51 protein-coding genes, 1 pseudogene and 1 riboswitch (1 of these 53 cut by a window edge) are annotated in these 56,647 nt (G+C 67.8%); of the genes and pseudogenes, 24 read left to right on the top strand and 28 right to left on the bottom strand.

Translation table 11 applies throughout. From position 1 onward, the window contains the following. Positions 1-637 carry the 5' portion of a site-specific integrase gene (locus ABZX92_RS18995; RefSeq protein WP_355560676.1) on the bottom strand. Its footprint begins 203 nt before the window's first position, so 637 of the gene's 840 nt are visible here — the first part of the coding sequence; the start codon lies at positions 635-637; its stop codon lies beyond the left edge, outside the window. A 400-nt stretch (positions 638-1,037) separates the two neighbouring features. Between ABZX92_RS18995 and ABZX92_RS18990 the strand changes: the two are divergent. The 3 genes and pseudogenes from ABZX92_RS18990 to ABZX92_RS18980 all read left to right on the top strand — a co-directional run. After that, positions 1,038-1,313, top strand: a pseudogene (locus ABZX92_RS18990) (hypothetical protein); the annotation flags it as partial. A 148-nt stretch (positions 1,314-1,461) separates the two neighbouring features. Next, positions 1,462-2,589, top strand: coding sequence for a DUF5677 domain-containing protein (locus ABZX92_RS18985; RefSeq protein ID WP_355560674.1), 1,128 nt, complete (start codon positions 1,462-1,464; stop codon positions 2,587-2,589). Between the two features lie 39 nt (positions 2,590-2,628). After that, positions 2,629-3,795, top strand: coding sequence for a DUF4238 domain-containing protein (locus tag ABZX92_RS18980; protein WP_355560671.1), 1,167 nt, complete (start codon positions 2,629-2,631; stop codon positions 3,793-3,795). Positions 3,796-3,817: 22 nt separating this feature from the next. Here ABZX92_RS18980 and ABZX92_RS18975 read toward each other — a convergent pair whose 3' ends face one another. The 3 genes from ABZX92_RS18975 to ABZX92_RS18965 all read right to left on the bottom strand — a co-directional run bounded on the left by ABZX92_RS18975 (position 3,818) and on the right by ABZX92_RS18965 (position 8,746). Further along, positions 3,818-4,408 (bottom strand): hypothetical protein, encoded by a 591-nt coding sequence (locus ABZX92_RS18975; RefSeq protein WP_355560668.1) that lies wholly within the window; start codon positions 4,406-4,408, stop codon positions 3,818-3,820. Between the two features lie 904 nt (positions 4,409-5,312). Beyond that, positions 5,313-7,073: a DUF262 domain-containing protein gene (locus tag ABZX92_RS18970; RefSeq protein ID WP_355560665.1), complete on the bottom strand. Its 1,761-nt coding sequence runs from the start codon at positions 7,071-7,073 to the stop codon at positions 5,313-5,315. A gap of 278 nt (positions 7,074-7,351) precedes the next feature. Beyond that, complete coding sequence (locus ABZX92_RS18965) at positions 7,352-8,746, bottom strand: class II fumarate hydratase (protein WP_355560662.1); 1,395 nt, start codon at positions 8,744-8,746, stop codon at positions 7,352-7,354. Between the two features lie 62 nt (positions 8,747-8,808). On the opposite strand from ABZX92_RS18965, the gene ABZX92_RS18960 reads away from it, so the two are divergent. Both ABZX92_RS18960 and ABZX92_RS18955 read left to right on the top strand, forming a co-directional pair. Then, a complete protein-coding gene (locus ABZX92_RS18960) occupies positions 8,809-9,777 on the top strand; it encodes an NAD(P)/FAD-dependent oxidoreductase (RefSeq protein WP_355560659.1) in 969 nt (322 codons plus the stop codon). Positions 9,778-9,801: 24 nt separating this feature from the next. After that, positions 9,802-10,251: a hypothetical protein gene (locus ABZX92_RS18955; protein ID WP_355560656.1), complete on the top strand. Its 450-nt coding sequence runs from the start codon at positions 9,802-9,804 to the stop codon at positions 10,249-10,251. Between the two features lie 13 nt (positions 10,252-10,264). Here ABZX92_RS18955 and ABZX92_RS18950 read toward each other — a convergent pair whose 3' ends face one another. Further along, positions 10,265-10,726, bottom strand: a complete 462-nt coding sequence (locus ABZX92_RS18950) for an Lrp/AsnC family transcriptional regulator (RefSeq protein WP_355560653.1) — start codon at positions 10,724-10,726, stop codon at positions 10,265-10,267. Positions 10,727-10,835: 109 nt separating this feature from the next. Between ABZX92_RS18950 and ABZX92_RS18945 the strand changes: the two genes are divergently transcribed. Beyond that, positions 10,836-11,771 (top strand): Glu/Leu/Phe/Val dehydrogenase dimerization domain-containing protein, encoded by a 936-nt coding sequence (locus ABZX92_RS18945; RefSeq protein WP_355560650.1) that lies wholly within the window; start codon positions 10,836-10,838, stop codon positions 11,769-11,771. Between the two features lie 88 nt (positions 11,772-11,859). On the opposite strand, the gene ABZX92_RS18940 is transcribed toward ABZX92_RS18945, so the two are convergent. From ABZX92_RS18940 to ABZX92_RS18905, 8 genes are all read right to left on the bottom strand, one after another. Beyond that, the gene (locus ABZX92_RS18940; RefSeq protein WP_355560647.1) at positions 11,860-12,270 is read right to left on the bottom strand and encodes a L,D-transpeptidase; all 411 of its coding nucleotides are present in this window, start codon (positions 12,268-12,270) and stop codon (positions 11,860-11,862) included. A 56-nt stretch (positions 12,271-12,326) separates the two neighbouring features. Beyond that, positions 12,327-12,683, bottom strand: a complete 357-nt coding sequence (locus ABZX92_RS18935; RefSeq protein WP_355560645.1) for a L,D-transpeptidase — start codon at positions 12,681-12,683, stop codon at positions 12,327-12,329. Between the two features lie 317 nt (positions 12,684-13,000). Continuing rightward, a complete protein-coding gene (locus ABZX92_RS18930) occupies positions 13,001-13,771 on the bottom strand; it encodes a serine protease (protein WP_355560642.1) in 771 nt (256 codons plus the stop codon). Positions 13,772-13,902: 131 nt separating this feature from the next. Further along, on the bottom strand, positions 13,903-14,943 hold the full coding sequence (gene glpX, locus ABZX92_RS18925) for a class II fructose-bisphosphatase (RefSeq protein WP_355560639.1): 1,041 nt from the start codon (positions 14,941-14,943) through the stop codon (positions 13,903-13,905). Between the two features lie 67 nt (positions 14,944-15,010). Beyond that, positions 15,011-15,244: an exodeoxyribonuclease VII small subunit gene (locus ABZX92_RS18920; protein ID WP_355560636.1), complete on the bottom strand. Its 234-nt coding sequence runs from the start codon at positions 15,242-15,244 to the stop codon at positions 15,011-15,013. Next, positions 15,241-15,585 (bottom strand): sugar ABC transporter substrate-binding protein, encoded by a 345-nt coding sequence (locus ABZX92_RS18915; RefSeq protein ID WP_355560633.1) that lies wholly within the window; start codon positions 15,583-15,585, stop codon positions 15,241-15,243. The genes ABZX92_RS18920 and ABZX92_RS18915 overlap by 4 nt, the downstream gene beginning before the upstream one ends. After that, positions 15,575-16,813: an exodeoxyribonuclease VII large subunit gene (gene xseA, locus ABZX92_RS18910; RefSeq protein ID WP_355560630.1), complete on the bottom strand. Its 1,239-nt coding sequence runs from the start codon at positions 16,811-16,813 to the stop codon at positions 15,575-15,577. Before xseA ends, ABZX92_RS18915 begins: the two co-directional genes overlap by 11 nt. After that, complete coding sequence (locus ABZX92_RS18905) at positions 16,810-17,304, bottom strand: lipid droplet-associated protein (protein WP_355560628.1); 495 nt, start codon at positions 17,302-17,304, stop codon at positions 16,810-16,812. The genes xseA and ABZX92_RS18905 overlap by 4 nt, the downstream gene beginning before the upstream one ends. A 62-nt stretch (positions 17,305-17,366) precedes the next feature. Here ABZX92_RS18905 and ABZX92_RS18900 point away from each other — a divergent pair, with 62 nt between their 5' ends. After that, the gene (locus ABZX92_RS18900; RefSeq protein WP_355560625.1) at positions 17,367-18,311 is read left to right on the top strand and encodes a 4-hydroxy-3-methylbut-2-enyl diphosphate reductase; all 945 of its coding nucleotides are present in this window, start codon (positions 17,367-17,369) and stop codon (positions 18,309-18,311) included. Here the strand turns inward: ABZX92_RS18900 and ABZX92_RS18895 are convergent. The 4 genes from ABZX92_RS18895 to ABZX92_RS18880 form a co-directional block, all read right to left on the bottom strand. Continuing rightward, positions 18,308-21,721 carry an AAA family ATPase gene (locus ABZX92_RS18895; RefSeq protein WP_355560623.1) on the bottom strand — a complete coding sequence of 1,138 codons (3,414 nt, stop codon included), beginning with the start codon at positions 21,719-21,721 and terminating at the stop codon, positions 18,308-18,310. The two genes, ABZX92_RS18900 and ABZX92_RS18895, sit on opposite strands and share 4 nt — an antisense overlap. 91 nt (positions 21,722-21,812) lie before the next feature. Next, positions 21,813-25,118, bottom strand: coding sequence for a hypothetical protein (locus ABZX92_RS18890; RefSeq protein WP_355560620.1), 3,306 nt, complete (start codon positions 25,116-25,118; stop codon positions 21,813-21,815). An 81-nt stretch (positions 25,119-25,199) separates the two neighbouring features. Continuing rightward, complete coding sequence (locus tag ABZX92_RS18885; protein WP_355560617.1) at positions 25,200-25,925, bottom strand: DUF6542 domain-containing protein; 726 nt, start codon at positions 25,923-25,925, stop codon at positions 25,200-25,202. A gap of 89 nt (positions 25,926-26,014) precedes the next feature. Next, positions 26,015-26,926, bottom strand: a complete 912-nt coding sequence (locus tag ABZX92_RS18880; RefSeq protein ID WP_355560614.1) for a DNA recombination protein RmuC — start codon at positions 26,924-26,926, stop codon at positions 26,015-26,017. A gap of 99 nt (positions 26,927-27,025) precedes the next feature. Between ABZX92_RS18880 and ABZX92_RS18875 the strand changes: the two genes are divergently transcribed. From ABZX92_RS18875 to ABZX92_RS18865, 3 genes are read left to right on the top strand one after another with little or no spacing between them, the layout of a single operon-like run. Beyond that, the gene (locus ABZX92_RS18875; protein ID WP_355560612.1) at positions 27,026-28,165 is read left to right on the top strand and encodes an exonuclease SbcCD subunit D; all 1,140 of its coding nucleotides are present in this window, start codon (positions 27,026-27,028) and stop codon (positions 28,163-28,165) included. Next, complete coding sequence (locus tag ABZX92_RS18870; RefSeq protein ID WP_355560609.1) at positions 28,162-31,038, top strand: SMC family ATPase; 2,877 nt, start codon at positions 28,162-28,164, stop codon at positions 31,036-31,038. Before ABZX92_RS18875 ends, ABZX92_RS18870 begins: the two co-directional genes overlap by 4 nt. Before the next feature lie 9 nt (positions 31,039-31,047). Then, positions 31,048-31,539, top strand: coding sequence for a hypothetical protein (locus ABZX92_RS18865; RefSeq protein ID WP_355560606.1), 492 nt, complete (start codon positions 31,048-31,050; stop codon positions 31,537-31,539). Here ABZX92_RS18865 and ABZX92_RS18860 read toward each other — a convergent pair. Then, positions 31,536-32,033: a methylated-DNA--[protein]-cysteine S-methyltransferase gene (locus ABZX92_RS18860; RefSeq protein ID WP_355560603.1), complete on the bottom strand. Its 498-nt coding sequence runs from the start codon at positions 32,031-32,033 to the stop codon at positions 31,536-31,538. The two genes, ABZX92_RS18865 and ABZX92_RS18860, sit on opposite strands and share 4 nt — an antisense overlap. Next, entirely contained in the window at positions 32,030-33,316 is a 1,287-nt protein-coding gene (locus ABZX92_RS18855; RefSeq protein ID WP_355560600.1) for an AlkA N-terminal domain-containing protein, read from the bottom strand. The genes ABZX92_RS18860 and ABZX92_RS18855 overlap by 4 nt, the downstream gene beginning before the upstream one ends. An 80-nt stretch (positions 33,317-33,396) precedes the next feature. On the opposite strand from ABZX92_RS18855, the gene ychF reads away from it, so the two are divergent. Then, positions 33,397-34,476, top strand: a complete 1,080-nt coding sequence (gene ychF / locus ABZX92_RS18850; protein ID WP_355560597.1) for a redox-regulated ATPase YchF — start codon at positions 33,397-33,399, stop codon at positions 34,474-34,476. Between the two features lies 1 nt (position 34,477). On the opposite strand, the gene ABZX92_RS18845 is transcribed toward ychF, so the two are convergent. After that, a complete protein-coding gene (locus ABZX92_RS18845) occupies positions 34,478-35,272 on the bottom strand; it encodes an SAM-dependent methyltransferase (protein WP_355560594.1) in 795 nt (264 codons plus the stop codon). A gap of 122 nt (positions 35,273-35,394) precedes the next feature. Here ABZX92_RS18845 and ABZX92_RS18840 point away from each other — a divergent pair, with 122 nt between their 5' ends. The 3 genes from ABZX92_RS18840 to ABZX92_RS18830 all read left to right on the top strand — a co-directional run bounded on the left by ABZX92_RS18840 (position 35,395) and on the right by ABZX92_RS18830 (position 40,192). Beyond that, positions 35,395-38,517 carry a BTAD domain-containing putative transcriptional regulator gene (locus ABZX92_RS18840; RefSeq protein ID WP_355560591.1) on the top strand — a complete coding sequence of 1,041 codons (3,123 nt, stop codon included), beginning with the start codon at positions 35,395-35,397 and terminating at the stop codon, positions 38,515-38,517. A 31-nt stretch (positions 38,518-38,548) separates the two neighbouring features. Next, complete coding sequence (locus tag ABZX92_RS18835) at positions 38,549-38,704, top strand: DUF6131 family protein (RefSeq protein WP_086662791.1); 156 nt, start codon at positions 38,549-38,551, stop codon at positions 38,702-38,704. A 273-nt stretch (positions 38,705-38,977) separates the two neighbouring features. Further along, positions 38,978-40,192, top strand: a complete 1,215-nt coding sequence (locus ABZX92_RS18830; protein WP_355560588.1) for a mannosyltransferase — start codon at positions 38,978-38,980, stop codon at positions 40,190-40,192. On the opposite strand, the gene ABZX92_RS18825 is transcribed toward ABZX92_RS18830, so the two are convergent. Together ABZX92_RS18825 and ABZX92_RS18820 are read right to left on the bottom strand one after the other, a co-directional pair. After that, complete coding sequence (locus tag ABZX92_RS18825; protein WP_355560585.1) at positions 40,109-41,092, bottom strand: glycoside hydrolase family 88 protein; 984 nt, start codon at positions 41,090-41,092, stop codon at positions 40,109-40,111. The two genes, ABZX92_RS18830 and ABZX92_RS18825, sit on opposite strands and share 84 nt — an antisense overlap. Positions 41,093-41,151: 59 nt before the next feature. Beyond that, positions 41,152-41,445: a 4a-hydroxytetrahydrobiopterin dehydratase gene (locus ABZX92_RS18820; protein WP_355560582.1), complete on the bottom strand. Its 294-nt coding sequence runs from the start codon at positions 41,443-41,445 to the stop codon at positions 41,152-41,154. Positions 41,446-41,477: 32 nt separating this feature from the next. Continuing rightward, positions 41,478-41,590: riboswitch (TPP riboswitch) on the top strand. Between ABZX92_RS18820 and ABZX92_RS18815 the strand changes: the two genes are divergently transcribed. The 5 genes from ABZX92_RS18815 (at position 41,582) to ABZX92_RS18795 (ending at position 46,356) form a co-directional block, all read left to right on the top strand. Beyond that, positions 41,582-42,571, top strand: coding sequence for a thiamine ABC transporter substrate-binding protein (locus ABZX92_RS18815; protein ID WP_355560579.1), 990 nt, complete (start codon positions 41,582-41,584; stop codon positions 42,569-42,571). Its footprint overlaps the riboswitch before it by 9 nt. A gap of 41 nt (positions 42,572-42,612) precedes the next feature. Further along, on the top strand, positions 42,613-44,166 hold the full coding sequence (locus ABZX92_RS18810) for an iron ABC transporter permease (protein WP_355560694.1): 1,554 nt from the start codon (positions 42,613-42,615) through the stop codon (positions 44,164-44,166). Beyond that, a complete protein-coding gene (locus ABZX92_RS18805) occupies positions 44,166-45,119 on the top strand; it encodes an ABC transporter ATP-binding protein (protein WP_355560576.1) in 954 nt (317 codons plus the stop codon). Before ABZX92_RS18810 ends, ABZX92_RS18805 begins: the two co-directional genes overlap by 1 nt. Positions 45,120-45,130: 11 nt before the next feature. Next, entirely contained in the window at positions 45,131-45,892 is a 762-nt protein-coding gene (locus tag ABZX92_RS18800; RefSeq protein WP_355560573.1) for an SDR family oxidoreductase, read from the top strand. Next, on the top strand, positions 45,889-46,356 hold the full coding sequence (locus ABZX92_RS18795; protein WP_355560570.1) for an HIT family protein: 468 nt from the start codon (positions 45,889-45,891) through the stop codon (positions 46,354-46,356). The genes ABZX92_RS18800 and ABZX92_RS18795 overlap by 4 nt, the downstream gene beginning before the upstream one ends. Here the strand turns inward: ABZX92_RS18795 and ABZX92_RS18790 are convergent. The 3 genes from ABZX92_RS18790 to ABZX92_RS18780 are packed head-to-tail and all read right to left on the bottom strand — an operon-like array spanning position 46,340 to position 49,217. Next, complete coding sequence (locus ABZX92_RS18790; RefSeq protein WP_355560567.1) at positions 46,340-47,143, bottom strand: ABC transporter permease subunit; 804 nt, start codon at positions 47,141-47,143, stop codon at positions 46,340-46,342. The two genes, ABZX92_RS18795 and ABZX92_RS18790, sit on opposite strands and share 17 nt — an antisense overlap. Further along, a complete protein-coding gene (locus ABZX92_RS18785; RefSeq protein WP_355560564.1) occupies positions 47,140-48,144 on the bottom strand; it encodes an ABC transporter ATP-binding protein in 1,005 nt (334 codons plus the stop codon). Before ABZX92_RS18785 ends, ABZX92_RS18790 begins: the two co-directional genes overlap by 4 nt. Further along, positions 48,141-49,217 (bottom strand): hypothetical protein, encoded by a 1,077-nt coding sequence (locus tag ABZX92_RS18780; RefSeq protein ID WP_355560561.1) that lies wholly within the window; start codon positions 49,215-49,217, stop codon positions 48,141-48,143. Before ABZX92_RS18780 ends, ABZX92_RS18785 begins: the two co-directional genes overlap by 4 nt. 153 nt (positions 49,218-49,370) lie before the next feature. On the opposite strand from ABZX92_RS18780, the gene ABZX92_RS18775 reads away from it, so the two are divergent. The 3 genes from ABZX92_RS18775 to ABZX92_RS18765 all read left to right on the top strand — a co-directional run bounded on the left by ABZX92_RS18775 (position 49,371) and on the right by ABZX92_RS18765 (position 52,123). Beyond that, a complete protein-coding gene (locus ABZX92_RS18775) occupies positions 49,371-50,084 on the top strand; it encodes a response regulator transcription factor (protein WP_355560558.1) in 714 nt (237 codons plus the stop codon). Beyond that, entirely contained in the window at positions 50,081-51,340 is a 1,260-nt protein-coding gene (locus tag ABZX92_RS18770; RefSeq protein WP_355560555.1) for an ATP-binding protein, read from the top strand. Before ABZX92_RS18775 ends, ABZX92_RS18770 begins: the two co-directional genes overlap by 4 nt. Before the next feature lie 336 nt (positions 51,341-51,676). Then, the gene (locus tag ABZX92_RS18765; protein ID WP_355560691.1) at positions 51,677-52,123 is read left to right on the top strand and encodes a (deoxy)nucleoside triphosphate pyrophosphohydrolase; all 447 of its coding nucleotides are present in this window, start codon (positions 51,677-51,679) and stop codon (positions 52,121-52,123) included. Here ABZX92_RS18765 and trpS read toward each other — a convergent pair. Beyond that, positions 52,116-53,039 (bottom strand): tryptophan--tRNA ligase, encoded by a 924-nt coding sequence (gene trpS, locus ABZX92_RS18760; RefSeq protein ID WP_355560552.1) that lies wholly within the window; start codon positions 53,037-53,039, stop codon positions 52,116-52,118. The genes ABZX92_RS18765 and trpS overlap by 8 nt on opposite strands. A gap of 182 nt (positions 53,040-53,221) precedes the next feature. Here trpS and ABZX92_RS18755 point away from each other — a divergent pair, with 182 nt between their 5' ends. Continuing rightward, the gene (locus ABZX92_RS18755) at positions 53,222-53,524 is read left to right on the top strand and encodes a YciI family protein (RefSeq protein ID WP_355560550.1); all 303 of its coding nucleotides are present in this window, start codon (positions 53,222-53,224) and stop codon (positions 53,522-53,524) included. On the opposite strand, the gene ABZX92_RS18750 is transcribed toward ABZX92_RS18755, so the two are convergent. Together ABZX92_RS18750 and ABZX92_RS18745 are read right to left on the bottom strand one after the other, a co-directional pair. Beyond that, entirely contained in the window at positions 53,521-54,399 is an 879-nt protein-coding gene (locus tag ABZX92_RS18750; RefSeq protein WP_355560548.1) for a S41 family peptidase, read from the bottom strand. The genes ABZX92_RS18755 and ABZX92_RS18750 overlap by 4 nt on opposite strands. Beyond that, positions 54,396-54,548, bottom strand: a complete 153-nt coding sequence (locus ABZX92_RS18745; protein WP_196777594.1) for a hypothetical protein — start codon at positions 54,546-54,548, stop codon at positions 54,396-54,398. Before ABZX92_RS18745 ends, ABZX92_RS18750 begins: the two co-directional genes overlap by 4 nt. A gap of 167 nt (positions 54,549-54,715) precedes the next feature. Between ABZX92_RS18745 and typA the strand changes: the two genes are divergently transcribed. After that, on the top strand, positions 54,716-56,611 hold the full coding sequence (gene typA, locus ABZX92_RS18740) for a translational GTPase TypA (protein ID WP_355560544.1): 1,896 nt from the start codon (positions 54,716-54,718) through the stop codon (positions 56,609-56,611). Positions 56,612-56,647 lie beyond the last annotated feature (36 nt).

Raw genomic sequence — 56,647 nt, 5'->3', positions numbered from 1 at the left:
CGTGCATCCCGTCGTCCTGGTTGACGTACACGAGGCCCGCCCTCGTGAAGGTGGGCCGCCAGACGCCCATGTTGAACTTCTGTCGTCGGCAGGCGTTCCCGTCCGGCGTCGTCATCAGCAGCCGGACCGTCACGAGCTTCCCGTCAGGCTTCTCCCAGGGCAGTGTGACCGCGACCGGCGGGAACTCCTCCATGTAGTCGTCCAGCTCGTCCAGGACGCCATCCCCGGCCGGCGTGGTGCGCTCCTTATTGCTCTTCGGCGGGGCGAACACGAGCGTGTTCTTCACGATCCGCACCTGGCGGACGATGTGGAGCTCGCGTGCATCGCGGTCGATGTCGTCGGGGGAGAAGCCGAAGATCTCGCCCTGACGCATCCCCGCACCAGCTCCGAGCACGGCAGCGGGCTTGTAGCGAGCAGGCAGCGCGAGCCGGACCGAGTGCAACCGCTTCTCCGGCCAAGGCTTGATCCGGCGTTCCGGCGGTGACGGCCGCTGCACACTCCGTGCCTTACACGCGTTGGAGTGGATGATCTTCTCCTCCACGGCCGCGTTCAGGATGGACGAGAGCCGGTCGAACAGGAGTTGCTGATAGGTGAGCGAGAGGCCTTCCTCGCTCATGCCGGTGATCCAGCCGCGCACCATCGGAATGTCGATTGAGGTGTAACCCAGTGGGCGGACATGAGGACGGGCAGCACGCCAAGCAATTGATCAATCACTGGTACTGGCGTCCCGGCTGGCGACCGGGTAGACGGTTCTACACGTGGCACCTGACTTTTGAACGCCAGGCTGAGCTGCATCGCCTCGTTACCACCTACCAGTCGGTTGTTCACGACTTGGTGATGCTAGACATCGTGCCACTTGAATGGATCCACGTCACGATGCAAGGCCTAGGCTTCGTCGACGAAGTATCAGAACGTGATGTCGAGCGAATAGGGGATGCAGTCTCATTGAGACTTTTAACGGTGCCGAAGCAGCACGTTAGCTTCGAAAGCGCTACCGTTCGGCCGCAAGCGTTGGCTCTCTATCCGAGTCCGGCAGCTCGGTGAGCGCCATCAGGAACGCCGTCCGCAAAGGCATTGAAGACGTTTGGGGCAACGAGCGAGTACCGGAGAGTGCTGTTGAGTTCACTCCGCATCTCTCCGTTGCCTATGTAAACGCGAACGGAGCATCGGACTCAATTCTGGGAAGAATTGAGCAAATTTCTCCTCTGCCAGTGGAATTGTCGATCCAAGAAGTCGCATTGATCGCGCTTGAGCGTACAGGTCATCGTTACGTATGGCAGTCGATAAAGCGTCTCTGCCTATCTTCGCGTTGACCGGCTGTAACGAAGATGCTGGCCGGAGCGATCCACAAGCTAATACAGCCGTCGAAATGCCGATGGAGGACTAGTGTTTCCTCAGTCGTCGCCTCCGCCCGACACTCCTGATCTACTTTCTCATGAGGGTGCTCGAATTGAAGACAGGGTGGCCGATCGTGCACCATGGTTCGGGTTTCTCTATCACAACGCCCTGATTGCCGGACAGCCGTTTATTAGTGGCTTCCTGAATAAGGGTGACGTGCACCGAGCTGCATCGGTTGTGTTTAATCAGGCTTCGTCTGACTTTATTAACCTTTGGTCAGAACTTGCGGACGGAAATGGTCGATCTGCCGTGCGAACGGCCAGGTCATTGATTGAGCACGCAGTGAACATGGCTGACGTGGTGTCAAATAGTTCCCGTGCGGAAAGGTACATGGATCACCTCGGATTTGCTGCCGAGTTCCTAAACGAGTTTGAGCTCGGCCTGGATACCTTGAAGAGAAGTGAACGTCGGAAGGCTAAAGAGCAGCGACGTCACGGGCTCCGAAAGGTGGCTAGTCAGCTGGTAGGCCATCTGGGGCGGTATGGAAAAGGTTTCCGTGCCTCGTGGTCAGAGATGAACCTGAAGGACCGCACAGTCAAGTTTCAGCTTGATGAATTCTATCCTGCATACCGGCTTTGCTCGCTTTTCATACACGGAGCATCGGGGGGTGAGCTAGGGCTAAGTAGGCAAATCGGCGACCAGCGGGTAATTCGGACCGGTCCGGCGATTCATCTATGCCCGTTCGCCTACATCACCGGTATCCGGGCGATGCAGGAAGTGTTGAAGCAGGCAAGCATCGTTGAGCCGACACTCGACTCCTCGCCATTCTCGGACGCGCTTGAAAACCTAGCAAAAGCTTGGCCTTTGTATGTGGAAGTCATGAACAAGATTGATAGGGAAATCTGGCCAGACACCCCACCTCCTCCGCCAATGACTGTGCTCGCGATTGCGCAGAATGGAACTCAACGGTGGTACTGGCACAACCCTGTTGCTCAAGCCCTTATCGAGGCTGAACCTCCTGAGCTCGAAGAGAAGTTCAGGCGAAGCGTTGATGAGATTACGCAGGAGGTAAAAAGGAACCCGGGGCGCTTCTTCTCTAACGATCGGAGATTTGCGACAGTTACCTTTTTTGATCACGTCCGCGTAGTGCCTAAGCGGGATGGCCGCATGGTGCACGCAAGTGCGATACTTCTACGGCCGCACGAGCATCAGCACATCCGTTGGGATCAGTTCGGCCAATCAGGTGACTGATTCGCATCCCTCCGTAACTTATAGAATGGATGAGACTAGTTGGCAGCGAGACCGCGTAGGCGAAACAAACCACCGCGACGGCAACATCAACTTCCGGCTGTCTACCTAGGTGCACTCGCTGCTGACCATCGGCAGCCTAGTCGCGATCGGACACTATTCTGTCTGCGCCGCGGCAAGGCTCAACCATTCAAACAAAAGGTTAACCACGTCAGCGTAGAGAATGACGTCTACACCTTGCTCAATCCTGCTTCGGTGCCGTTGGTTGACGGTGACGAGTACGCAATTGAGAAACTTTGGGGAAAACACGAAAGACAGCTTTCTGTCGCCATCGGTGAGCTGCGCGATGGTTCGTTGTCTGCAAGGACGTGGGCTCAGGTTCTGGTCCCGTTTGTATGCGGCTTGTTGGTTCGCGGGCCGCAGTACAAGCAGCAATACGATGCCTTCCTGGGGAAGATTCCGGGAATTTCTCCTGACAACGCCAATAACGCAAGGCTTATGCGGCTTCAGCGGCTACTCGCGCCCGTAATGGCGGCGCGGTGGCTCGTGTTGCAAGCGACGAGTAGAGCCTCGGCGCTAATTACCAATGATCTCGGTTATATCCCCATGAAACGACTGGACACGGGGCAAATTGGATATGCAATCCCCGTTGCCAGCGACGTCATACTGTGCATTGTGGTCAACCGGGGTCGAAATATTGCCTCACTTGACGAAGATGGGCAATGGCGAGCCGTAGTTGAATATGAAAGCGTGTCCCCGCGTGAGTGTGAAGCCTTTAATCACACGGTCGCCGCCGTTGCGCAGAACGCAGTCTATGGCCCCACTATGGCTTCAGTGTTGAAGGTTCAGGGCGCATTGGAGAGTGGTCCTGTTCAGTTCAACGAACTCTTTCATGCTGAATTCGGATCAATGACGATTCGTGAGTACGATGAAGATTGGCACGGTTTCATCAGTGCTATAGAACTACCGTCAAGCGATCCTGCACTTCACGAATTTCAGATCAACCCAGCCGTTCTGGGGAAAAGTACCTTCCCAGTCATATATCGTGCCCTAAACAGGGAGAGTCGGGTATCGGGTCTGGTATATCGACACCCTAACGTTCAATTGTGTATCGCTGATGTGGATGTAGTCGAGAAGGTACGTTCTCTACCTGATGAGCCCAAGTTCGGACAGCTCTTTGATGAGCTCGGCAATCTTATTCCAGAATAGCGGTCTTCTGCTGTATTCTCGATCATATTCCGTAGATGCGCTCAGAGCTGCGTTCGACTTTCTTTCCCCAGAATCGTATTCGGCTCTCAGTGCCGATCTCAACGCGGACTGCTCGCGTAAAGCGAGCCATACGCTCGGCTACGTCCTTGGAAATTCTGTGATACTGCTCCATCTTGAACTGAGGTCCGCCGGGCCGCAGTGAATAGATTGCTGATCGAAGAGTGAGTGCGACTTCCTGCGCTTCCGTTATTACTGTGATGCCTGCTACAACCTCTAGTTCGGACAGCTTCTGCATTACTTTGGCGAATTCGCTGTCCATCTTGGAGTGAGCAACGGCGATCTGCTCGTGAAGGTCGCTAGTCTCATTCGCGTCGGGCGGCTGACTACGGTGATTGATGTCGCCTAACTGGTCCATGCTGGACGCCAGGTTGTTGCAAGCTTCAAGGTAGTGGTTGACTGCCTGCGCAAAGTCGCCGAATATTTCAATCTCTTTGGACCTGCGCCATTGGCTTAGCTGAACCCTGTTGTTCAGTATTCCGGTCGCGGCGACGTTGATGACGGAAAGGCCGGCCGCTGTGAAGGCTGCGATTGTGGTCCATGTGTCGGCTGCCATAGTCAGCATTATCTGCTCGGGATCTATGCGTGCGTCAGTAGACGGTCTGCGTGTCGCGCAGGATCTTTGCTGAATTGTGCTTTATAGGATCAAGGCGCCGGCGTCGGCGGCGCGCAGTAGGCCGGTCGCGTACCAGCCTGGCCCGCATCCATCCGGGCACGTCGGGCTCCCGCTTCGCTCCGCCCGCCGGCCACGGCGGCGCGGTCCCGTGGTGGCGCGGCAGCGCACCGCCGAAGGCGGAACTTCTCCCAAAGCATGATCAGAGGTAACCGCGCGGACTTGGCCGCGAACGCGTAGCTCAGATGCTGACTGGTCCCGCCGAGGCCCAGGGATCGTTTAACACCGAGCCGCTGACATCAAGGGCGCCCTACGGCGTCGCTGCGCGATGGGCCAAGGCCCACCCTTGACCTCAACGTCTCGGCGCTAACTGGCGGCAAGGGCCGGGGAACCGGGGGCGACCAGCCACCGAGGTTCACCGGAACCGATGCCGGCAGGCGGATGGGAGACGGCGATGAGGACCAGGCGCACGACCAACCCGAACCAGCTCGCTCTGTGGGGTCGCTACGAGATGGAGGCCCTGATGACGATCAAGTGCAGCCGTCTGGTTGTCGTCGCGCAGGCCGCAACATCGCTTCCCAAGATCACGGTGACGGTCGCGGAGCCGACCGGTCTGACGCCCGTGTTCCGCTGCCTCGCCAATCCAGTCCTGATCTTCCGCGCACCAGCCAACCGCAGCACTGATCAACTCCCAGGCCGTCTACAGGCCGTCGGAGTCCGGAAAGGACGAAAACCAGCGAGAACTGTCGAGACATGTTCTCGCTGGTAGACGCGTGTTTCAGCCACCAACCCGCAGGTCACGAGATGACGGCGTTCACAACATCGCCATCTGGCTCGCGATGTACTCCTAGTCGTCCTTCTCGTTCAGTAAGCCGTCGTCGTCTCGGGTCACCGGGCGTTGGGTTACGTGCTCAATCTGCTGAATCACGTCCTCCAGCCGGCTACGGACGAACCCCGCGTAGTCGTCCTTGCGAAGTGCGTCGACTGCGTCGTCGCTGACGAGATGTGAGTCGAAGATTTCAGATATGCTGTCGGAGGCGATTGTGCCTTCGAGGGTTGCGAGGTAGGCACTCGGAGCATTCTTGGCGATCGTCTTGTTGGTCGTCGGGTCAAGCAGTACCCGATTGAGCGCCAACTCAGGGCTTAGCTGCTTGACGGTCTTCTTGGGTGCGTTGCCAAGGTACGCCTTGGGGAAGACGTGGTGAGAGTCAATTCGGTGCTGACGGAGGCGTTCTGGTGTCAGCTTCTCGCCGGTGTGGAAGTCGCGTGCGCCGCTCTGGACGCTCAGCGCGATGAGCCCAGCGTAAATCGCCTTGCGTCGAGTCGTGGCGGTCGCCAAGACGGAGGCGCTGATGTGCAACGTTTCTATTGCTTCCGGCGCGGAAGCAATAGGGTCTTTGACCCACTCAGCCAGTTTGATGTAGTCCGCGCCAGCTTGGCTGTTCGCGCCCTGATCGAAGTTCGAAGTGAAGACGGTGCACCAGAAGTACTGCTTGAGCCTGTCGATGGCAGTCTGCCGGACCGGTCCCTTGAGCTGCATCACGTCTTCCCACACTGCGGCCATCGGTACGAGCAGCATGGAGTACGGGAGCCACTTCGAGCTGATCACTCCACAATCTGAGGCTAGGAGGTCGAGCACCCTTGCGTAGCCGCGGACGCAGCTGTCCCAGTGATCTTTCACGTCTGCGGCGGTTACCTGCGTAAGCACTGTTGAACGCTGAGCGGAGCGGTGCGAGCGGAGAGCGACGGCCTGCATGACGCTATATGGCTCGATTCCGAAGTCGTTGAGGGTCTCGTGCGTGGCCAGCGCATCAGCCCACAGATCGCGCAGTTTCACGTTCTTCGGGTACAGCTTGGCGGTGAGCAGCTCAAAGGCGCCAAGGGGCTTGCCCGTTTTATTCAGCGTCTCAAAGACGTTGCACACCGCGTCGACCGACGTTGACGCTGGCAACGTGACGACTGGAAAACCGTACGACTTGAGCGGCGTCAGAAACTGGTCGCGAACTTGCCGATACAATCGTTTGGTCGCATCGACGTCGATCTTTCCATGTTTGTTGCTGATGTAGTTGTCAAGCCACTCGTCAAACTCCCGGTGCTTGTGCAGCGGGAAGACTTCATTTTCGTACTGGGCTTCTGGCTTCTCAAGGAACCCGTCGTCTTTCGGTCCTTTATCGCGCCAGAAGATCGCCTTGTCGAAGTCGATTTCGGTTGGCGTGAGAACCCTGCCGGCCGTCCGGTCTACTAGTACGGACAGCCGTAGATAGAAGCGCTCGTCGCCGCGGTCGTTCAAGGCTCGGTAGAGGCAGGTCAGCCGCTGCTGTCCGTCCAGAATCAGTTCCTGTGGAGCTGATGCCTTCCCAGGTGCTCCGGCTACGGGTCGCCAGCCGAAGGAGCTGCTGTCGCTGCCCATCGCCCAGAACAACAGTGTTCCGGCGGGATAGCGTGACATGACCGACCGCAGGAGCTCTTGGGTCCGCTTCGGTTCCCATGTGAAGTCGCGTTGGAAATCTGGAATCGTGAGTGAGCCGTCGTGGATCCGATGGATCAGGTTGTCGATCTGGCGCGGGGTGGCCTGAAAGATCGGATCTGCATCATAGCCGCTGGTCACGCGCGGGCTCCGTCTCGCCGTTCTAGATGGGTTATGCATATATACGTGGAGACGTGTCGGCCTGTTACACAAACGGGTGTATGTCACCTGTCCGGACTAGCGGGCCGTACTGGAAAACAAGTGTGGTTTGTAGGGCTTGCCATGGAATCGTCGCTGGCGGCTTACAGGACGGACGAACTTCCAGGGGACCCTGCACATGAACCGGAATCGCGGGCGCGACGAGTGTCGCGATGTACTCCTGACCCGGTGCCGGGTTGCCCGGCACCGGATTCAAGCGTTCAGCGGCCGCCGCGGGCCATGTGCAGGACGTCGAGCGCGGCGTCGAGCTGCTCCTCGCTCAACTTCGACGGCACGTGGCCGCGTTCCAGCACCACCTCGCGGATCGTCTTGCGCTCCTTCAGCGACTGCTTGGCGATCGACGCAGCCTCCTCGTAGCCCAGGTAGCGGTTCAGCGGCGTGACGATCGACGGCGACGACTCGGCGTACTCGCGCATCTGCGAAGCCTGAGCCTCGGTGCCCAAGAGGACCTTGTCGGCCAGCAGACGGGCCACGGCGGCCAGCAGACGCGAGGACTCCAGGACGTTGCGGGCGATGACCGGCAGCATCACGTTCAGCTGGAAGTTGCCCTGGGAGCCCGCGAACGCGACGGCGGCGTCGTTGCCGATCACCTGGGCCACGACCATCATCGTGGCTTCGGAGATCACCGGGTTGACCTTGCCCGGCATGATCGACGAACCGGGCTGGAGGTCGGGGAGGGCCAGTTCGCCCAGGCCCGTGCGGGGGCCGGAGCCGAGCCAGCGGAGGTCGTTGGCGATCTTGAACAACGCCACGGCCGAGGCTCGCAGCTGGCCCGACATCTCCACGACGCCGTCCTGGGTGGCTTGAGCCTCGAAGTGGTCGCGGGCTTCGGCCAGGGGGAGGCCGGTGGCGGAGGCCAGTTCGGTGGCCACCAGGGCGCCGAAGTCCAGCGGCGCGTTCAGGCCCGAGCCGACCGCGGTGCCGCCGATGGGCAGTTCGGCCAGGCGTGGGACCGAGGACCAGAGGCGTTCGACGGAGTAGCGGACCTGGGCGGCCCAGGCGCCGGCTTCCTGGCCCAGGGTGATCGGCACGGCGTCCATGAGGTGGGTGCGGCCGGACTTGACCAGGTCAGCCCACTCGCCAGCGCGCGACTCCAGGACCGCAGCCAAATGCTCGAACGCCGGGACGACGTCCTGCACGACGGCCTCGGTGGCGGCCACGCGCAGGGTCGTGGGGAAGGTGTCGTTGGACGACTGCGAGGCGTTGACGTGGTCGTTCGGGTGGACGTCGCGGCCCAGCGCACGAGTCGCCAGGGTGGCGATGACCTCGTTGGCGTTCATGTTCGAGGACGTGCCGGAACCTGTCTGGAAGACGTCGACCGGGAACTGGTCGTCCCACTTGCCGGCGGCCACGTCGTCGGCGGCGGAGGCGATCGCCGAGGCCACGTCGTCGTCCAACACGCCGAGGCGGGCGTTGGCCCGGGCCGCCGCTGCCTTGAGCAGGCCCAGGGCCCTGATCTGGGCGCGTTCCAGGCCTCGACCGGAAATCGGGAAGTTCTCGACCGCGCGTTGGGTTTGGGCGCGCCACAATGCATCGACCGGTACCCGGACCTCACCCATCGTGTCGTGCTCGACGCGGTACTCCTGTTCAGACATACCTCCGAGTCTCTATCGTCGATCACAGCACTGCCACCCACCACTGGCAGAAGGGCCGTCTCATGGAGCGTGACGTCGACCTCCTCATCGTGGGCGCTGGTCCCACGGGGTTGTTCGCCGCTTACTACGCAGGCTTCCGGGAAATGAACGTCGCCGTGGTCGACGCGCTGCCAGAACCTGGCGGCCAGGTCACCGCGATGTATCCGGAGAAGATGATTTACGACGTGGCCGGGTTCCCCGCGGTGCGCGGGCGCGACCTCGTCAACGGTCTGGTGGAGCAGGCAGGGCAGTTCAAGCCGACCTACCTGCTCGGCAGCCAGGCCCGCACGCTTGAGTCCACAGAGGACGGTCTGACGATCGGACTCGCGGACGGTTCGACGATCAACACCAAGGCCGTGCTGATCACGGCGGGCATGGGCGAGTTCAACCCGCGCCCGCTGCCCGCCGGCGACGGCTGGCTGGGCCGGGGCATGGTGCACTTCGTGCCGGTGCTTGCTGAGCACGCGGGGCAGCACGTCGTGATCGTCGGCGGTGGCGACTCGGCGTTCGACTGGGCGCTGGCACTGCACCCGATCGCGGCGAGCGTCACGATCGTGCACCGCAGGGCCAACTTCCGCGCGCACGCCGCCACCGTGCGGCAGGTGCGGGAGCTCGGCGTCGAGATCATCACCGACGCCGAGGTGCTGGCCCTGCGCGGCGAGTCGCTGTCCGAAGTGGACATCAAGGTCAAGGGCGAGGACGTGAAGACGTTGCCCGCGCAGACGGTTGTCGCGGCGCTCGGGTTCACGGCCGACCTCGGACCGATCGAGTCGTGGGGCCTGGAGCTCGACCACCGCGCGGTCGTCGTCGACACCACGATGAAGACCAAGCTCGACCGGGTCTACGCGGCGGGCGACGTCGCGCAGTACCCCGGCAAGGTCAAGCTCATCGCCACCGGGTTCGGGGAGGCGGCGACGGCGGTCAACAACATCGCGGTCCTGCTCAACCCGTCCGCCCACCTCTTTCCCGGGCATTCCAGCGACGCGAGCTGATCGCGGCTGGCAGGATCCGCGAGCATGGCGAGAATTTTGGCCGTGCTCGCGGCCTGCCTGTTCCTGGGGGGCTGTGCCGACTGGCCGCCGTACGCCGTGCGGACGGGTCCGCACGGCGGTGTCGAGATCGTTTACGCCAACTGCGACCGGGAGACCGAGAAGCTCGTCCAGATCGCGTTCGTGGTGGTCGAGGGGGACACCTACGACGAGAACGAGCCGAGGATCTGGCAGCTCGACTTCCCCACGCCCACCGCGCTGACCTCGGTCGAGGTCGGGCAGACGCCGCAGGGCGCGGTGGAGACGATCCCTTACCGGCGACCGGATCCGCAGCAGCCGGTCAACGTCGTGATCGCCTACGACGAGCGGACTCATGCCAGTGAAGAGGTCTTCACCCTCGACGAACTGGACGACGGCAAGACGCTCTACCACTACAAGTGGCGCTCGCCGAAGGAGTTCGACGAGCGGTGTGACTAGAAGCGCGTCGCTGCTAGGTGGCCGGCAGCGGGGCCGGGTCGTGGTTCGCCAAGTGCTGGAAGATGATCGACGTCCGCCAGCCGACGATCTCCTTGCGCTGGCTCAACCGGTCCACCAGGAACGCGTGCAGGTGCTCGTTGTCCTGTGCGCCCACGTGGATCACGAAGTCGTCGCTGCCCGCCATCACGAACACCGCCGTCACCTCGGGCAACCCGGCCGCGAAGGTCTTGAACGCGTCGATCACCATCCGGCTCAGCGGCCGGACCTGCACCGACACCAGCGCCTGCACGCCGCGGTTCAGCGCGGCCGGGGCGATGTCGGCGTGGTAGCCGCGGATCACACCGCGTTCGCGCAGCAGCCGGGTGCGTTCCAGGCAGGTGGACGGGGCGACGCCGACCTTGCGGGCGATGTCGCGGTTCGACTGCCGGGCATCGCGCTGCAGTTCCCGCACGATCGCCGAATCAAGTTCGTCCATCTCGCTCCCTGCGGCTCCAGATCGAATGATGTTCGGCGGGGCGGTGAAACCGCTGGCGTTCACCCTAACTTCGAACCCGAATGGTGGCGGAAGTTCGGGAGGAACGCAGATGTGGGAACACGAGCAGCTCGTCGTGCGCACCGGGCGGCGGTCGGGGATGACCACGATGGTCGCGCTGCACTCGACCGCGGCCGGGCCCGCGGTCGGTGGCTGCCGGATGAAGGCGTACCCGGAGATCACGGACGCCGTCACGGACGTGCTGCGGCTGTCGAAGGCGATGACGCTCAAGTGCGCGGGCGCCGGAATTCCGCACGGTGGAGCCAAAAGCGTGATCGTGGTCGACCGCGAGCTGACGCCGGAGCTCAGGCGTGCCGTCCTGCTCGACCACGCTGATCTGATCAACGAGTTCGACGGTGCCTACCTCGCGGGGCCTGATGTCGGCACCGGGCCGCAGGACATGCTCGTGCTCAGGGAACGCACCCCGCACGCCTACTGCCTGCCTGCGGAGCACGGCGGCACCGGTTCGTCGAGCGGGCCGACGGCGCGGGGTGTGCTGGCCGCGCTCAAAGCGGCGGCGCAGCACGTGTTCGGGACGCCGGACCTCGCCGGGAGGAAGGTCGTCATCAGCGGGTTCGGCTCGGTGGGGCAGCTGGTCGCGCAGGGTCTCGAAGGTGCTGAGGTGATCGTTTCCGACGTCGACGAGAGCAAGCGGACGGGGGAGTTCGGCTGGGTTCCGCCGGAGCAGGCCTACCGGACGAAGGCCGACGTGCTCGTGCCCGCTGCGGTGGGCGGGGTGCTGAGCCCGGAAGTGGTGCGGGACCTGGACGTTGCGCTGATCGTCGGTCCCGCCAACAACCAGCTCACCGAGGACGGAGTCGCGGACCTGTTGGCAGAGCGTGGGATCGTGTGGGTGCCCGACCACATCGTCAGCGCGGGCGGGGTGATCTACACGCTCGCGCGGGAGGACGACGGAGCTGACCACGAGACCGCGCTGAAGAGGGTGGACGGCATCGAGGCGACGGTGCGGAAACTCCTCGGCCCGTAGGCTCGGCCGATCACAGGCTGCCCACCGGCCTCGCCGGTCGCGTGTCCGTGCTGGGACGCGACCGGCGAGGCCGATGGACAGTCATCAATCAAGGAAGCACCTGAACCTTCTCGCCGATGGCCAGGTTGTCGAAGAACACCACCGACGCGTCGGCCGGGACGTGCACGCAGCCGTGCGACGGAACGTTGACGTCACCCTGGTGGAACGCGATGCCGGTCGTGGTGAAGTACACCGCGTTCGGCATCGGGCCGTTGTAGGGAACGCTCCAGTCGTTCTTCACCTTGCGCAGCACGGAGAACATGCCGACCGGGGTCTCGTACCCCGGCTTGCCGTGGCTGATCGGGACCGGGCCGTAGCTCACAGCGCCGTTGTAGACCAGCCAGGCGCGGTTCGCGCCCTTCTCCAGGCACGCTCCGTTGTAGACGGTGCAACCGCCCGCAGCTTGCGCGGGTACCGCGAATCCGAGGATCAGGAGCACCGTCGCGATGAGAACTCGCATCTCACATCACCCCTCAGTAGTGGAGTAACCACTACCAGGTGATCTGAATCATCCACTTATGCAACCACCTGAACCGTCTCGCCGATCGAGAGGTTCTGGAAGTAGTACTGGGCGGCGGTGGGATCCAGGTGGATGCAGCCGTGCGACGGAACGGTCAGCGAGCCTTCGTGGAACGCGATACCGCTGTCGGTGAAGTACGTCGACCACGGCATGGGCCCGTCGTACGGGCGGCTCCACTCGTCCTTCACCTTGCGCAGCACCGGGAACTTGCCCAGCGGTGTCTCGTAACCCTTGCGGCCACTGGTGATCTGCACCGGGCCGTACGCGATCTTGTCGCCGCGCAGGATCCACGACTGGTTCGTGGAGAGCTGGATGCACGCGCCGTCGCTGATGTCGCACGGCGTCGGCTTCACGACCGGAGCGGGTGGCGGGGGTGGCGGCGGCGGAGGTGGCGTCTCTGAAGAAGAAAGTGCCACGGACGACGAAGACGTTGCGGCAGGTGATGAAGAAGATGGTGGCGCTGTAGGAGTTTCCGCGTGCACGGCCCCCTGCGCGCACCCTGCCACCGACATCAACGCGACCGCCACGAGCAGCATCCGCATCGCGCACCCCCTCAGTGATTCATCCCTTGCCGAAGTAGACGACCGGAGGATCACTCAGGTTGCAAAGCGGAGGGCCCGCCTCCGGTAACAGTTGGGAGACGGGCCCTCGGAATGCGTTTACCGGCTGACTACAGACCGCCGACGTTCGTGCTCACCCAGGAGCGGTAGTACGAGACGTCCACGTAGATCGACGGAGCGGTCGCGCAGGTGGAGCCACCACCGGAACGGCTGGTCGCGCCGATGAGCTCCCAGCGGCCGGACACGGACTTCACCTGCGGGCCACCCGAGTCGCCGTAGCAGGCGCCCTTGTTGCCACCGGTGTTGTTCGTGCAGATCTCCGACGCGGCCGCGATGCCGGCGCAACGGCTGTCCGCGACGATCGACGTGTTGAGCTCCTGCAGGGTCACCGGAGCACCACAGCCGCCGCGGACCGGGCAGGTCTGGCCCCAGCCGATGATGCGGGTCGCGGTGCCGACCGGGCCGGACGCCGCGGAGATCGCGATCGGGGCCTGGCTGACCGACGTGTTGAGCTGCACCAGCGCCAGGTCGGCTGACGGGTGCGTGATGATCCGCGAGGCGCCGGTCGTGGTGCCGCCGCTGGTGCGGTTCGTGGTGCCGATCCGGGTGCGGATCGAGCCCGCGGACTGTCCGGCGACGCAGTGCTTCGCCGTCACGACCCAGTTGGCCTTGATCAGCGAGGCGCCGCAGAAGTGGCTGCCGGAGGTGCTCTGCAGCGACACCATGAACGGGTAGACCTGAGACGCGTTGGTCCCACCGACGATCATCGTGCCCATGTCGCCGTCGGCGGTCGGGGCGGGAGCCGCGGTGGCCGCTGCGGCCGAGGCGAGCAGAGCGCCCGCGGCCACGGCGATTGCGGAGAACAACGAACGTGCCCTCATCGTTGAGTCCTTTCCTGAACCCGGCGCAGGGTTGCCGGGGTCAGGACAGGAAACTAGGGACGAAGGTCACATCGTCACTAGGGTCACTCGTCTGGTCACCGTGCGTTGACAGTTCACAGCAAATAGGACAATCAGGGCAGCGGCTGCTGCACGTCCTCGGGCAGGTCGAAGTCCACCGAGGCGTATTCGCGCAGCTTGTGCAGGCTGTGGAAGCCGTCGATCATGCGCACGGTGCCGGACTTGGATCGCATGACGATGGACTGCGTCGTGCAGCCACCTGCCCGGTAGTGCACGCCGCGCAGAAGGTCTCCATCGGTCACGCCCGTGGCGCAGAAGAAGACGTTGTCACCCGACACGAGATCGTTCGTAGTGAGCACGCGCGACAGGTCGTGGCCCGCACCGATCGCCTTCTCGCGCTCTTCGTCGTCCTTGGGCCACAACCGGCCCTGGATCGCGCCACCGACGCATTTCAGCGCCGCCGCCGCGATGATGCCCTCCGGCGTGCCACCGATGCCGATGAGCATGTCCACGCCCGACGTCGGACGTGCCGCCGCGATCGCGCCCGCCACGTCGCCGTCGGAGATGAAGTGGATGCGCGCACCGGCCTTGCGCACCTCGGCGACGATCGACTCGTGCCGGGGCCGGTCCAGGATGCACACGTTCACGTCGGACACGTCGCTGTGCTTGGCCTTCGCGACGCGGCGGATGTTCTCCGCGATCGGCGCGGTGATGTCGATGACGTCGGCCGCCTCCGGGCCCACGGCGAGCTTCTCCATGTAGAACACGGCGGAAGGGTCGAACATCGCCCCGCGCTCGGCCACGGCCAGCACGGCCAGCGCGTTCGGCATGCCCTTGGCCATCAGCGTGGTGCCGTCGATCGGGTCGACCGCGACGTCGCAGTCCGGACCCTCGCCGTTGCCGACCTCTTCGCCGTTGAACAGCATCGGCGCTTCGTCCTTCTCGCCCTCGCCGATGACCACGACACCGCGCATCGACACGGTGTGGATCAGCTTGCGCATCGCGTCGACCGCGGCGCCGTCACCGCCGTTCTTGTCGCCGCGTCCCACCCACCGGCCGGCGGCCATGGCCGCTGCCTCGGTGACGCGCACGAGCTCCAACGCCAGGTTCCGGTCCGGGGCTTCGCGACGTCGTTCCGCGGGGGTGTTCACCATTGCGCGCCTCCATGCGACTACTCAGCGTGCCGGGTTTGTGATCGGCATTCTGAATCCTTGCACGGGATCACGCCTCGGAAACGTCCTCCTCGACCACAGCGAGAGCTGCATCGATTCGCTCGCGCGCACCGGCGAGATGCTGCTCACACGTCTTGGCGAGCACCTCACCGCGTTCCCACAGGGCGAGTGAGTCCTCCAGCGACAGGCCACCGGCCTCCAGCTTGCGGACGACCTCGACCAGTTCGTCGCGGGCGGCTTCGTAACCCAGTGGAGTTCCGTTTTGGGTGGTTTCCGAACTCACGCGGACTGGCTCCTCAGGCGGCTCAACACGGTCGCGACGGCCAGGTCGTATCCGACGAGCGCCTCCGCGAACTCTTCGCCGTCACCCTCTCGCACGGCCTCGTCGATGAGCGCCTCGGCCTCCGCGACGCGCCGGTACTGGACCGTGCCGGCGGTGGCTTCGCTCAGGTCGTGCAGCGTGAGGATCAGCGTGCGGCGGCTCTTGGTGTCGCAGTCGCCCACCATCGCCGTCCAGCACTCCGCCGCGGCGCGGTTCGCCGCCTCCGCCTTCGTCCGCAGTCCCGAGGTGCAGTTGCCGGCCGCCTCCATGGTCAGGGGCAGGAACACGGCATCACGCATCATCGGTACCTCCCCCTTCCGCACTGGTGACCACTGCTCCCACTGCTCCGTCAACGACGCGTACCCGCAGCTGTGTTCCGCTCGGCGCGTCCGACACAGAACGCAACACGCCGTCGGGCCCGTCAGGTGTGACGAGTTGCACAACGGCGTATCCGCGCGCCAGCGTGGCGGCTGGTCCGAGGGTCGTCAAGCGGGCTTTCGTCCCGGACAGGTGGACGTCTTCCCGATCGAGACGTTGCGTGACGGCCCTACGGCTCTGGTCGCGAAGACGTTTCACTTCCTCGGCACGGCGTTCCAGTGGACCGTAAGGGTCCGAAAGTACTGGTCGGGAGCGCAGAGCGTCGAGCAGTTTCCGCTCGCGGTCGACCCAGCCGTGCAGTGCGCGCCGGCCGCGGTCGCGCATCTGGCGGACGCGTTCACTCTCTTCAGCGACATCCGGAACCACCCGTTTGCCTGCGTCGGTCGGCGTCGAACAACGCAGGTCCGCGACGTGGTCGAGCAGCGGGGTGTCCGGTTCGTGGCCGATCGCGGACAGCACCGGCGTGCGGCACTGGGAGACCGCCCGGCACAGCGCCTCGTCGGAGAACGGCAGCAGGTCCTCCACACTGCCGCCACCGCGGGCGATGATGATCACGTCGCACTCGGGGTCCCGTTCCAGAGTGGACAGCGCGGTCATCACCTGGGTGACCGCCATCGGGCCCTGCACGGCGACGTTGATGACGCGGAAATGTGCTGCGGGCCAACGGTTCCGCGCGTTCGTGAGCACGTCTCGTTCGGCTGCCGAAGCGCGACCGGTGATGAGACCGATCTTCTGCGGCAGGAACGGCGGACGGCGCTTGCGGCGCGGGTCGAACAGGCCCTCGGCGTGCAGCAGCTTGCGCAGGCGCTCGATGCGCGCGAGCAGCTCACCGATGCCCACCGCGCGGATGTCGTCCGCGCGGAGCGACAGCGTGCCCCGGTTCGGGTAGAAGCTGATCTTCCCGTGGACGATCACCCGGCTGCCCTCGGTGAGCTGCAGCTCACGCACCAGCGACGCGTTGGCGGTGATCGACATCGACATGTCGACGCTCGGGTCGCGCAGCGTCAGGAACGCCGTGGAGCTGCGCGCGTTCAGCTGCGTGACCTGGCCCTCGACCCAGAGCTCGCCGAGCCGGTTGATCCAGTCGAGCAGCTTGCGGGCGACCGTCCGCACCGGCCAGGGGTTCTCCGGCGTGGATTTTCCCTCAGTCACTGATTCTTGACCGTCGCGATCCTGCGGTTGAGCATGCCCACGAACTCGGGCCGGGCCTCGTGCGCCTTCTCGTAGCTCAGCAGTTCCTCCAGCTGAGCCACGTCGAGGTTGCGCAGGCGGGCGCGCAGCTGGGCGATCGACAGCTCGTCGTACATCGGCAGGAACTCGGGCACCTCGGCGATCGCCCGTTCCTCTTCCTCCCACGGGTCGTCGGCCGGCTCCTCAGCCGCGACGGTCACGTCGACCTCGCCGTCCTCGTCGAACGTCGCCCACTCCGGCTCTTCCTCCGCGGGCCTCAGTCCAGACAGGACGTCGTCGCCCCTGATGGCGAGTTCGGTCACATGCTGCTGCACGCGCATGGACAACTGCATCGCCTCGCTGACCACCGTGAGGGGGAGTCCGGCGAGCTGCTGCGGCAGCCTGCGCGCCTGTTCGAGGGCGGTCACCGCGAGTCCAGCGGCGACGCGGACACCCAATGGCAGTGGCTTCATGCCCGTAAGCCTGCCGTAACAGCGCTGAGAATGCGACGGAACGCCCTGGGTACCCTGGGGGCATGCCCAAGCGAGTCCTGTTGGCGAAGCCGCGTGGTTACTGCGCGGGCGTTGATCGTGCCGTGGAGACGGTCGAGCTCGCCCTCGAGAAGTACGGCGCTCCCGTCTACGTGCGCAAGGAGATCGTCCACAACAAGTACGTCGTGGAGACGCTGTCCGACCGCGGTGCCATCTTCGTCAACGAGACGGACGAGGTTCCTGAGGGCGCTCTCGTGGTGTTCTCAGCGCACGGCGTGTCGCCGGCCGTGCACGAGGAGGCCGCAAACCGCTCGTTGCGCACCATCGACGCCACCTGCCCGTTGGTGACGAAGGTGCACAAGGAAGCCGTGCGGTTCGCCAAGGAGGACTACGACATCCTCCTGATCGGCCACGAGGGCCACGAAGAGGTCGAGGGCACCGCCGGCGAGGCCCCGGACCACGTGAAGCTCGTCGACACCGCCGAGGACGCGGCGAAGGTCGAGGTCCGCGACCCGAACAAGGTCATCTGGCTGTCCCAGACCACGCTCTCGGTCGACGAGACCATGGTGCGGGTCCGGCAGCTCAAGGACCGCTTCCCCGAACTGCAGGACCCGCCGTCCGACGACATCTGCTACGCCACCTCGAACCGCCAGACCGCGGTGAAGACGATGGCGCCGTCGTGCGACCTGGTGCTCGTCGTGGGCTCGAAGAACTCCTCCAACTCGGTCCGGCTGGTCGAGGTCGCGCTGCAGCACGGCGCCAAGGCCTCGTACCTGATCGACTACGCCAAGGAGGTCGACCTGGCGTGGCTCGAGGGCGTCGAGACCGTGGGCGTCACGTCGGGCGCGTCGGTGCCGGACATCCTGGTGATGGAGCTGCTGAAGTTCCTGGAGTCCCACGGGTTCGGCGAGGTCGAGGAGATCACCACGGCGAACGAGAAGATCGCCTTCGCCCTGCCGCGTGAGCTCCGCAAGGACCTCGTCCGCTAGCGAATCGCGTCGAGGGCCTGGTCCACCCCCAGGCCCCACACCGACAACGAGTCGGTGCCCGCCGAGACCACCGTCGAGCCGTCCGGCCGCCACGCCAGGTGCGTGACGGCCTGGGTGTGCCCGCGCAGGGCCGCCCACAGCGTGCGGCTCGCCACGTCCCACACGATGACGTCCTGGTCCCGGCCGCCACTCGCGAGCCGGGACGAGTCGGGGCTGAACTCCAGCGCCGTCACCGCCTGCGTGTGGCCGCGCAGCTCACCGACCTGCCGCCACGTCGCGGTGTCCCACAACGCGATCAGGCCGTCGTCGTCGCCGGTCGCGAGCATCTTCTTGTCCGGTGAGACGGCCATCGCGCGCACGGGCCGTTTGTGCGGGCTCTGGAACGCGGTCTCGTCGAACGTCGTCGTGCTGCGCACGCTCACGTTGCCGTCGTCGCGACCCATCACGATCTCGTGCTCGTCCTTGCCGAACGTCGCGGACGTGCGCGCGCCCCAGCTCAAGCCTCCGATCAGCTGAGGCGGCGACTTGTCCCCGACGTGCCACACGCCGTCCGGCACGTCGCCGCCCACCGTCAGCAGTGCCTTGCCGTCGAACGCCATCGCCACCGGTGGCCGTCCGTCGGCGGGGAAGCCGAGGGTGTCGAGCGTCGTGACGGGCCTGCCGGTGTCGGCGTCGCGCACGGACAACGGCGCGCCGGTCACGACCTGCTTCAGGTCAGGGCTGAACCGGCCGGAGGCGCGTTGCACGACGCCCGTGTCGACCTGGTGCACCAGCCGCAGCGAGGAGTCCCGGCGTTCGAGCACACCGGCGTCGTCGAGGGTCACCACGACGCCGTCGGAGTCGACTCCCAGCGCGCGCACGGCCCGGCCGGACGTCATCGGGACGTTGCGGGCGGGCCAGAAGCGCAGGGCGTGCTCGGTGAGCAGGACGAGTGATCCGTCCGCGGCGAACTGGGTGCTGAACACCGGCTCGCCGACCGCGAGGGTGGCGATCAGGCTGCCGCGGGCCATGTCCCACAGGTGCACCTGGCCGTCCAGGCCGGCCGAGACCAGCACGCTGCCGTCGTCCTTGAGGTTGAGCGACATCGCGGCGCCCGAGTGGGTGGGCAGCGTCGAGGTGACCGCGCCGCTCGCGATGTCCCGCAGCTGCACGACGCCGTCGTTGGTCGCCACCAGGGCGATCTTGCCGCCCGGCAGCAGCTTCAGCCTGGTGATCTCGCCGGAGCCGACCACGAAACCGCCGGTCCGCTGCCTGCTGGTGAGGTTCCACAACGCGACCGAGCCGTTCGACGCGAGCGCGAGCGTGTCGCCCTGCAGCGTGAACGGGCCGGTGATCGCGCCGACCGGCAGCTCGAACCGCGGCTGCCGGGTGTCGAGGTCCCACATCGTGCCGCCGACCAGCAGCGAGTGGCCGTCCGCGGTGAAGGCCGTGCCGACCGGCGACCTGGTCCGGGTGAGCTCGACGGGCCGGGCGTCCGGGGCGGGCCACAGCAGGACGCGGCCGTTGCCCAGGGACATGACGATCCGGCCGTCCGGTGCCTGGTCCCAGCTGAAGACGTAGCTGGTCTCGTCGCCGCTCGGGATCCAGCGGATCGGTTCGAGGCTGACGGCGTTGTACTGCTGGATGCCGAGCCCGCTGGAGAGGCTGATGGTGGTGCCGCTACCGAGGTCGAAGGCCCACATGTCCTTGACGTCGAGCGTGCGGCCCATCCCCGCGTCGGCGAGGGTGAGCGTGCGGTTCCTGACCCCGGCGGCGGCTGCGCTGAACACCCGGCCGCGGGCTTCCGGCGTCGGGTAGGCCTGGTACGCCTCGGCCGCGAGCTGTCCGGCGCGCTTCGGGTCGCTTCCCGCCAAGGCCTCGGACTGGGCGGTGAGCTCCTGCGACTTCCGCACGAGCTCCAGCCGGTCGACCTCACGGCGTTGCCGCACCGCCACGACAGCGGTCGCCGTGGTGGCGACCAGGAGTGCGGTGAGGCCGGCCGCGATCCAGCGCACGCGGCGGGAACGACGGCGTTCGCGGGCCTTCGAGGCGCCGATGAACTCGCTTTCGGTGGCGGTCAGCTCCGGCGTCGCGCGGGCGATCCACTCGGTCGTCTCGGCGAGCCTTCCCGTCCGGTAGAGCGAGTCGGTGTCGCGGCCCAGCTCCTGCCACGTGCGGGCGGCGTCGGTGAGCCTGCGGTGGGTGCGCAGTCCCTCGTGGTCCTCGTCCAGCCACGCCCGCAGCCGCGGCCAGGCCAGGAACAGCGCCTCGTGCGTCACCTCGACGGTGTGCTCGTCGACGGTGATCAACCTGGTCTCGGCGAGGACGTCGAGGACTTCCTCGCCGACGACGTCCTGGCGCGGGATCGGGCGTTTGGTGCCGTCGATGCTGAGGCGGAGCAGGAGCTGCTTGGCGAGGCGTTGCTGGTCTTCGTCGAGGGAGGCGTACGCGGCTTCGGCGCTCTGGGCGAGCGCGCCCTGGATGCCACCTGCGGCCTGGTAACCGGTGAGGGTCAACGTGTTGCCGCGCCGGCGATGCCACGTTTCGAGCAGTGCGTGCGAGACGAGGGGGAGCACGCCGCTGCGTCCCGCCGCCTCTGCCACGAGGGTGGTCAACAGGGCCGTTTCGACCGTGCAGCCGACGGTGGCGGCGGGTTGTGTGATGGCGCGCCGCAGCTCGTCGGGTGTCATCGTGCCGAGAAGCACCTGTGCGTCCGTGAGTGCGTCGGCGAGCTTCGGGTACTGCGCGCAGTTCGGGTAGAAGTCGGACCGGATCGCGATCACGCGGCGGCAGTCGGCGGAGAGCAGCGCGTCGAGGAACGCCGCCCGTTGCACCTCGTCGTCGCACAGCGTGAAGAGCTCCTCGAACTGGTCGACGACCAGCAGGTCGGGGTGCCGGTCGAGCGCCTCGGCGATGGCCGCGTCCGGGTCGTGGCCGGGCGTGCAGATCACCGAACGCTCGAACTTCGCCGCGAGACCCGCCCGGAGCAATGACGACTTGCCCTCGCCCGACGCCCCGAACACCGCGAGGAACCGCTGGCGTTCGAGGCGGTCGAGCAACGTGTGGGTCAGTGCTTCCCGGCCGAAGAACCTGTCCGCGTCTTCTCTCGTGAACGGGTTCAGGCCCACGTACGGCGACGGCCCGTCGTTGGCAGACCTGCTTTGCGCCATCGCCACGGCGACGTCGTGCCAGCGTTGCTCCCACGCGCTCTCGTCGCCGTGGCACCCGCGGACGTACGCGAGCGTCGCGTCGAGACCCGGCAGCTTCCGGCCACCCGCCGCCTCGGAGAGCGTGCTCGCCGAGAAATGCGCGCGCCGGGACAGCTCCCGATAGCTCGGCAGTCCCGCGTTGGTCCGCAGTCGTCGCAGGTCCGCGGCGAACAGCAACAGCGGACTGTCGCCGTCGTCCAGCGGACGTTCCCCTCTAGGCATCGCACTCATGCTGGCAGAGTGCGTGCTGGTCAGAGGGTTGTTGTCCGGGATCCGTTGTACGACGTTCGCGGGCCCGACCACGAACAACGGATCAAGCCAGTGCTCGCAGCGCGGTTTCCACGTCGAGCGGCCACTTGATCACCGCGTCCGCCCCGGCCGACACCACAGCGCGGCCGTCGGGCATCCACGCGACGTGCGTGACGCCCTGCCCGTGGCCGGTGAGGGTCGCCCACGCCTTGTGCTCGTTGACGTCCCAGACGACGACGTTCTTGTCCTTGCCACCACTCACAAGCCGGGTGGAGTCAGGGCTGAACTCCAGCGCCGTCACGCCGTTCGTGTGGCCGCGGAGCTCGGCGATCCTCTGCCACGTCGTGGTGTCCCGCAGCGTGATGAGGCCGTCGTCGCCGCCGGTCGCGAGAGTGCGCTTGTCCGGTGACAGGGCGAGCGCGCGCACCGCGCCGTCGTGCACCTTGCCGAGTCCTGTGGTGTCCCAGGTGCCGGTGTCCCGGATGGCGACCACGCCGGTCTCCGAACCGACCACGAGCTCGTGGTCGGAGCGGCCGAGCGCGATCGCGCTGGGAGTGCCGCCGAAGACGCTGCCGACCTGCACGGACGACGGTTCGGGCTCGACCGTCCACGCGCGGGTCAGCGCGGTGACCGTCTCGCTGTCGGACCTGCCCAGCGAACGGACCACCTTGCCGTCGGCCACGTCCCTGACCGCGAGTTTCTCGCCGTTTCCGGTGGTGGCGAGCCACTTCCCGTCCCGGCTGAACGCGGCAGCGGAACGGTCTGTCACGCCGGTGGCGACCCTGCTGACAGCCCACATCCCGGCGTTGCGGCGTTCGATGAAGCCTCCGTCGTCGAACGTGAGAACGGTCCCATCCTGCTCGACGGTGAGTGCCCGCACGGAGTGAGCCGAAGCCATCGGCACACTTCCACGCGACCACACGCGCAGGCTCATGTCGGTGAGCACGACCAGGCGGTTGTCGGAGGTGAAGGCCACGTCCAGCTTGAGGCCGTCCATCCGCAGCGTGGGGAGAGCGGTGTCGTGCACCAGGTCCCACAGCCGGATCTCGTCCTGGCCCATGCCGAGGGCGGCGAGGACCGTGCGGTCGGCGTTGGCCTCCAGGAAGACCGGGGACGCGAGCGGGGCGAGGTCCTTGATCTGCTTGCCGGTGGCGGTGTTCCAGAGCTGGATCGGGCCGTCCATGATGCCGACCACGGCCTGGTCCTGGGAGAACAGCTTCAGGTCGCTGATCCGGCCGGTGATCGTGAAGCCGCCGATCTGCTGGGCCTTGCTGATGCTCCACAGGGTCACCAGGTCGTGGCCGTAGACCGCGAGGGTGTCGCCGTGGACGTCGAGGCGGCGGGGGACCGTGCCGATCGGCAGCTCCGCGCGGATCCTGCGGGTGGCCAGGTCCCAGATCTGGCCACCCACGATCAGCTCGCGGCCGTCGTCGGTGAAGGCGAGCGCGGTCTGGTCGCCTTTCTCGCGGAGCACCTCCGGCTCGCTGCGGGGAGTGGACCTGAGCGTGACCTTGCCGGTCGGGTCGGCGACGGCGATGCGGCCGTCTCGTGCGATGTGGAGCCCGAACACCGAACCGTTCGTCGGCAGGTCGGCGACGTGGGCGAGGGTGGTGCCGTCGTAGAGCTGGGCGCCGTGTTCGGTCCCGACCGCGATCAGGCCGTTGCCGGTCACCACGCCGTGGCCGCTGATCTTGATCTCGCGCTGGCGGCTGAACGCGGCGCTGAGGACCTGGCTGCGGGCTTCCTGGGTCGGAGAGGTCTGGTACGCCTCCAACGCCTTGCGGGCGGACTCGTCCGGGTTGCTGGCCATCAGCGCGGCGGAGAGTGCGGCGAGTTGCTGCGACTGCGTGACGCGGCCGAGCCGTTCGACCTCGGCGCGTTGCCGGGAAGCGGTGACGGCGCTCGCGGTGGTGGCGAGGACGAGGGCGATCAGGCCGGCCGCGGCCCAGCGCAGGCGCCGTGTGCGTCGGCGAGAGAGGTTCTTCGACGCGGTCAGGAACGCGTCCTCGGTCTTGGTGAGGGCGGGTTCGGTGCGGGCGGCCCAGTCGGTGGCTTCCGCGAGCCTCACAGTGCGGTAGAGCGCGCCCGAGTCGTGGTCGAGCTCCTCCCACAGGCGGGCGGCCTCGGTGAGCCTGCGGTGGGTCTTGAGGCCTTCGCGGTCCTCGTCGAGCCAGGCGGCGAGGCGTGGCCAGGCGCGGAAGAGCGCCTCGTGGGTGACCTCGACGGTGTTCTCGCCGATCGTGACCAGCCGGGCGTCGGCCAGCACGTCGAGGACCTCGTCGCCGATCACCTCGCTGCGCGGGACCGGGCGTTTCGTGCCGTCCGCGGCGAGCCTGAGCAGCAGCTGGCGGGCTCGCAGCCGCTGGTCCTCGGTCAGCTCGGCGTAGGCGGTCTCGGCGCTCTGGGCGAGTGCGCCGTCGATGCCGCCGGCCGCTTTGTACGCGCCGACGGTGAGGATGTTGCCGCGCTTGCGGTGCCAGGTCTCCAGCAGGGCGTGGCTGACCAGCGGGAGCACGCCGCTGCGGCCCGTCGCCTCGGCGATCAGGGTCGTGAGCAGGGCGCCCTCGACCGTGCAGTTCACCGTCGCGGCGGGCTGGGTGATCGCGCGGCGCAGTTCGTCCGGGGTCATCGTGCCGATCAGGACCTGGGCGTCGGTGAGCGCTTCGGCCAGGTCGGGGTGCTGCGAGCAGTGCGGGTAGAAGTCGGACCTGATCGCGATCGCGGTCTTGCACGGGGCGTTCAGGAGCAGGTCGAGGAACGCCTGGCGCTGGACCGGGTCCTCGCACAGGGTGAAGAGCTCCTCGAACTGGTCGACGATCAGCAGGTCGGGGTTCTTCGCGAGGGCGTCGGCGATCGAGGCGTCCGGGTCGGTGCCGGGTGTGCAGCTGACCGGGTTGCCGAAGTGTTGCGCCAGACCGGCTTTGAGCAGCGACGACTTGCCTTCGCCGGACGCGCCGAACACCGCGAGGAAGGGCTGCGTCTCCAGGCGTTCTCTGAGTGCGTTGGTGAGCTTCTCGCGACCGAAGAAGCGGTCGGCGTCTTCTCTCGTGAACGCGCTCAGGCCCACGTACGGCGACGGGCTGACCCTGGCCTGGAACAGGCTCTCGTCGACCTCGTGCCAGCGTTGTTGCCACGCGCTCTCGTCGCCGCCGCACGCCCGGACGTACGCCAACGTGACGTCGAGGCCCGGCAGCTTCCGCCCGGCCGCGGCCTCGGACAGCGTGGTGACCGAGAAATGCGCTTTCCGGGCCAGCTCCCGGTACGGCGGGCCGCCCGCCTCGGCGCGCAGTCGGCGCAGATCTCCGGCGAACCGCAACAGCGGGCTGTCGCCCTCGTCCAGTGGACGTTCTCCCCTAGGCATCGAGCTCATGCTGGCAGAGTGCTGCCGTTTTCCCTGCTCGCTGTTCCGACCTCGTTGTTCGCGGTTCGGGGAGTGGCCGCGAACAACGCCCTACCGGTCGTCGCGCGGGGGCCTCGGGCGGCGCTGGCCGGCCGGACGCTCGGCGCGGGCACCTTCCGGGCGCGGACGGCGCGCGGGTGCGCCCTCCGGACGGGGACGACGGGCCGGGGCACCCTCGGGCCGCGGGCGGCGCGGGCGTTCTTCCGCGGCCTCTTCACGAGCGGGTTCGCGAGCGGGCTTGCGCGGTGCCGGCTTGCTGCGGGACTTCAGCTCGGCCTTGGCCTCGCGGACCTCGTCCTTGGACGGCCGGTTCGGGTCCTTCTGGATGGCCATGCGCACGATGCCGAGCGCGACGGTGACCGCCGTGGTGATGGCCATGACCGGGAAGCTGTCGATCAACGGCTTGCCCAGGCCGAGCGCCATGGAGGACAGGCCGCCCTTCGCGACGCCGCCGGTGAGCAGCACCAGCGCCGGCACGGTGGCGGCCAGGATCAGCGGCGGCTGCACCATCGGCGCGAACAGGCTGCGGCGTTGCACGAGCAGGATCGCGGCCAGTGCGCCGATGAAGAACACGGCGTTGAACGTCCAGCCGACGGTCTTGCTCGAGTTGATGTCGATGAACGCGCCGATGAAGGCCGGGACCAGCGCAGACAGGATCGCGGCCCACCAGGGGATGCCCTTGAACGAGCCGAAGATGGCCCGGTAGTTCCACGGAACGGCGTCGTAGTCCTCGACGTCGTCATCGAAGGCAGCCGAACGGTCGCGCAGCTCACTCACGCCGCACACGGTAGCCGTTCGGCCATTAGGTGTTCGTCAGTCCGCTGCTTTCTCACCCAGAAGCAACCTGTGGGCACACTCCGTGCGTTTTACGCGGACTGTTCGTCCGCCCTTCGGACGAGAGGCAGCGGCGTAGGGGTGGCGGAGGCTTCGGTCAGAGGTTCCACGCTCGCCCGGAATCCCTCCAGCGCGTCCAGCTCGCGGCGGCGTGCGCTCAGGAATCGCTGCAGGTGGGTGGTGGAGAGGTTGACGGCGTCGATGGCGGTGTCGGCGGCCCGGTTCGCGCGGCCCGCCTGCAGCCTGACCTGCTCGACGTCCTCTGCGAGGGCTCGTTCGGTGACCGCGAACATGGCACTCGACGCGATCACGGCGAACCCGGTCGGGCCGCACAGGAAGACGCGGCGGTCGAGCAGCCACCTCAGCAGCTCGGGGTCGGTGTCCAGGGCGGCGACGACCGCGCCGTCGTTCGGGACGAACATGATCGTGCCGTAGATCGCGTCGGCCCAGCGCTGGTAGCCCTTGCCGGCGAGCTCGGCGGCGCGCGAGCGGATGTTGCGGACGTGCACCCGCAGCGCGTCCTGCCGTTCCTGCGGGTCGTCCGTCTCGACCGCTTCGGCCCAGGTGGCCATGGACATCTTCGAGTCGACCGGGACCATGCGCCCGCCGCCGACGCTCAGCACCATGTCCGGCCGGACCGCGCCACCGCCCGCGACGTCCGTCTGGAGCGTGTAGTGGAGGTTTTCCCTCAGGCCGAGGGCGCGCGCCGTCTCGACGAGCACCTGTTCGCCGAGCTCACCACGACCGCTGACGCTGGAGAACGCCACCTCGTACCGCTGCAGGGCCTGCTGCTGGGAGTCGTAGCGCGCGCGTTCGACGCCGATGGCGTGGAGTGCCTCGTCGGTGCGGCGGACGCTGTCCTGGTAGAGGCGGTAGACGAACAGCAGCGCCCCGGCACAGACGAGCGCCAGGACGAGCGAGGCGGTGATGATCACTGCGGTCACGGCACCGATGATGCTCCCTCAGAGATGTTGAACTCGATCGGGTGACACGCCGGGAACCCTCCCGGAGTTTTGTCGGACCTCGTCTCTACGGTTGGTGCCATGCGGATCCTGCACACCTCCGACTGGCACGTGGGGCGCACTTTCCACGGCCGCGACCTGCTCGTTGAGCAGGAGTCGGTGCTGAGCGGCCTCGCTGACCTGGTGTCTTCCGAGTCCGTCGACGTCGTGGTCATCTCCGGCGACCTCTACGACCGCGCGGTGCCGTCCGCCGACGCGGTGTCGTTGTGCGCGCGGGTGCTGATGCGGATCCGCGCGGCCGGGGCGCAGATCGTGATCACCCCGGGCAACCACGACTCGGCGGCGCGGATCGGGGTGTTCGGGGAGTTCGCCGCGGCGGGCGGGCTGTTCCTGCGCACGCAGATCTCGTTGCTGGACAAGCCGGTCGAGCTGGCGGACGAGCACGGGCCCGTTGCGGTGTACGGGATTCCGTTCCTGGAGCCGGAGCCCGCGCGGCACGTGCTCGGGATCGCGGACAAGGGGCACGCGCCGGTGCTGGGCGAGGCGATGCGCCGTATTCGCGCCGACCTGGCTTCGCGTGAGGCGCGTTCGGTGGTGCTGGCGCACGCGTTCGTGACCGGTGGGGCGCCGTCGGAGTCCGAGCGCACCATCGCGGTGGGCGGCGTGCAGGACGTGTCGATGCAGGTGTTCTCGGGCGTCGACTACGTGGCTCTCGGGCATCTGCACGGTCCGCAGACGCTGGCCGAGAACCTGCGCTACTCGGGCAGTCCGCTGGCGTACTCGTTCTCCGAGGCGCGGCACCGCAAGTCGGTGTGGCTGGTGGAGCTGGACGCGGGTGGTCTGGTCGGCGTCGAACGGCGTGAGCTGCCGGTACCGCGTCAGCTGGCCACGGTGACGGGGACGTTGGCCGAGGTGCTGGAGGATCCGGCGCACAAGCCGCTGGAAGACCACTTCCTGTCGGTCGTGCTGACCGACCAGGTGCGGCCGATGGATGCGTTGCGGCAGCTGCAAACCCGCTTCGAGCACGCGGTGCACGTGGAGTGGCGGCCTGAGCAGGGCCTGCAGCACAACATGACGTACGCGGATCGGGTCCGCGGCCGCACCGACGAGGAAGTAGCGTGCTGCTTCGTGTCGGACGCCCGTGGATCCGAGCCCTCCTCCGGCGAGATGTCGTTGCTGCGTGAGGCTTTCTCGGCTGTCGCGAGGGAGCAGGAGCAATGAGGCTGCACCGCCTGGAGCTGACGGCGTTCGGCCCTTATCCGCGGCCGGAGACCGTCGACTTCGACTCGTTGGGTGCCGACGGCTTGTTCCTGCTGCACGGCGACACGGGCGCGGGCAAGACGACGTTGCTGGACGCGGTGGCGTTCGCGCTCTTCGGCCGGGTGCCGGGTGCGCGCGGTGACGTGAAGAAGCTGCGTTGCGAGTACGCGGATCCCGAGGTGCCGACGGAGGTGTCGCTGGAGCTGACCGTGCAGTCGCGGCGGTTCCGGATCGTGCGCTCGCCGGAGTTCGACCGGCCGAAGAAGCGCGGCGGCGGCTTCACCACACAGCCCGCGAAGTGCTCGCTGACCTGGCTGGAGGGCTGGGACGGCGAGGGCATCACCCGCATCGACGACGTGGCCCGCGCGGTGGAGGACATGCTCGGCATGTCGTACGAGCAGTTCTTCCAGGTTGTGCTGCTGCCGCAGGGCGAGTTCGCGAAGTTCCTGCGCTCGGACACGGCCGAGCGGGAAGTGCTGCTGGAGAAGCTCTTCGGCACCGAGCGGTTCCTCGACGTCGAGAAGTGGTTCCGCGACAAGCGCGTCGTGGCCGGCCGCGTGCTGGAGGAACGCCGCCAGGGCGCGGCCGAGCTGATGCACCGCGTGGCGGAGGCGGCCGGCGAGGAACCGTCGTTCGAGCCGGGCTGGCTGGAATCGGTGCTGGAGCGGTTGTCCTCGGCCGTCCGCGAGGCTTCCGCCGCCTCGGAGGAGACGGCGGGCGTGGCCGACGGCGCGGACGCCCTGCTGGCCCAGGCCCGCGTCCAGGCCGACCAGATCCGCCGCGTCCGCGAGGCCCGCGACATGCTGGCCCGAGTGGAATCCGCCGACTCTGCCTCCTGGTTCGCTGAACGCGACGCCGCCCGCCGCGCGATCCCGGTCGTCCCGGCTTTCAACGAGATCGCGAAACTCCAGCAGTCGTACGAGTTCGCGGTCCGCGACGAGGCCCGCGCGGCGGAAGCCTTGGCGCGCTTGGGTTACACCGGCTCCTCGTTACGAGAGGACGCCGAGCGCCACCGCGAAGAAGCCGGCGGCCTGGGCGAACTGGCCGCGGAAGCCGAACGTCAGCAGGCCGACGTGCGCCGGCTGTCGGTGCTGAAAACCTCCTCGTACCAGGTAGAACGCCGCCTGCTGGCCCTGAACGCCGAACTGGAGGTGCTCCCCGAGCGCCTGGCTCAGTGCCGAGCCCAGCTGGACGCCGCCGTGGAGGCCTCCGCCCGGTTGGAGGGCTTGAAAGCGCGCGCGGACGCCGCAGAAGCGTTGCCAGGAGCGGGAGTGGCCCTGGAGCGCACCAAGAACGAGCTGCACCAGGCGATCGACGTCCACCAGAAGGCCAAGGACGTTCTCCAGCAGGTCCGCCACCAGCGCCTGGAGAACATGGCCATCGAACTCGCCGCGGCGTTGAAGCGCGGCAAGCCCTGTGCGGTCTGCGGTTCTCCGTCGCACCCCGCGCCCGCGCAACCGATGCTGGGCGGCGTGGACGCGACCGACGAGGAAGAAGCGGCAGCCGATGAACAGGCGGCGCTGGACCGCCGCAACGAGGCCGAACGAGCCGCGCACGCCGCCGAGCTCCGCATCCAGGCCTGCTGGGAAGCCCTGGGCTCGGAGGAGCCCGCCGTCGCCCTGGCCGAGTACCGCGCGGCCCTGGAACTGGCCCGCACCCGCTCGCAGCGCCAGACCGAGTTCGTCGGCCTCGAAGCCAAAACGCGCGACCTGGGTGCCGAGAAGGCGAGGGTCGAACAAGAGCTGGTGGGCCTGCGCACCGAACACACCTCGCTCGTCACCGTCGTGGAGGAACGCGGCGCCCGCCTGGACAAAGCCCGTGGCGAGCACGAGGACGTCCTGACCCGCCGCGACCACCTCCTCCGCCTCGCCAAGGCGTTGGTGGAACTGGCCGACCGCCGAGCCGCCCGCGACGCGGCCCTCGCCCGCGTGGAAGAACAACAAGCCCTGGTGGCTGCTTCGGCCGCCGAAGCAGGCTTCCCGGACGTCGACACGGCCCTGGCCGCCGCCCGCCCGGCCCTGGCGCTCCAAGCCCTGGACGAGCGAATCGCCGCCTGGGAGCGCGCCCGCGCCACCGCGATGGCCACCCTCGAAGAACTGGCCGAGGTCGACCCCGCCTCCGCGGTGGACCTGAACGAGGTGACCGCCGCGGCCTCCTCCGCCCGCGCCGCCGCCTCCGAGGCCGCGACCCGCCTGGCTCGCGCCCGCGCGGCGTTGGACCGGGTCAGCGAGCTGGCGGCCCGGCTGCGTGCCGAGTGGAAGTCGTTGGAGCCCTTGGAGAACTCCTACGCCGAGCTGGACGCGCTCACCGACGTGATCAACGGCCGTGGCCAGAACTCCAAGAAGATGACGCTCCGGTCGTACGTGCTGGCCGCACGGCTGGAGGAAGTCGCCGTCGCCGCCTCGGCTCGCCTGCACCGGATGAGCCAGGGCCGCTACAGCTTCGTGCACTCCGACTCCGCCGGCGCCCGAGGTACCCGCGGCGGTCTCAGCCTGGACGTGCTGGACGACTACTCGGGGCGTTCCCGGCCCGCGAAGACCTTGTCCGGTGGCGAGTCCTTCCTGGCTTCGCTGTCGCTGGCCTTGGGACTGGCCGACGTCGTGGCCAACGAGACCGGCGGGGCGTTGCTGGACACGCTGTTCGTCGACGAGGGCTTCGGCACGCTCGACTCGGACACGCTGGACATCGTGATGAACACGCTCGACGAGCTGCGCGCCGGCGGCCGGGTCGTCGGGTTGGTGTCCCATGTGGAGGAACTGCGGCAGCGCATTCCCACCCGGTTGAGGGTTCGGAAGGCGCGCACGGGGTCCACGCTGGAGGTCTCGCTCGGCTAGCCTCGTTCCGTGCTGTCCCATGTGGAAGTCACCGCGCGAGTCACCGTCACCCCGGCCACCCACTTCGTGTGGTCGAACCGGCTGGAGTACTCGCACGACTGCTTCGTGTGCCTGCGCGTCGGTCGCCTGGTGGAGTTGCGGCACGGCGAGCCGTATGGCATCTGCACCGGCGGCAGTCACCCCGCGCCCATTCGCGTGAGCGGGTGCGACATGCCGGATCACGGGAGCGAGCGCAGGCTGCGGTGGCGCGTCTCGTTCTGGTGGGCACCGTTCAGCGACCCCGGGGACACCGGGATCCGGGCGTCGGAGTTGCCTGCCGAGCCGTGGGCTCAGGTGCACTATCGCGCTGGTTGCCACGTCTGTCGTGACAACGGGGCCGACGAGTGGCTGGACGTCGAGGGGAGTCTGACGTCCGGCGCGGGCCTGTCCACCACGTCGTGCCCGCGGTGTGCGACGGAACTGCTGACAGGATCCGCGCCGGAGATCAACCTCGTCGGTTAGGCCTCGTGGGCCAGCAGCCAGCGCTTCACGTCGAGGCCCCAGCGGAACCCGCCGAGGTTGCCGCCGATCCGGATCACCCGGTGGCACGGGACGAACAGGGCCACTGAGTTCCGCGCGCAGGCCGAAGCCGCGGCACGGATGGCGGCCGGGCGTCCGGACAGCTCCGCGTACTCGGAGTAGGTGACCGGTTCTCCCGCCTTGACGGTGCGCAGGACGTCCCAGGCGTGCTGCAGGAACGGGCCGGACTTCTGGCGGACCTCGACCGCGTCGATCGAGGTCAGGTCGCCCTCGTGGTAGGCGGTGATGACCTTCGTGACGTCGCCGAGGTCCTTCTTCGCGGTGATCTCCGACGGCATCAGCGAGGCGTGGATCTGGGGCGTCAGCAGGGCGATGTCGGCGGTCCAGCCGCTGGCCAGCACCGCTCCGTCCGACGCGACGATCGCGGTGAACGGCCCCGCCGGGGTGTCCACAGTGGACGTGTGTGCGACGCTCATGATGTTGCTGCCTTCCTCGTCAGGTGTGCTCCGGCGTAGGAGCGCCACGGCCGCCACTCGGGGCCGTGGGAAGCCAGGTGCCGCGAACCCTCGGGGAGCACCAGCACGTCCGGTGCGCCCAGGACTCGCATGGCCACCTCGTCGGCGACTCCGCTGCCGACCAGGGGCGTCAGTTCTTCGGTCAGGTCTTCGATCGAGCGGCCCACGTCCACGACGAGTCTGCCGCTCGCGACCGCCTCGGTGACCGGGTGGTCCCCGGCTGAGTAGAGATGGGTGAGGGCGCCGTCCGGGACCTGCAGCGGTACGCCGACGTAGGGCGCGACCAGCCGCAGCAACGTCTCGGTGCCGTCGACGCTGCCCGGCACGCGGATGCCGGGGGCTTCCCGGACCAGCGGGCCGATGATCGGGTCGGCGCCGAGGAACGTGTCGACGGCCACGGGGTCGGCGTCCAGGTCGAGCAGGCGGCGGACCCGCGACACGGCGGCACCGAGGTCGCGCATGTCGGCCAGGCGCAGCGAGCACAGGACGTGATCCGCCGGGAACGTCAGGCGGACCGTCGCCTCGCCGTGGGGCAACGACAACGTGCGGCCGTAGGAGTCGTCGGTCACCTCTTCGACGCCCGGCAGAGCACGGGCGCGGAAGTGGGCGAGCAGGCCGGCGGCGTCGAACGGCGGTCGGTACGGCAGGCGCAGGACGATCCGGCCCGGCGTGCCGACGGGGGCCTTGCCGCGACCGCGCATGTCGGACGGCGTCGAGGCGAAGACCATGCGGATGGTGTCGTTGAACTGGCGGACCGAGGCGAACCCCGCGGCGAACGCGATGTCGGCGAACGACAGCTCGGTCGTCTCGATCAGCAGGCGGGCCGCGTGGGCTCGGTGAGCTCGGGCGAGGGCCAGAGGTCCGGCGCCCAGTTCGGCGGTGAGGACTCGGGTGAGGTGGCGTTCCGAGTAGCCCAGCCGGGAGGCGAGGCCGGTGACGCCGTCGCGTTCGACCGCGCCGTCGCTGATCAGGCGCATCGCCCTGGCGGCGAGGTCGGCGCGCAGGTTCCACTCGGGGGAGCCGGGGACGGCGTCGGGCAGGCAGCGGCGGCAGGCCCGGAAGCCCGCTGACTGCGCGGCGGCGGCCGTCAGGAAGAACTGGCTGTTGCGGCGCTTCGGGGTCACCGCGGGGCACGACGGCCGGCAGTAGATGCCGGTCGTGCGGACCGCGTGGATGAAGCAGCCGTCGAAACGGGCGTCACGTGCGGAGACGGCCCGGTACGCGTGCTCTTCGTCAATGACCATGGCATCGATCCTGCCAGCGGGAACGGCCAATGGCTCGCGGGAATCGGACACGACCGTCGCCTGCCGTAGACTCGTCGCTCGTGAGTTTGACCCTCGGTATCGTCGGCCTGCCCAACGTCGGCAAGTCCACCCTCTTCAACGCGCTCACGCGCAACGACGTGCTCGCCGCGAACTACCCGTTCGCGACCATCGAGCCGAACGTCGGCGTCGTGCCGTTGCCGGACGCGCGCCTCACCAAGCTCGCCGGGATCTTCGGCTCCGAGCGCGAGGTGCCCGCCGTCGTGTCGTTCGTCGACATCGCGGGCATCGTGAAGGGCGCGTCGGAGGGCGAGGGCCTCGGCAACAAGTTCCTCGCGAACATCCGCGAGGCGAACGCGATCTGCCAGGTGATCCGTGTCTTCGACGACCCGGACGTGGTGCACGTCGACGGTCGCGTGGATCCGGCCTCCGACATGGAGACGATCAACACCGAGCTGATCCTCGCCGACCTCCAGACGCTGGAGAAGGCCATTCCGCGCCTGGAGAAGGAGGCGCGGATGCAGAAGGACCGCCGCCCCGTTCTGGAAGCGGCCAACAAGGCCAAGGACATCCTGGACTCCGGCCGCACGCTGTTCTCCGCGCAGTCCGAAGTGGATGGTTCGCTGATCCGCGAGCTGTCCCTGCTGACGACGAAGCCGTTCCTCTACGTCTTCAACGCCGACGAGGGCGTGCTGGGCGACGAGGCCCGCCAGAAGGAGCTGCGCGAGCTGGTGGCCCCTGCCGACGCGGTGTTCCTGGACGCGAAGGTCGAGTCGGAGCTGCTGGAGCTCGACGAGGAGTCGGCCCTGGAGCTGCTGGAGTCGATCGGCCAGCACGAGCCGGGTCTGCACTCGCTCGCCCGCGCCGGTTTCCACACCCTGGGTCTGCAGACCTACCTGACCGCGGGCCCGAAGGAAGCGCGGGCGTGGACGATCCCGCAGGGCGCGACGGCCCCGCAGGCGGCCGGCGTGATCCACACGGACTTCGAGAAGGGCTTCATCAAGGCCGAGGTCGTGTCGTTCGACGACCTGGTGTCGGCGGGGTCGAAGGCCGACGCGAAGGCGGCGGGCAAGGTCCGCATGGAGGGCAAGGACTACGTGATGGCCGACGGCGACGTGGTGGAGTTCCGCTTCAACGTCTGATTCACCGCGTGACCGTGCACAGCGCGGTCGCGTTCGCCGCTGCCGGATCCATGAAGTCCGGCAGCGGCCGCCCGTACTCGACCGCGAGTGCCGGAACGCGGTCCACGGCAACGCTCCAGCCGTGCGCGGTCAGCCACCCCGCCGGGTCGGAGACCGTCGCCACGAACTCGGCCCCCATGCTGCGGATCCGATTCAGCGCGTCGGCCACCGACGCGCGGTCGTCGGCCGAGGTGTCCATGTGGTCGAACGCGAACCGGCTGCCGGGCGCGGACAGGCCGGAGACCGTGTCGAGCAGGCGCTTCTTGTCGGGCTCGCTCAGGTACTGCAGCAGGCCCTCGGCGACCCACGCGGTCGGCTGCGCGGGGGAGAAGCCGGCGGCGGACAGCACGGTGGCCCAGTCGTCCCGGAGGTCGACCGGGACGACCACGCGGGTGCACGCCGCCACCAGGGAAGTAGCGGCGATCAGCTCGGCCTTGAAGGCCAGGAGTTCCGGCAGGTCCAGCTCGAACACGCGCGTGCCGGACGGCCAGGGCAGGCGGAACGCGCGGGCGTCCAGGCCCGCCGCGAGCACCACGATCTGAAGCGGGGCGGCGGCGAGGAAGTCGTCGTAGAAGCGGGTGCGGATCGCCATGAACTCGGCCGCGCCCGGTGGGGCGGGCGGGATCGACTGCGCGGACGCCGCCGCCGACGCCACCACGGCCGCGGCCAGCGGGTCGTCGTGCAGCCGGTCCGGGCGCGCGGCCTCGGTCGCGCGCATCGAGGCGACCCACAGAGCTGTCCTGCTCACTGCCTGCATGGTGCAGAAGGCTGACAGCAAGAGGGCCCGCAGTCGACCACCCGTCTCACCTCGTCGCACTTAGACTCGCCTGCTGTGAGCGTCGAGTACCGGGTGCTGCCGGCCGTTTCCGAGCTGCCGGCGTGAACGTCGAATACCGCGTCCTGGGGCCGCTGGAAGTCCTGGCCGACGGTGAGCCGATCGCGCTGCCGGCAGGGCGAGGGCGGGTGCTGTTGGCCACGTTGTTGTTGCGCGCCAACCAGTTCGTGTCGGTGGACGAGTTGGTGGAGCGGGTCTGGGAGGGTGAGCCACCGGCCTTGGACCGAGCGCACAAGACGTTGCAGACCGTCGTCCTGCGGCTGCGGCAGGCACTCGGCGGGGCGAACTGCGTGCGGACCGAGCCCGGTGGGTACCTGGCCGAGATCGTGCCGGAGCAGCTCGACCTCGCCAGGTTCCGCGCCCTGGTCGAGCGGCAGGAGTTCAACGAGGCGCTGTCGTTGTGGCGAGGACCGGTGCTGGGCAACGTGGTCTCGGACTCGTTGCACCGCGACGAGGTGCCGCCGCTGGCCGAAGAGCGGCTCGTCGCGCTGGAGAAGCGGATCGAGGCCGACCTCACCGCCGGCGGGTCGGCCGATCTGGTTCCGGAGCTGCAGGACCTCACCCGCCGGCATCCGCTCCGCGACCGCTTCTGGGCACACCTGATGCTGGCGCTGTACCGGTCGGGGCAGCAGGCGGGCGCGCTCGCGGCGTACCGGCAGGTCAGCGAGATGCTGGCGGACGAGCTGGGCGTCGATCCCGCGCCCGCGCTGCGCGAGCTGCACGAGCAGATCCTGCGCGGGGAGGTCGCGCCTCCGGCGGACAAGACGACCACCCCGCGCCAGCTGCCGCCGGATCTGGCCACGTTCGTCGGACGCGAAGGTGATGTGGAACGACTCGCGGCGAGTGGTGCGCGGGTGCTGGTCATCGCGGGCACCGGCGGGGTCGGCAAGACCTCGCTGGCGGTGCACTGGGCGCACCGGATCGCCGGTCGCTTCGAGGACGGGCAGATCTTCCTGAACCTGCGCGGCCAGGACCCGGTGCGGGCGATGTCACCGCAGGAAGCCCTGACCCTGGTCCTCAAAGGACTGGGCGCGGACTCCCCGTCGGGCAGCCTGGACGAACAGGTGGCGCTCTACCGCTCACTGGTCGCGGACCGGAAGTTGTTGCTGGTGCTGGACAACGCCGCGAACGCCGAGCAGGTGCGCCCGCTGCTGCCCGCGTCCGCCGGTGCGCTGACGATCGTCACCAGCCGCGGTGACCTGCGCGGCCTGGCCCTGCACGACGCGGACCTCCTGCGGCTGCCGACGTTGAGCGGTGACGGCGGAACCCGCCTGCTGGAGCGGGTGCTCGGCGAGGACCGGGTGCGAGCGGAGACGACTGCCGCTGCCGCCCTCGTGCGGTTGTGCGGCGGGCTGCCGCTGGCGTTGCGCATCGTCGCGGCGGACCTCGGCGCCCAGGACACGATGACCATCGCGGACAAGGTCGCGCAGCTCGACGACGACAGGCTCGGCGAGCTGGCCCTGCCCGGCGATCCCGCGGCCGCGGTCAGCGTGGTCTTCGACGAGAGCTACTCGTCGTTGCCGGAGGGCACCCAGCTGGTGCTGCGCAGGCTCGGGGTGCTGCCCGGCGCGGACTTCACCGCCAACGACGCCGCGGTGATCGCGGGTCTGCCCAACGCTCGCCGTCATCTCAACCAGCTCGTCGGGGTGCACCTGGTCGAACAGCGCGGCACCCGCTTCGCCCTGCACGACCTGCTCAGGGTGTACGCGCGCGAGCGGTGCACGAGCGAGGAGACCGACGAGGCGGTCGGGCGGTTGTACGACTTCTACCGCCGCATGACCGATGACGCGGCCGAGCTGCTGTTCCCCGACCAGCGGCGCTTCCCGCTCAGGGCCGCCACGACCCAGCTGCCCGACGTGGTGCTGCGGACCTCGGACGAGGCGTTCGCCTGGATGACGGCCGAGCACACCAACCTGCTCGCCACGACGCTCTTCGCCACGGAACGAGGTGAGTACTGGCCGGCCAGCGAGATCGGCACCGTGCTCAGCTCCTACTACTACGAGACTCGTGAGGACACGACGTGGTCGGCGCTGTGTGAAATCCGTGACCGCGCGGCTCGCGAGTCCGGCGACGACGCGCTGATCGCCGCCTCCAACCTGTCCACCGCCATCTACAACTTCTGCCAGGGCGACTTCGAGCGGGCGAAGAAGCTCACACAGGCCGCGCTCGACATCGGTGCGCGGACCGGCAACCTGCCCATCCAGGCGTCCTCGCACAACATCCTGGGCGCGTTGACGCGCCTCTCAGGTGACGCGGCCGCCTCTCTCTCGCACCAACAGCAGGCGCTCGCGATCCACGAGCAGCTGGGGTCGATCGAAGGCCAGGCGATGGTGCACCTGAACCTCGCCACGATCTGGTTCCACGTGCCCGACCTGCCCGCCGCCGAGCGGTCGCTGCTCAAGGCGGTGGAACTCACCGCCTCACCCGCGGTCCAGGCCCACGTCCACAACAGCCTGATCAGCGTCTACATGGAGCTGGGGAGGTTCTCGGAGGTGCTCGTGCACCACGAGGCGCACATGGCGCTGCAGGCGGAACTCGGAAACCCGCGACGCAACACCCTCGGCGCCAGCACCGCCGTCCGGGCGATGCTGGCGCTCGGAGAGGCCGACGAGGCGTTCGACCTGGTTCTCGAGCTCCTCGGCGACCGGCAGCTGAGGGTCGGCATCGAGGAGGAGTTCGACGTCTGGCACGCGTTGGTGGACATGCTCGACAGCAGCGGCGCGGACGACGACGCGTTGGCCGTGGCGCGGCTGCAGCTCAGGCTCGCCGACTCGGAGAACATGATCAACCAGCAGATGACGGCTGATCTGAAGGCCGCGCGGTCGTACCGCAAACTCGGCGAGCACGAGGCAGCCGCGCGGCACCTGAGTGAGTTGCGGGCACGCATCACCGACAACTACGCCATGGCCACCGGGGAAGAGCTCAAGGAGCGTGCGCTGCTGCACCTGGCGCTGGGTGAGGCCGAGGAGGCGCTGCGGTGCGCCGAGGAGGCCGTCGCCACGCACGGCCGGACCCACCAGCGCTATCTGGAGGCGCAGTCACTGCACGCGCTCGCCCGGATACGCCGTGCCACGGGTGATGAGAAGGGCGCCGTGGCAGCGGAAACATTGGCAGAAAATGCATATCGGGACTGCGGTATGAGGTTTGTACCGACCTCTGTGGGGTAGCCAAGAGAAGGATTCCCCACCTGGAGGTGTCATGATCGTTCTCGGTCTAATCCTGCTCGTCGTCGGATGGCTGGCTGGTATCAGCATTCTGACGACCATCGGAGTGGTGCTTCTGGTGATCGGCGCCATCCTCGCCGTCCTCGGCGCAGTGGGCAAGCCGGTCGGCGGTCGTGCGCACTACTTCTGACGCATAGAGCGTCTTGCTCCCTCGGAATGACGAACGGGTGAGTCTCCACATTGGAGGCTCACCCGTTCATTTGCGGTACAACAGGTTCAGAGGTTGCCCTTGGTGCGAGCGGCAACGGCGAAAACTCCGAACGCGACCCCCAGCATGGCCAGAGCGGCGACAGCGGCAACTACAAGATCAACAGACATGACCAACAAAACTCCCTCTTGCGATCTCTCCCGACGTAGTGACGCCGGGGTACCCCCGAAAGTTGCCTCGGGTAACGTTTTCGGGGTGAAACTCCGTGCTGTGGAAGCGCGTGTGCTCTCCGTAGCACCGTGGTTGCTTGGGCTGTCGGTCGTCGGGCACCTGCTCCTGGTGCAGTTCCAGGTCAAGATGACCATGATCGACTTGTTGGTGTACCGGAACGGATCGCCGCACCTGTGGAAGGGCGACCTGTACGAATGGCGCCTGGAGCAGTACGCGGACGTGTTCCCGCTGCCCTTCACCTACCCGCCGTTCGCGGCCGCGATCTTCACGCCGATGAGCTGGGTGCCGTGGGAGGCGTCGCGGTGGATCTGGCAGCTGATCTGCCTGGGCTGCCTCTACTACATCGTGCGGACGACGCTGAAGCTGCTGAAGCTCGACGACCCGCGGCGGGTGATGTTCTGGACGGCGCTGGTGCTGTGGATCGAGCCGGTGCGCACCACGCTCAACTACGGCCAGATCAACCTGGTGCTGTGCGCGATCCTGATCGGCACGCTCGCGAGCGCGCGCAACTGGGTCAGCGGCGCCGGCGTGGGTTTCACCGCAGGCATCAAGCTGACGCCCGCCATCTCCGGTTTGTACTTCCTCGTCACGAAGAGGTGGATGGCCGCGGTCTGGTCGTTCGTCGCCTTCGGGGCGGTGTACGGCATCGGCTGGGCGCTCTCGCCGTCCCAGTCGAACAAGTTCTGGTTCGAGCTGCTCGGTGACGCGAGCCGGGTCGGGCCGGTCGGCAGTGCGATCAACCAGTCGATGCGCGGCGCACTGAGCCGCACGGTCGGTTACGACGTCAAGACCGGGCCGATCTACCTCGTCGCCGTGCTCGTCGCGGCCGCGCTGACGTGGTTCGCGGTGAGCAGGACCAAGGACGTGCTGGCGCTGATCATCAGCGTGCAGATGCTCGGCCTGCTGGTCTCGCCGATCTCGTGGAGCCACCACTGGGTGTGGATGGTGCCCGCCCTGCTTTGGCTGCTCTACGAGGGCGGACACCTCCTGTGCAAGATCACCGCCGGCCTTTGGGTGCTGCTGACCGGTGGTTATCTCGTCTCGTTCCTGCTGAACGCCCAGCCGAACATCTGGGACTTCCCGCGTCCCTGGTACTACGCGGCGCTCGGCTGGGGCTACCCGGCGGCCGGGATGCTCACGCTGGTCGCGATCGGGCTAGCAACCCGGCGTAAGAGGGACGAGCTGCTGCCCGGCGATGAGGAAGCTGCCCACAGCGAACCCAGCCCGGTCGCCGGCTGAGGCGGGCTTCCACGAGTTGCGGGCCGCGACGAACCCGAGCATGCCGTCGGCGTCCAGCGCGGTCTGCAGGGCGGTCCAGCCCTTCTGCACGTACGGCAGGTAGGTGTCCTTGTCGAGCACGCCAGCGTTGATTCCCGCCGCGAACGCGTAGGTGATCATCGCGGTGGCCGCCGAGTCCTTGCCGGTGGCGCCCCAGAAGCCGTCGTGGCGCTGCAGGTACCGCAGCGTGTGGGCGGACTTGCGCAGCGTCTTGGCGTAGTCGGCGCGGTACGGGTTGTCCTTCGGCAGCGCCAGGATCGCCTTGGCGAGACCCTGCACGGCCCAGCCGTTGGTCTGCACGTTCAGGCTCCACAGGCCGGTGGTCTCGTTGAACGTGCGGTGCTTGAGCGACCGGTAGGACTTGTACGAGTAGTCGAGCAGGTCCTGGTTCAGGTCGGCCACGGCGATGCGCGTGAACGACGGCAGGGCCATGTTCAGGGCGTCCGGTGACTTCCAGTAGTCGTACTTCCCGGTCTTCGCCTGGGAGTACAGGTTGTCCCGCAACGGCTGGAGCACTGCGGGCTCCGGGTGGAAGTACGAGACGTCGAGGTAGGCCTCACCGCTGGACTGGGCGTCCGGCGCGTACGGGTTCGCCGGGTCGAGCGGCAGCAGGTACTTGTTCGCCTGCACCCACGGCCACGTCTTGTGGTTGCTGATGCCCGTGGTCCGCACCTGGGCGAGGTTGCCGACGTGGAAGTTCGCGTTGGACCAGTTGTTCGCCTTGAGGTCGGAGCCCTTCTCGAGCCAGGCGAAGCTGGCCTTGATCATCGTGTCCGTCAGGGCACACGGCACGGCCTGGGCGGCCGCCGGTGCGATCAGAAGACTGCCTGCCAGCGCCACGGTGAACAAAGATGTGCGCAACCGCATGAGGGTGTTCCCTCTCATATCCGCTGGCGGCGGCAGCGCACATCTTTACCGAATCAGCTCAGCGCGTCCAGGACTCCGTCGATTTCCTCGGCGAGAGATACGTCGAGCGCGGTGATTCCTCCCTTGTAGTGGGTGCTCAGGCGAAATGTGAGGGTCTTGTAGCGGATGTCGATGTCCGGGTGGTGGTTGTCGTTCTCCGCGATCTCCGCGACCCGGTTCACGACCATGATCGCCTGGGAGAAGTTCGCCAGCTCCACGGTCCTGACCAGCGCCGCGTCCTGCGCGGTCCAGTCGGGCAGCTTGGGCAGCACGTCGTTCAACTGATCGTCGCTCAACAGCTCGGCCATGTCCTGATCGTCCCACCACGTCACGTAAGCTGCGCGTTTGCCACGGGAGTCCGGTGAAGCGCCGGGCTGAGAGGAGGGCTCGCAAGCCCTCGACCGTCCACCTGATCCGGGTCATACCGGCGTAGGGAGATGTGTGATGAGAAGGATTTGGGCTGTTCTCGCTGCTTTGGCGCTGACCGGTTGTTCGGCCGGAACTTCGACCGCGCCGGTGACGCACGAGGTCACCTTGGTGACGCACGACTCGTTCGTGGTGAAGGACGGGCTGCTGGACGAGTTCCAGAAGGCCACCGGGATCACCGTGAAGCAGATCGCCTCGGGTGACGCAGGCGAGCTCACGAACAAGCTGGTGCTCACCAAGGCGAACCCGATCGGTGACGTCGCGTTCGGCGTCGACTCGACGTTCGCGTCCAGGGCGCTGGCGGAGGGCGTGTTCGCCGAGTACGCCTCGCCGGAGGCCACCAAGGGTGCGCAGCGCTACCAGGCGGACTCCTCGAACCGGCTGCACGCGGTCGATGTCGGCGATGTGTGCCTCAACATCGACCCGGCCAAGCTCGGCGGCGTCGAGCCGACCTCGTACGAGGACCTGACCGACCCGAAGTTCAAGGACAAGCTGGTCGTGGAGAACCCGGCCACGTCCTCGCCGGGACTCGCGTTCCTGCTGGGCACGATCGCGAAGTTCGGTGAGAACGGCTGGCAGGAGTACTGGACCAAGCTCAAGGCCAACGGCGTCAAGGTCGTGAGCGGCTGGGAAGAGGCCTACAACCAGGACTTCAAGGCCGACCGGCCGATCGTGGTGTCCTACGCGTCGTCGCCGTCGGCCGAGGGCGGGAAGACGAAGGCCGTGCTCTCGACCTGCTACCGCCAGGTCGAGTACGCGGGTGTGCTGGCTGGGGCGAAGAACGCGGCCGACGCGCAGAAGGTGCTCGACTTCCTGCTGGGCGAGAAGTTCCAGGCGCAGGTGGCCGAGCAGATGTACGTCTACCCGTCGCGTGAGGGCGTCGCGCTGCCCGACTCGTGGGCCAAGGACGCTCCGCTGCCGACTTCGCCGCAGTCCCTGCCCGCGGACAAGGTGAAGGACAACCGCGAAGCGTGGGTCGAGCAGTGGCGCAAGCTCGTGCAGGGCTGAGCTCGGTTCTGAGTTCCCGCACGGGGTGGTCGGCGGCGGCGTTGTTGCCGCTGGCCTTCCTCGGACTGTTCTTCGCCTGGCCTGTGCTGGCGATCCTGTCGTTGGGTCTGCGCGAAGGCGGGGTGCTCACCGCCCTCTTCGACGGTGAGACCTGGGAACTCGTCGGCTTCACCCTCGGGCAGGCCGCCGCGTCGACCGTGGTGGCGGTGCTCGCCGGGGTGCCGGTCGCGTTCGTGCTTGCTCGATGCCGCCTGCGTGGACTTGGTGTGGTGCGCGCGGCCGTGATGGTGCCGTTCGTGCTGCCGACCGTGGTGGTGGGGCTGGCGTTCCGGACTTTCTGGCCGGACGGCGGAGTGTTGTCGATCGTGCTCGCGAACGCGTTCTTCAACGTGGCTGTGGTCGCGCGGACCGTTGGCGGGCTGTGGGCGCACACGGATCGCCGGGCTGAAGACGCTGCTCGTGCTCTGGGTGCTTCTCGGCCGCGAGCGTTCCTCTCGGTGGTGCTGCCGGCATTGGCGCTCGCGATCGGATCTGCGGCTGCGGTCGTGTTTCTTTTTTGTGCCACCAGTTTTGGTGTCGTGCTGGTGCTCGGTGGGTCTCGGTACCGGACGCTGGAGACCGAGATCTACCTGCGGACCGTCGAGCTGTTCGACCTGTCCGGGGCGGCCGCGTTGTCGTTGCTGCAGTTCGCGGCGGTGCTGGCCGTGCTGGTGCTGGGGGCGTTGGCTCGGCGGCGACGCGAGACCGCGTTGTCGTTGCGGGGCAGGGAAGAGCTGGCGCGACGGCCTTCCGGTGGTGAGTGGTACGTGGTGTTCGCCGCTCTCGGTGTGGTGGTGGCGTTGCTGACGCCGGTGGTCGGGCTGATCACCCGCTCACTGTCCACACGGGACGGATGGAGCTTCGCCGGATATGCGGCCCTGGCAACGCGCGGCGATCGCGGAACGCTGGCGGTGACCGGGCTGGACGCGGCGTTGAACTCGGTGCGCACGGCGTTCGACGCGACGCTGGTGGCGCTGGTGGTCGGGGTGTTCTCGGCTGTGGTGCTGGTCGGGTTGCGGCGTTCCGGGGGACGGATCGCCGAGGTGCTGGACACCGCGTTGATGCTGCCGCTGGGCGTGTCCGCGGTGACGGTCGGCTTCGGGTACCTGGTGACGATGGACGCGTTGCCGGGTGATTTCCGGACCTCGCCGTTGCTGGTACCGCTGGCGCAGGCGTTGGTGGTGACGCCGTTGATCGTGCGGATGGTGCTGCCGGTGCTGCGGGCCGTCGACGAACGGCTGCGGCAGGCGGCGGCGACGCTCGGCGCCTCGCCGTTCCGCGTCTGGCGTGAGGTGGACCTGCCGCTGGCCGGGCGGTCGCTGGCAGCCGCGGCGGGCTTCGGCTACGTGGTGGCGCTGGGGGAGTTCGGGGCGACGAGCTTCCTGGCGCGGCCGGACGCGCCGACGTTGCCGGTGGTGATCGCGCGGCTGATGTCGCGGCCGGGGGAGTTGAACAGCCAGATGGCCTACGCGTCGTGCGCGCTGCTGATGGTCGTCACGGTCGGGTGCGTGCTGCTGATCGAGCGGTTGCGCGTGCCGAGCAGCGGGGAGTTCTGATGGCGCTGGAACTTGAGTCGATCACCGTCCGATATGGACAGACGGCTGCGGTGTCGGACGTGTCGCTGGACGTGGCGGACGGCGAGGTCGTGGCTCTGCTCGGACCGTCCGGGTGCGGGAAGTCGACGCTGCTGCGCGCCATCGCCGGGCTGGAGAAGCCGTCTTCCGGCTTTGTGCGCTGGGATTCCGCGGATCTGGCCGGCGTGCCGGTGCACCGACGCGAGTTCGGGCTGGTTTTTCAGGACGGGCAGCTGTTCCCGCACCGGTCGGTCGCCGGGAACGTGGCTTTCGGGCTGCGGATGCACCGGGTGGACCGCGAGGAGCGGGACAAGAAGGTGTCGTCGCTGCTGGAGCTCGTTGGCTTGGAGGGGTACGCGGACCGGCGCGTGACGCAGCTGTCCGGTGGTGAGCAGCAACGGGTCGCGCTGGCACGGGCGTTGGCCCCGTCGCCGCGGTTGCTGCTGCTGGACGAGCCGTTGTCGGCGCTGGACCGGGCGTTGCGGGAGCAGCTGGCGGTCGATCTGGCGCGGTTGTTGCGGGAGGCTGCCACGACCGCGCTGGTCGTGACACACGACCACGACGAGGCGTTCACGCTGGCGGATCGGGTGGCGATCATGTCGCGCGGCCGGATCGTGCAGGTCGGGCCGCCCGCCGAGGTCTGGTCGTCGCCGGTCGACGTGGAGACCGCGAAGTTCCTGGGGTGCAACAAGTTCGTGCCGGGCTCGTTCGTCGGGCTGGATGTGGAACGCGTTGGGCTGCGCGCCACGGCGTTGCGGGTGGATCCGTCCGGCGCGCTGGAAGGCGTGGTGCTGGAGCGCGTGCACCGGCGTGATCACGTGCGGTTGCTCGTGGAGATCGACGGCGAGGAGTACGAGGCGGTCGGGCCGATGACCGAGGTCGGGGACCGGGTGCGGCTCGCAATTGATCTCGACGGGGTAGCGCGCATCGGCTAGGAATGGTCCTCATGGGACCTCTGGGGGGACGAGTCGCGCTGGTCACGGGCGTGAGCAGGCGGCAGGGCATCGGGTACGCGATCGCGTCCCGGCTGGCGTCGCTGGGCGCGGACCTGTTCGTGCAGCACCACGTGCCGCACGACGCCGCACAGGAGTGGGGCGCCGACTCGATCGACGAGGTGATCGCGGGCATAGGCGGCCGAGTCGAGCACGCCGGCGTCGACCTGGCCGATCCGGACGCACCGGAACCGCTGGTCGACGCGGTGTTCGAGGCGTATCGGCGAGTCGACATCCTGGTGTGCAACCACGCGCGCAGCGGGTTCGACGGGCCTCTCGGTTCGTTGGACGCGGCCATGCTCGATGCGCATTACGCGGTGAACACGCGGTCGTCGATCCTGCTCGCGCAAGCGTTTGCCCGTCACTGGAAGGGCGAGAGCGGCGGGCGGATCGTGTTCATGACGTCCGGGCAGGACCTCGGTCCAATGCCTGGTGAGGTGGCCTACGCGGCGTCCAAGGGTGCGCTGTCATCGATCGTGGCGACGTTGTCGCACCAGCTGGCAGACCAGGGGATCACCGTGAACGCGGTGAATCCGGGCCCGACCGACACGGGGTGGGCAGGGCCGGAGCTCGCGGAGTTCGTGAACGAGCGGATGCCGTTGAAGCGCTGGGGTCAGCCGGACGACGCCGCCCGGCTGATCTCCTGGCTGTGCACCGACGACGCGGAGTGGATCACCGGTCAGGTGATCAACAGCGAGGGCGGCTTCCGGCGGTGATCAGCCACGCGCCGGACGGGTACGAGTGCCCGTTCTGCTTCCTGCTGGGCGGTGGGGAGACCGAGATCGACAGCCAGGACGACATCGTCCTGCGCACGGGGCGCGCCACGGCGTTCGTCGCGTCGGGGTGGTGGGCGAACAACCGCGGTCACGTCATCGTGATCCCCAACGCACACCACGAGAACATCTACGACCTGCCCGCCGAGTACGGCCACGCGGTGCACGACGTCGTTCGGGAGATCGCAGTCGCCATGCGTGCCGCGTACGGCTGCGACGGCATCTCCACCCGTCAGCACAACGAGCCCGCCGGTGGCCAGGACGCGTGGCACTTCCACGTCCACGTGATCCCGCGGTACGACGGCGACAACCTCTACGGGTCGTCGCCGCTACCGGGGTTCGCCACCGGCGAGCAACGTCGTGTCTACGCCGACAAGCTTCGTGCGGCGGTCAGCTGTCCTTCGTGATCAGGCGCATCGCGGCCAAGCCCGTGCCGATCAGCAGGTAGCAGCCCGCGAGCAGCGTGCTGTCCCAGATCTGGTCGACCGGGATCGGGTCTCGCATCACGTCGAGCAGACCGGGGAAGCCGGTCGTGATCAGGAACGGGTGCAGCCAGTCCAGCGAGGAGAACTGCCCCAGCACCTGGAACACGATGATCGTCGTCATCGTCGCCGCCTGCACCACCAGCGGATGCTCGGTGGTCGAGGAGACGGCGAGGGCGACCGCACCGATCGACACCATCTGGAACGTGATCAGCACGATGAACAACGCGATGCGGACCAGGCCTTCTCCGGTGTCCAGCGTGGTGCCGGACAGCGTCATCATGCCGTCGGTGCCGAGGAACGCCGTGCCCGCGATGATGCCCACGACCGCCATCAGCGTGACGGCGAACAGCGACATCGCGGCGAGCCCGAACAGCTTCACGAACAGCAGCCGCACGCGGGAGACCGGTGCGACCAGCAGCCCGCGCAACGTGCCGTGCTGCGCCTCGCCCGCCAGTCCGTCCGCTGCCCAGATGGATGCCACCAGTGGCAGCAGCAGGTTGATCGACAGGAACAACGTGAAGATCGGCACGACCAGGCCGTTGCCCTTGAGGATCCCGGCGAGACCGGGCCCGCCGCTGTCGCCGTCGCCCGCGGTCCAGATGCCGAAGCTGATGATGATCGGCACGAGGACGAGCCCGAACAGCCCGATGAGGGTCCGCGGCCGGCGCAGCATCCACCGCACCTCGGAACCGAACTGACGCGTGATCATCGCGGTCCCCCGTCCAGCGTGTCCACAGCGGACATCCCGCGCTCGGCCTCCTCGGCTTCGGTGAGCCGCGCGAACAGCTCCTCCAGACCTGTCTTCCACCGCGTCGCCTCGTAGACCCCGACACCGGCCTTGACCAGCGTCTCGATCACCTGCGGCGCGGACGTCCCGGCGAGCTCGACCCGCAGGCCCTCGCCGAGCGGCCGTGCGGAGATCTTGGCGCTGCGCAATGCGCTGAGCGCCGTCTCGACGTCCGGGGTGATCACCTGGAGCGCCGAACCGCCCGCCTGCAGCAGCTCGGTCAGTTCGCCTTGTGCCACAACGGTTCCGCGGTGCAGCACCGCGACGTGCGTGCAGGTCGCCTCGACCTCGCTCAGCAGGTGGCTGGAGACCAGCACCGTGCTGCCCGCCGCGTGCAGCTCTGCGATGATCTTGCGGATCTCCCGCGTGCCCGCCGGGTCGAGGCCGTTGGTCGGCTCGTCGAGCACGACCAGCTTGCGCGGCACGAGCAACGCCGCGGCCAGGCCGAGACGTTGCTTCATGCCGAGCGAGTACCCCCGGTACCTGCGGTGGGCCGCCTGGGCGAGCCCGACGCGTTCGACCGCGTCCTCGACGGCCTGCTTGATGTCGCGCTTGTCGAGGAGCGGTTCGAACGCGGCACAGCGGATGAGGTTCTCCCGGCCGCTCAGGAACGGGTGGAACCCCGGGCCCTCGACCAGCGCGCCCACGTGCGGGAGCGCCTGCTCGGCACCGTCTGGAAGGGGTTTCCCGAGCAGCTCGATCTCCCCCTGTGTGGGCCGCACCAACCCGAGCAGCATCCGGATCGTGGTCGTCTTGCCCGACCCGTTGGGGCCGAGCATGCCGAGCACGGCCCCCTCCGGCAGCTCCAGGTCGACGCGGTCGACAGCGACCGTGCTCCCGTACTCCTTGCGCAGACCCCTGGTCCGCGCGGCGACGGCGGTGGACTTCCCCGCCGTCACCGGCGCGCTGGTCGAGGTGGTCACTTCACCTGTCCGATCGTGTCGAACAGAACCTGCTCAGGAACGGCACCCGCGACCACGCGGCCGTCGTCCGCGATCAGGATCGTGGCGACCTTGGTGTTGAACAGCTTGCCGCTGCCCCAGGTGCCGCTGACCTTCTTGGTGAACCGGTCGACGAGACCCTGCGCCTCCGCCGGGACCTGACCCATGGCCTCGGCGGGGATCCTGGCACCGACCACCGTGTCCCAGCCCGTGCCGAAGAACTGCGGGTCCTTGCCCTGCAACGCCTGCTCGATGCCCAGCTCGGGCTTGTGCTGCTGCTGCGCTTCCTTCGCCTCGGGCGTGGTGACCTTGGCGTTGGACGGCGGGGTGAACTCGAACAGCTTCGGGTCCTGCTGGCCGACGTTGATGTCCTTGAAACCGACGGTGCCGGCCGGTTCGGACGCGCCGTTGGTCAGCACCGCGACCCGGAGCGGCATCTTCAGTTCCGAGTCGACCGCGATCCTGACCTCGCGGATCAGGGTCTTCTCGCTCGGCTTCGGGGTCAGGACGAGTTCGTAGGCCGCGCGGTTGGCCACCCGTGCGGTGCCGTCGACGCTGATGTCGCTGAACTCCTTGGTCAGGGTGACGATCTCCTTGGCCGCGGTGGCCGGGTCGATCGCCTTCTGCTCCTTGGTGTCCTCGGGCCTGGCCTGGTCCTCTGCCTTGTGCTCCGACTTCGTGACCTCGTTGTCCTGCGAGTTCCAGGACCACGTGGTGGTGCCGTCGTCGACGATCGTCTGCTCGGACTGGCCGTTCGGCAGGGCCAGCCGGAGCTTGCCGTTCCCGTCGGTCCAGATCCGGGCGCTGTGCTTGCCGTCGGCCAGCTGCGGGATCTCGGCGATTGACGGGAGGCCCAGCTTGTTGTCGACTTCCACGGTGCCGCCGAACGCTCCCGGCTTCGCGGTCAGAACCTGTTCGACCAGGGATTCCGCGGAGACGTTCGGCAGCGATGGTGGCTGGCCTGCGCCTGCTGGCATGGCTAGCAGGCTGAGGCCTGCCGCGCCGGTGACCACGACGGCTGCTGATGCGGCCAGGGTCACCTTTCGGTTGATCATTTGGTCCCCTCCTCCAAGGGCTTGTGGTTACAGCTTGGGGTGGGGTTGCTGAGATGGTGCTGAGACTACTTCCACCTGCGGTTTTGTGCCTGTTTCAGGACTCTTCCTGAGAGTCGGCTGAGATCATGCGCGCGGCTGAGAGCGGTGAGCGGCATGCTGTGCGGTGTGAAGCCTCGGGTGCTGGTCGTGGACGACGAAGTCGGCGTGCGTCGGGCGTTGGAGCGCGGGCTGACGGCTGAGGGGATGGAAGTCGTCACCGCCGCGGACGGGCCGACTGCGCTTCGTGTCGCACTGACCGGAGCCTTCGACGTGGTGCTGCTCGACATCATGTTGCCCGGGCTGTCGGGGTACCGGGTGTTGCAGCGCATGCGGGCCGACGGGGTGCGGACGCCGGTGTTGATGGTGTCGGCCAAGGACGGGGAGATCGATCAGGCGGACGGGCTGGATCTCGGGGCCGACGGGTACCTGGTGAAGCCGTTCAGCTTCGTGGTGCTGGTGGCGCAGGTTCGGGCGCTTCTCAGGAGAGGTGGAGGGGCTCGGCGGAAGCTGACGCTGGGGAGTTTGGTGATCGATCGCGGCCTCAGGGAAGTCAGTTGGGGTGGGCAGGACGTTTCGTTGAGTCCTCGGGAGTACGCGGTGCTCGACGTGTTGGCGTCGCGGGCCGGGTCGGTGGTCACCAAGGACGAGTTGTTGCGGTCTGTCTGGGGGGACGAGCAGGCGGCGACGAGGAACGCGGTTGAGGTTTACGTGGGGTACCTCAGGCGCAAGCTGGAGGCTGTCGGGGGTGGGGAGGTGGTGCGGACCGTGCGGGGGCACGGGTACATCGCGTCCACTCCGGACTTGGACAGTGCGTTGGGGAACAAGTGAGTCCTCGCCGCTGGTGGTTTCAGCGCACGTTGCGCTTCCGGATCACCGTGGTGGCCACTGGGGTGGCGTTGTTGTGCTTGCTGGCGTTCACCGGGCTGGCGCCGGCGTTGATCGGGATCATTCAGATCACCGCGGTGGACCAGGAACTGGCCAAGGCGCCGCCGCGGGTGCTGGACGTGTCCGGCGTGCCGGTGGATGGAGGGGCGCCGCTTCCGTTGACGTCGCAGGACATTCGCACGTTGAAGAGCGGAGCGCCGGTGTTGCGCCTGGAAGGGGAGTCGGCGCAACGGTGGCGGGGGCGGGTGGTGTTCGCGGCGGACGGGACGCCCCGGCTCGAGGTGTACGGAAGCACGTTGCTCGGGTACGAGAACGCGAACACGTTGGGGACGCGGTGGCTGGCGGTCGCGGCGGTGCTGGTGGCCGGGCTGGTGGGGATCGCCACCTGGTTGTCGGTGCGGTCGTCGTTGCGGCCGGTGGAGCGGATGCGGGTGGCGGCTGGGGAGTTGCCGCACGGGGAGCGGTTGCCGGTGCCACCGTCCAGGGACGAGTTGCAGGCGTTGGCCGAGGCGTTGAACGCGTTGCTGGCGCGGCGGGATGAAGCCAGTGATCGGCTGCGGCGGTTCACCGGGGACGCGGCGCACGAGTTGAGGTCGCCGGTGGCGTCGGTGCGGGCGCAGGCCGAGGTCGCGGTGGCGCATCCGGATCCGGACTTCTCGATCGAGGTGCTGGAGTCGGTGGTCGAGGAGTCGATTCGGCTCAGTGCGCTGGTGGACGCGTTGTTGATTTTGGCGCGGGCCGATACGGGGGCGCCGCCTCGGGCCGAGGCGGTCGATCTGGTGCTGGAGGCCGAGGCGGCGATGTCCCGGTTGGACACGGAGTTGCTGGTGCGGTTGAACGCGCCACCGTCGGCGTGCCTCGTGAGCGCGACCAAGTCCGAGGTCGAGCTGGTGTTGGACAACCTCATGCGGAACGCGGCTCGGTACGCGTACTCGACGATCACCGTGACGTTGGTGCCGGTGGGGCGGGACGTGCGGTTGATCGTGGACGACGACGGGCACGGGATTCCCGTCGAGCACCGGGCGAAGGTGTTCGACCGGTTCTACCGGGTGGAAGAGGATCGCGGGCGCTCGTCCGGCGGGTTCGGGCTCGGGCTGGCGTTGGTGGCGCATCTGGTGCGGCGGCGGGGTGGGTCGGTGCGGGCTGCGGAGTCACCTGCTGGTGGTGCGCGTTTGGAGATCCGCTGGCCGTCCTGGTAGGCACCGGGGGTGCCAGAGTTGCGAGCGTCGGCGCTAGTCGACGCGCCTGTTTCGGTGGTTGCGGGTGCCTTGCTGGAGACCGCGTTGATCGCGGGTTTCGGGGTGAAGGTGCCTGGGCCGTTGTTGTGCCTCGGGGACGTGCTGACCGGGCCGCTTGGGGTCAAGCTGACCGTCACGCGGGCTGATTTGTCCGGTGTGTCGGCGGCTGGGGATTTTCTGGAGCTGCACACGGATCTCGTGGTGACGGGGGCCGGGACGATGGTGGTCGACCGGGTCGGGTGGACGACGGTCGGTGGCGTGGTCGGGCGGTTCGCGGACGTGACGGTCGGGCGCGGGATGGCGTTGCGGGTGCTGCAGAAGCGGTCGGCGTTGCTGGCGGAGCGGTGTGCGGAGCTGCGGGAGGCGCGGGTCGTGGTCGGGGCGGCGATCGTCCGGGATGGACGGTTGCTGGCTCAGCAGCGGGCGTTCCCGGAAAGTCATGCGGGGCAGTGGGAACTGCCCGGCGGACGGGTCGAGGCGGGGGAGAAGCCAGAGGACGCGCTCGTGCGGGAGTGCGAGGAAGAGCTCGGGGTGGCGGTGGTCGTCGGTGAGCAGGTCGGGCCGGACGTGCCGTTGAAGAAGGACGTGGTGCTGCGGATCTACGCGGCGGCGCTCGGCGGCGGTGAGCCGGAAGCGTTGGAGCACAACGCTGTCCGGTGGCTCACCGCCGACGAGCTGTCCGGGGTGGACTGGCTGCCCGCGGATCGGGTGCTGGTGCCCGCCCTTCAGTCGCTCCTCAACTGAGACCGGAGAGGCGCAGGGCCGCGTCCAGGCGGTGCTGGGCGCGGTCGCGGGCCCTCTCCGCGCCCGCCTTGCGGATGCGGTCCAGTTCCGTCGGGTCGGCGAGGAGCTCCAGCGTGCGCTCGCGGACCGGGCGGAGCTCCTCGATCACCGCTTCGGCCACGACGTTCTTGAGGTCGGCGAACCTGCTCGTGTAGTCCTCGGGCTCCTTGCCGGTGCAGGAGCTGAGGATCTCGGTCAGGTTCGCGATGCCCTCGGTCGACGACACGGCGCGGCGCACCTTGCGGCGCACCAGGTCCGGGTCGTCGAGCACGAAGACGACGCCCGTGGAGTTCTGGGCGGACTTGTCCATCTTGCGCGCCGGGTCCGACAGGTCCTTGATGCGCGCGCCCACCTTCGGCACGACCGCCGTCGGGACGATGAACGCCTCGCCGTACGCGTGGTTGAAGCGGCGGGCGAGGGCGCGGGCCAGCTCGACGTGCTGGAGCTGGTCCTCGCCGACCGGGACCTCCGCGGTGCCCTGCAACAGGATGTCCGCGGCCATCAGCACCGGGTAGGTGAGCAGGCTGAGGCGCACGGACTCGCGGCCGAGCGACTTCTCCTTGAACTGGATCATGCGCGCGGCCTCGCCGTAGGTGCAGGTGCACTCCAGAACCCAGTTGAGCGCCCCCAGTTCGCGGATGAGGTCGCTCTGCACGCAGGTGCTCTCCGGGTCGATGCCGCTCGCGATCAGCACGGCGAGCTGTTCGCGCGTCATGGATCGCAGACGTTGCGGGTTGTGCGACGACGTCATCGCGTGCAGGTCGCTGATGAAGTAGACGTCCTCGGCGGTGCCCTCGCGAGCCCACGTCCGCAGCGCGCCCAGGTAGTTGCCCAGGTGGACCTGGCCGGACGGGGTGATGGCGGAGAGACGGATCATGACATTGGTCCTAACGGGTAAGGACCGCCCGGACGAAACGCACGAAAAAGCCGCCCGTCCCGGGCGGCCTGTGGGTGCGTCAGTGGTTGTCTCTGCGCACAGCTACTCCGGCCGCCTGAAAGCGGCCCACCAGAAGGAGTTCATCGTGCGCATGTTGAGCAGTATAGGACTACCGTTGAAGGATGTTCATCGTGCTGCTGAAGTACTCCGCGCCACTGGAACAGATCGACTACGCCCTCCCCGACCACCGAGCGTGGGTCGAGAAGCAGTACGAGCGAGGTCTCTTCCTCGCCTCAGGGCGTCAGGTGCCGAGGGTCGGGGGCGTGATCATCACGCGGCCGATGCCCCGCGGCAAGCTCGAAGCGCTGCTCGCCACGGATCCGTGGTGCGAGCAGAAACTGGTGAAGTACGAGATCTGCGAGTTCGAGGCGACGCGGACGGCGCCTGAGCTGATGAAGCTGAACGAGGCCGTGCTGCAGGGCTAGCGCTCTTGTTCGAGCCACGCGATCGCGGCGTCACGTACGCGATCGCCGGTGGCGCTTGAGTTCGAGACCGGTGTGTCGGGCGCGATCGGCGTGTTGCCGTGGACGCGGCCGGTGCGGTCGGCCATGTGCGCCGTGGTGATCGCGAGCCGTGCGCCGTCGGGCAGCTTGAACGCCTGGTTCGCGGTCGCGTAGCCGGCTGTCGGTTCGCCGAACGTGCGGACGTTCTCCGCGCCCAGGAACGAGATCAGCACCGCCTCGCCGGAGCTCGCGGTGTGGCCGTCGACGAGCACCGCCACCCGCGTGTCGAGTGCGGCGGGGACCTTGATCTTCCGGAACGCGGTGTGCCGGCCGTTGTAGACGTGACCGCGGCGGATCCCCCACGCGTGGGGCCGCCCCTGTGGCCTGATGAACCGGCCCTTCTCGCCCTCGCCGAGCAGCGGGGCGACCACCGTGAGCATCGGGTGCATGTCGCCGCCGCGGTTGCCGCGCAGGTCGACCACCCAACCGGTCGGCCGGCTCGCGATCAGTTCGGTCAAGACGCTCAGCCCGGCCCTCACGTACGCCTCGCCGTTGCGCGAGTCGGTCTCCGGGATGACCAACCAGGCGGTCGTTTCGACCAACCGACCAGTTGGGACGGTGGGTTCGGATGGCGTGCCCGCGCGGTGGGACGTGATCAGGTGGGTGTGGGGGTTGCCGAGCGTGGCGATCACGTGACGGATCGCGTCGTACGTGTCTTCCGGAGTGCTCGCGCCGACAGTGGCGAGGTGAGCTTGCGCACGTATTGCGGGCCAGTCGGCCTTCGCGCTCTCCATCGAGTGACGTTGGAGGAGGTCGAGCGCCTTGTCGACGTACCGGCGAACCTTGATCGTTCTCAAGCTGCCTTCAGGGCCTTCTTGGCCGCCTTCGCGGCTTTCTTCGCCGCCTTCTTGCGGGCTTTGTCCCGCTCCTTCAACAGGAAGGGAATCGGGCAGCGCTTGCACTGGGGCTTCGACCGGCAGCACTTCTTCTTGAGCTTTTTACCCACTGGTTGCACTCCACTCCGACACGTGTCGCTAGAGTAGGTGAGGCTCACTTCACTAGGCACTCTTGTGTGGTAATGCCGACGCAGCCGGTACTATGAAGAACGGCCCTGCGCATCGAAGTGTCCGGCGCGAGCCCCTCCAACGCCTTCGAAGCTCATAGGAGTTCTGCGTGCCCACGGCCACCGCGCCTGCCCTTCAGACGCGCACTGACCTGCGCAATGTCGCGATCGTCGCGCACGTCGACCACGGCAAGACGACGCTGGTCGACGCCATGCTGCGCCAGTCCGGCGCCTTTTCCGCGCGTGCCGAGCTCGTCGACCGGGTCATGGACTCCGGCGAGCTCGAGCGCGAGAAGGGCATCACGATCCTCGCCAAGAACACGGCTGTGCGCAGGCACACGCCGGACGGCGACGTGATCATCAACGTCGTCGACACCCCCGGCCACGCCGACTTCGGTGGCGAGGTCGAGCGCGCGCTGTCGATGGTCGACGGCGTCGTCCTGCTCGTCGACGCCTCCGAGGGCCCGCTGCCCCAGACGCGCTTCGTGCTGCGCAAGACCCTGGCCGCCGGTCTGCCGGTGATCCTGCTGGTCAACAAGGTCGACCGCCCCGACGCCCGGATCTCCGAGGTCGTCGAGGAAGCCCACGACCTGCTGCTCGACCTGGCCACCGAGGTCGGCGCCGACGAGTCCGTCCTGGACCTGCCGGTCGTCTACGCCTCCGCGCGCGCCGGCCGTGCCTCCCTGACCCAGCCCGAGGACGGCGGCCTGCCGGACGAGGAGAACCTGGACACCCTGTTCCAGGTGCTGCTCGACCACATCCCGGCTCCGCACGTCGACGTCGACGGCCCGCTGCAGGCGCTCGTCACGAACCTCGACGCCTCGACGTTCCTCGGCCGCATCGCGCTGTGCCGCATCCACCAGGGCACGATGCGCAAGGGCGAGACCGTCGCCTGGTGCCGCGAGGACGGCGAGCCCCTCAAGGTCCGCATCACCGAGCTCCTCATCACCGAGGCCCTCGACCGCGTCCCGGCCGAGTTCGCCCGCGCGGGTGACCTGGTCGCCATCGCCGGCATCGCCGACATCACGATCGGTGACACCCTGGCCGACGCCGAGGCTCCCGAGGCGCTGCCCCGGATCACGGTCGACCAGCCCGCGATCTCCATGACCGTGGGCGTGAACACCTCGCCCCTGGCCGGTCGCAACGGTGGCACCAAGCTCACCGCCCGCGTGCTCAAGGCCCGCCTCGACGCCGAGCTCGTCGGCAACGTCTCGGTGAAGGTCCTGCCGACCGAGCGCCCCGACACCTGGGAAGTCCAGGGCCGTGGCGAGCTCGCCCTGGCCATCCTGGTCGAGCAGATGCGCCGCGAGGGCTTCGAGCTGACCGTGGGCAAGCCCCAGGTCGTCACGCACACCGTCGACGGCAAGATCCACGAGCCGTTCGAGCGCCTCTCCGTCGACTGCCCAGAAGAGCACCTCGGCGCCGTCACGCAGCTCCTCGCCAACCGCAAGGGCCGCATGGAGAACATGTCGGGCCACGGCACGGGCCGCATCAAGCTCGACTACGTGGTCCCGTCCCGGGGCCTCATCGGCTTCCGCACCGAGTTCCTGACGGAAACCCGAGGCACCGGCATCGCGAACGCCGTCTCCGAGGGCTACGCCCCCTGGGCGGGCGAGATCCGCACCCGCCACAACGGCTCCCTGGTGGCCGACCGCACCGGCTCCATCACCGCCTACGCGATGATCCAGCTGGCCGACCGGGGCACCTTCTTCGTGGAACCGGGCGCCGACGCCTACGAGGGCATGGTCGTGGGCGAGAACCCGCGCGCCGAAGACCTCGACGTCAACATCACCCGCGAGAAGAAGCTCACCAACATGCGCTCCTCCACGGCCGACGTGATGGAGACCCTGGCCCGCCCCCGCAAGCTCTCCCTGGAAGAGGCACTGGAGTTCTGCGCCTCCGACGAGTGCGTGGAAGTGGCCCCCGAGGTCATCCGCGTCCGCAAGGTCACGCTCGACGCCAACCTCCGAGGCCGCGAGCGCTCGCGCCTCAAGCAGCGCGGCTAGTCACACCGCAACACGCCTGACAGGGGCGGCTGGGCC

Origin of the sequence: Lentzea sp. NPDC006480 (genome assembly GCF_040611995.1) — a bacterium.
In the GTDB taxonomy this organism is placed as follows: Bacteria; Actinomycetota; Actinomycetes; order Mycobacteriales; family Pseudonocardiaceae; genus Lentzea.
Note: the sequence above shows the minus strand (reverse complement) of the source record. Positions and strands in the feature narration are given on the sequence as shown.

Excerpts from the sequence above, each read along its gene's own strand:
- ABZX92_RS18815 (WP_355560579.1), top strand. The coding sequence starts at position 41,582 with ATGAGAAGGATTTGGGCTGTTCTCGCTGCTTTGGCGCTGACCGGTTGT.
- ABZX92_RS18805 (WP_355560576.1), top strand. The coding sequence starts at position 44,166 with ATGGCGCTGGAACTTGAGTCGATCACCGTCCGATATGGACAGACGGCT.
- glpX (WP_355560639.1), bottom strand. The coding sequence starts at position 14,943 with ATGGTGAACACCCCCGCGGAACGACGTCGCGAAGCCCCGGACCGGAAC.
- trpS (WP_355560552.1), bottom strand. The coding sequence starts at position 53,039 with ATGATCCGTCTCTCCGCCATCACCCCGTCCGGCCAGGTCCACCTGGGC.
- ABZX92_RS18890 (WP_355560620.1), bottom strand. The coding sequence starts at position 25,118 with ATGAGCTCGATGCCTAGGGGAGAACGTCCACTGGACGAGGGCGACAGC.
- ABZX92_RS18775 (WP_355560558.1), top strand. The coding sequence starts at position 49,371 with ATGCTGTGCGGTGTGAAGCCTCGGGTGCTGGTCGTGGACGACGAAGTC.
- ABZX92_RS18950 (WP_355560653.1), bottom strand. The coding sequence starts at position 10,726 with ATGGACGAACTTGATTCGGCGATCGTGCGGGAACTGCAGCGCGATGCC.
- ABZX92_RS18765 (WP_355560691.1), top strand. The coding sequence starts at position 51,677 with ATGGCGTTGCGGGTGCTGCAGAAGCGGTCGGCGTTGCTGGCGGAGCGG.
- ABZX92_RS18755 (WP_355560550.1), top strand. The coding sequence starts at position 53,222 with ATGTTCATCGTGCTGCTGAAGTACTCCGCGCCACTGGAACAGATCGAC.
- ABZX92_RS18860 (WP_355560603.1), bottom strand. The coding sequence starts at position 32,033 with ATGAGCGTCGCACACACGTCCACTGTGGACACCCCGGCGGGGCCGTTC.
- ABZX92_RS18790 (WP_355560567.1), bottom strand. The coding sequence starts at position 47,143 with ATGATCACGCGTCAGTTCGGTTCCGAGGTGCGGTGGATGCTGCGCCGG.
- ABZX92_RS18800 (WP_355560573.1), top strand. The coding sequence starts at position 45,131 with ATGGGACCTCTGGGGGGACGAGTCGCGCTGGTCACGGGCGTGAGCAGG.
- ABZX92_RS18975 (WP_355560668.1), bottom strand. The coding sequence starts at position 4,408 with ATGGCAGCCGACACATGGACCACAATCGCAGCCTTCACAGCGGCCGGC.
- ABZX92_RS18780 (WP_355560561.1), bottom strand. The coding sequence starts at position 49,217 with ATGATCAACCGAAAGGTGACCCTGGCCGCATCAGCAGCCGTCGTGGTC.
- ABZX92_RS18930 (WP_355560642.1), bottom strand. The coding sequence starts at position 13,771 with ATGAGGGCACGTTCGTTGTTCTCCGCAATCGCCGTGGCCGCGGGCGCT.
- ABZX92_RS18945 (WP_355560650.1), top strand. The coding sequence starts at position 10,836 with ATGTGGGAACACGAGCAGCTCGTCGTGCGCACCGGGCGGCGGTCGGGG.
- ABZX92_RS18940 (WP_355560647.1), bottom strand. The coding sequence starts at position 12,270 with ATGCGAGTTCTCATCGCGACGGTGCTCCTGATCCTCGGATTCGCGGTA.
- ABZX92_RS18855 (WP_355560600.1), bottom strand. The coding sequence starts at position 33,316 with ATGGTCATTGACGAAGAGCACGCGTACCGGGCCGTCTCCGCACGTGAC.
- ABZX92_RS18915 (WP_355560633.1), bottom strand. The coding sequence starts at position 15,585 with ATGATGCGTGATGCCGTGTTCCTGCCCCTGACCATGGAGGCGGCCGGC.
- ABZX92_RS18905 (WP_355560628.1), bottom strand. The coding sequence starts at position 17,304 with ATGAAGCCACTGCCATTGGGTGTCCGCGTCGCCGCTGGACTCGCGGTG.
- ABZX92_RS18875 (WP_355560612.1), top strand. The coding sequence starts at position 27,026 with ATGCGGATCCTGCACACCTCCGACTGGCACGTGGGGCGCACTTTCCAC.
- ABZX92_RS18895 (WP_355560623.1), bottom strand. The coding sequence starts at position 21,721 with ATGCCTAGAGGGGAACGTCCGCTGGACGACGGCGACAGTCCGCTGTTG.
- ABZX92_RS18965 (WP_355560662.1), bottom strand. The coding sequence starts at position 8,746 with ATGTCTGAACAGGAGTACCGCGTCGAGCACGACACGATGGGTGAGGTC.
- ABZX92_RS18955 (WP_355560656.1), top strand. The coding sequence starts at position 9,802 with ATGGCGAGAATTTTGGCCGTGCTCGCGGCCTGCCTGTTCCTGGGGGGC.
- ABZX92_RS18820 (WP_355560582.1), bottom strand. The coding sequence starts at position 41,445 with ATGGCCGAGCTGTTGAGCGACGATCAGTTGAACGACGTGCTGCCCAAG.
- ABZX92_RS18845 (WP_355560594.1), bottom strand. The coding sequence starts at position 35,272 with ATGCAGGCAGTGAGCAGGACAGCTCTGTGGGTCGCCTCGATGCGCGCG.
- ABZX92_RS18900 (WP_355560625.1), top strand. The coding sequence starts at position 17,367 with ATGCCCAAGCGAGTCCTGTTGGCGAAGCCGCGTGGTTACTGCGCGGGC.
- ABZX92_RS18960 (WP_355560659.1), top strand. The coding sequence starts at position 8,809 with ATGGAGCGTGACGTCGACCTCCTCATCGTGGGCGCTGGTCCCACGGGG.
- ABZX92_RS18870 (WP_355560609.1), top strand. The coding sequence starts at position 28,162 with ATGAGGCTGCACCGCCTGGAGCTGACGGCGTTCGGCCCTTATCCGCGG.
- ABZX92_RS18835 (WP_086662791.1), top strand. The coding sequence starts at position 38,549 with ATGATCGTTCTCGGTCTAATCCTGCTCGTCGTCGGATGGCTGGCTGGT.